The 41,875-nt window shown below is 51.2% G+C and carries 47 protein-coding genes; 35 read left to right on the top strand and 12 right to left on the bottom strand.

Translation table 11 applies throughout. From position 1 onward, the window contains the following. Window positions 1-48: 48 nt before the first annotated feature. Window positions 49-828 carry a DUF4931 domain-containing protein gene (locus tag FZ041_RS11820; RefSeq protein WP_149189711.1) on the bottom strand — a complete coding sequence of 260 codons (780 nt, stop codon included), beginning with the start codon at window positions 826-828 and terminating at the stop codon, window positions 49-51. A gap of 164 nt (window positions 829-992) precedes the next feature. On the opposite strand from FZ041_RS11820, the gene FZ041_RS11815 reads away from it, so the two are divergent. The 16 genes from FZ041_RS11815 to lnu(C) all read left to right on the top strand — a co-directional run bounded on the left by FZ041_RS11815 (window position 993) and on the right by lnu(C) (window position 13,349). Further along, window positions 993-2,663 (top strand): putative polysaccharide biosynthesis protein, encoded by a 1,671-nt coding sequence (locus FZ041_RS11815; RefSeq protein ID WP_149189710.1) that lies wholly within the window; start codon window positions 993-995, stop codon window positions 2,661-2,663. Between the two features lie 51 nt (window positions 2,664-2,714). Continuing rightward, entirely contained in the window at window positions 2,715-3,605 is an 891-nt protein-coding gene (locus tag FZ041_RS11810; protein ID WP_149189709.1) for a diacylglycerol/lipid kinase family protein, read from the top strand. Between the two features lie 345 nt (window positions 3,606-3,950). Beyond that, window positions 3,951-4,235 (top strand): hypothetical protein, encoded by a 285-nt coding sequence (locus tag FZ041_RS11805; protein WP_187626374.1) that lies wholly within the window; start codon window positions 3,951-3,953, stop codon window positions 4,233-4,235. A gap of 292 nt (window positions 4,236-4,527) precedes the next feature. Beyond that, entirely contained in the window at window positions 4,528-5,148 is a 621-nt protein-coding gene (locus tag FZ041_RS11800) for a recombinase family protein (protein WP_149189708.1), read from the top strand. Between the two features lie 206 nt (window positions 5,149-5,354). Beyond that, window positions 5,355-6,275, top strand: coding sequence for a hypothetical protein (locus tag FZ041_RS11795; protein WP_149189707.1), 921 nt, complete (start codon window positions 5,355-5,357; stop codon window positions 6,273-6,275). 198 nt (window positions 6,276-6,473) lie between these two features. After that, window positions 6,474-7,052: a hypothetical protein gene (locus FZ041_RS11790; protein WP_149189706.1), complete on the top strand. Its 579-nt coding sequence runs from the start codon at window positions 6,474-6,476 to the stop codon at window positions 7,050-7,052. A gap of 20 nt (window positions 7,053-7,072) precedes the next feature. Further along, complete coding sequence (locus FZ041_RS11785; protein ID WP_149189705.1) at window positions 7,073-7,819, top strand: hypothetical protein; 747 nt, start codon at window positions 7,073-7,075, stop codon at window positions 7,817-7,819. 17 nt (window positions 7,820-7,836) lie between these two features. Beyond that, entirely contained in the window at window positions 7,837-8,331 is a 495-nt protein-coding gene (locus FZ041_RS11780) for a hypothetical protein (RefSeq protein WP_149189704.1), read from the top strand. A 24-nt stretch (window positions 8,332-8,355) separates the two neighbouring features. Then, window positions 8,356-8,493, top strand: a complete 138-nt coding sequence (locus tag FZ041_RS14480) for a hypothetical protein (protein ID WP_187626373.1) — start codon at window positions 8,356-8,358, stop codon at window positions 8,491-8,493. Between the two features lie 23 nt (window positions 8,494-8,516). After that, window positions 8,517-8,783 (top strand): hypothetical protein, encoded by a 267-nt coding sequence (locus FZ041_RS11775; protein WP_222931164.1) that lies wholly within the window; start codon window positions 8,517-8,519, stop codon window positions 8,781-8,783. A 499-nt stretch (window positions 8,784-9,282) separates the two neighbouring features. Further along, on the top strand, window positions 9,283-9,603 hold the full coding sequence (locus tag FZ041_RS11770) for a hypothetical protein (RefSeq protein WP_149189702.1): 321 nt from the start codon (window positions 9,283-9,285) through the stop codon (window positions 9,601-9,603). Between the two features lie 183 nt (window positions 9,604-9,786). Next, window positions 9,787-10,071 (top strand): transposase, encoded by a 285-nt coding sequence (locus FZ041_RS11765; RefSeq protein WP_149189701.1) that lies wholly within the window; start codon window positions 9,787-9,789, stop codon window positions 10,069-10,071. 131 nt (window positions 10,072-10,202) lie between these two features. After that, window positions 10,203-10,982 (top strand): IS3 family transposase, encoded by a 780-nt coding sequence (locus FZ041_RS11760; protein WP_222931163.1) that lies wholly within the window; start codon window positions 10,203-10,205, stop codon window positions 10,980-10,982. Window positions 10,983-11,140: 158 nt separating this feature from the next. Then, on the top strand, window positions 11,141-11,518 hold the full coding sequence (locus tag FZ041_RS11755) for a hypothetical protein (protein WP_149189700.1): 378 nt from the start codon (window positions 11,141-11,143) through the stop codon (window positions 11,516-11,518). A gap of 275 nt (window positions 11,519-11,793) precedes the next feature. Beyond that, the gene (locus FZ041_RS11750; RefSeq protein ID WP_002837184.1) at window positions 11,794-12,831 is read left to right on the top strand and encodes an IS1595-like element ISSag10 family transposase; all 1,038 of its coding nucleotides are present in this window, start codon (window positions 11,794-11,796) and stop codon (window positions 12,829-12,831) included. A 23-nt stretch (window positions 12,832-12,854) separates the two neighbouring features. After that, entirely contained in the window at window positions 12,855-13,349 is a 495-nt protein-coding gene (gene lnu(C), locus FZ041_RS11745) for a lincosamide nucleotidyltransferase Lnu(C) (protein ID WP_019543803.1), read from the top strand. A gap of 299 nt (window positions 13,350-13,648) precedes the next feature. Here lnu(C) and FZ041_RS11740 read toward each other — a convergent pair whose 3' ends face one another. Continuing rightward, window positions 13,649-14,935, bottom strand: a complete 1,287-nt coding sequence (locus FZ041_RS11740) for a tRNA(Met) cytidine acetate ligase (protein WP_149189699.1) — start codon at window positions 14,933-14,935, stop codon at window positions 13,649-13,651. A 170-nt stretch (window positions 14,936-15,105) separates the two neighbouring features. Between FZ041_RS11740 and mnmA the strand changes: the two genes are divergently transcribed. The 12 genes from mnmA to FZ041_RS11680 all read left to right on the top strand — a co-directional run bounded on the left by mnmA (window position 15,106) and on the right by FZ041_RS11680 (window position 27,430). Continuing rightward, a complete protein-coding gene (gene mnmA / locus FZ041_RS11735) occupies window positions 15,106-16,191 on the top strand; it encodes a tRNA 2-thiouridine(34) synthase MnmA (RefSeq protein ID WP_149189698.1) in 1,086 nt (361 codons plus the stop codon). 79 nt (window positions 16,192-16,270) lie between these two features. Beyond that, window positions 16,271-17,125: an NYN domain-containing protein gene (locus FZ041_RS11730; protein ID WP_149189697.1), complete on the top strand. Its 855-nt coding sequence runs from the start codon at window positions 16,271-16,273 to the stop codon at window positions 17,123-17,125. Window positions 17,126-17,140: 15 nt separating this feature from the next. Next, window positions 17,141-17,569, top strand: a complete 429-nt coding sequence (locus FZ041_RS11725) for a DUF3783 domain-containing protein (RefSeq protein ID WP_075445736.1) — start codon at window positions 17,141-17,143, stop codon at window positions 17,567-17,569. Next, complete coding sequence (locus FZ041_RS11720) at window positions 17,566-18,411, top strand: hypothetical protein (RefSeq protein WP_149189696.1); 846 nt, start codon at window positions 17,566-17,568, stop codon at window positions 18,409-18,411. Before FZ041_RS11725 ends, FZ041_RS11720 begins: the two co-directional genes overlap by 4 nt. A gap of 39 nt (window positions 18,412-18,450) precedes the next feature. Next, complete coding sequence (locus FZ041_RS11715) at window positions 18,451-19,395, top strand: ABC transporter substrate-binding protein (RefSeq protein WP_439653970.1); 945 nt, start codon at window positions 18,451-18,453, stop codon at window positions 19,393-19,395. Window positions 19,396-19,417: 22 nt separating this feature from the next. After that, the gene (locus tag FZ041_RS11710) at window positions 19,418-20,173 is read left to right on the top strand and encodes an ABC transporter ATP-binding protein (RefSeq protein ID WP_149189694.1); all 756 of its coding nucleotides are present in this window, start codon (window positions 19,418-19,420) and stop codon (window positions 20,171-20,173) included. Next, entirely contained in the window at window positions 20,170-20,916 is a 747-nt protein-coding gene (locus FZ041_RS11705) for an ABC transporter permease (RefSeq protein ID WP_149189693.1), read from the top strand. Before FZ041_RS11710 ends, FZ041_RS11705 begins: the two co-directional genes overlap by 4 nt. Before the next feature lie 9 nt (window positions 20,917-20,925). Beyond that, complete coding sequence (locus FZ041_RS11700) at window positions 20,926-22,569, top strand: hypothetical protein (protein ID WP_149189692.1); 1,644 nt, start codon at window positions 20,926-20,928, stop codon at window positions 22,567-22,569. Window positions 22,570-22,747: 178 nt separating this feature from the next. Further along, complete coding sequence (locus tag FZ041_RS11695; RefSeq protein ID WP_149189691.1) at window positions 22,748-24,634, top strand: type I glutamate--ammonia ligase; 1,887 nt, start codon at window positions 22,748-22,750, stop codon at window positions 24,632-24,634. Between the two features lie 119 nt (window positions 24,635-24,753). Then, window positions 24,754-26,223, top strand: a complete 1,470-nt coding sequence (locus FZ041_RS11690; protein WP_149189690.1) for a hypothetical protein — start codon at window positions 24,754-24,756, stop codon at window positions 26,221-26,223. A 189-nt stretch (window positions 26,224-26,412) separates the two neighbouring features. After that, window positions 26,413-26,871, top strand: coding sequence for a hypothetical protein (locus FZ041_RS11685; protein ID WP_149189689.1), 459 nt, complete (start codon window positions 26,413-26,415; stop codon window positions 26,869-26,871). 82 nt (window positions 26,872-26,953) lie between these two features. Beyond that, window positions 26,954-27,430, top strand: a complete 477-nt coding sequence (locus FZ041_RS11680; RefSeq protein ID WP_149189688.1) for a hypothetical protein — start codon at window positions 26,954-26,956, stop codon at window positions 27,428-27,430. A 60-nt stretch (window positions 27,431-27,490) separates the two neighbouring features. On the opposite strand, the gene FZ041_RS11675 is transcribed toward FZ041_RS11680, so the two are convergent. The 8 genes from FZ041_RS11675 to FZ041_RS11640 form a co-directional block, all read right to left on the bottom strand. After that, window positions 27,491-28,849, bottom strand: coding sequence for a PTS sugar transporter subunit IIC (locus FZ041_RS11675; protein WP_149189687.1), 1,359 nt, complete (start codon window positions 28,847-28,849; stop codon window positions 27,491-27,493). Between the two features lie 200 nt (window positions 28,850-29,049). Then, a complete protein-coding gene (locus tag FZ041_RS11670; protein ID WP_149189686.1) occupies window positions 29,050-30,486 on the bottom strand; it encodes a 6-phospho-beta-glucosidase in 1,437 nt (478 codons plus the stop codon). An 11-nt stretch (window positions 30,487-30,497) separates the two neighbouring features. Further along, window positions 30,498-30,830 carry a PTS sugar transporter subunit IIA gene (locus tag FZ041_RS11665; RefSeq protein ID WP_075430764.1) on the bottom strand — a complete coding sequence of 111 codons (333 nt, stop codon included), beginning with the start codon at window positions 30,828-30,830 and terminating at the stop codon, window positions 30,498-30,500. Between the two features lie 10 nt (window positions 30,831-30,840). Further along, window positions 30,841-31,140 carry a PTS sugar transporter subunit IIB gene (locus tag FZ041_RS11660; RefSeq protein WP_149189685.1) on the bottom strand — a complete coding sequence of 100 codons (300 nt, stop codon included), beginning with the start codon at window positions 31,138-31,140 and terminating at the stop codon, window positions 30,841-30,843. Between the two features lie 43 nt (window positions 31,141-31,183). Then, window positions 31,184-32,554, bottom strand: a complete 1,371-nt coding sequence (locus FZ041_RS11655) for a PTS sugar transporter subunit IIC (RefSeq protein WP_149189684.1) — start codon at window positions 32,552-32,554, stop codon at window positions 31,184-31,186. A gap of 200 nt (window positions 32,555-32,754) precedes the next feature. Beyond that, complete coding sequence (locus FZ041_RS11650; protein WP_149189683.1) at window positions 32,755-33,618, bottom strand: MurR/RpiR family transcriptional regulator; 864 nt, start codon at window positions 33,616-33,618, stop codon at window positions 32,755-32,757. A 34-nt stretch (window positions 33,619-33,652) separates the two neighbouring features. After that, entirely contained in the window at window positions 33,653-33,850 is a 198-nt protein-coding gene (locus FZ041_RS11645) for a hypothetical protein (protein WP_075430754.1), read from the bottom strand. 28 nt (window positions 33,851-33,878) lie between these two features. Next, window positions 33,879-34,139 (bottom strand): hypothetical protein, encoded by a 261-nt coding sequence (locus FZ041_RS11640; protein ID WP_075430752.1) that lies wholly within the window; start codon window positions 34,137-34,139, stop codon window positions 33,879-33,881. 214 nt (window positions 34,140-34,353) lie between these two features. Between FZ041_RS11640 and FZ041_RS11635 the strand changes: the two genes are divergently transcribed. From FZ041_RS11635 to FZ041_RS11615, 5 genes are all read left to right on the top strand, one after another. Then, the gene (locus FZ041_RS11635) at window positions 34,354-34,665 is read left to right on the top strand and encodes a LysM peptidoglycan-binding domain-containing protein (protein WP_173372515.1); all 312 of its coding nucleotides are present in this window, start codon (window positions 34,354-34,356) and stop codon (window positions 34,663-34,665) included. A gap of 316 nt (window positions 34,666-34,981) precedes the next feature. Next, the gene (gene thrS, locus FZ041_RS11630) at window positions 34,982-36,901 is read left to right on the top strand and encodes a threonine--tRNA ligase (RefSeq protein WP_149189681.1); all 1,920 of its coding nucleotides are present in this window, start codon (window positions 34,982-34,984) and stop codon (window positions 36,899-36,901) included. A gap of 227 nt (window positions 36,902-37,128) precedes the next feature. After that, window positions 37,129-37,464 carry a DUF4870 domain-containing protein gene (locus tag FZ041_RS11625; protein ID WP_075445723.1) on the top strand — a complete coding sequence of 112 codons (336 nt, stop codon included), beginning with the start codon at window positions 37,129-37,131 and terminating at the stop codon, window positions 37,462-37,464. A gap of 176 nt (window positions 37,465-37,640) precedes the next feature. Then, complete coding sequence (locus FZ041_RS11620; protein WP_149189679.1) at window positions 37,641-37,958, top strand: TIGR04076 family protein; 318 nt, start codon at window positions 37,641-37,643, stop codon at window positions 37,956-37,958. Then, window positions 37,955-38,851, top strand: a complete 897-nt coding sequence (locus FZ041_RS11615) for a DUF1848 domain-containing protein (RefSeq protein WP_149189678.1) — start codon at window positions 37,955-37,957, stop codon at window positions 38,849-38,851. Before FZ041_RS11620 ends, FZ041_RS11615 begins: the two co-directional genes overlap by 4 nt. Here the strand turns inward: FZ041_RS11615 and FZ041_RS11610 are convergent. Both FZ041_RS11610 and FZ041_RS14850 read right to left on the bottom strand, forming a co-directional pair. Beyond that, window positions 38,835-39,140, bottom strand: a complete 306-nt coding sequence (locus FZ041_RS11610) for a GGDEF domain-containing protein (RefSeq protein ID WP_187626372.1) — start codon at window positions 39,138-39,140, stop codon at window positions 38,835-38,837. The two genes, FZ041_RS11615 and FZ041_RS11610, sit on opposite strands and share 17 nt — an antisense overlap. Next, window positions 39,131-39,985, bottom strand: coding sequence for an FIST signal transduction protein (locus FZ041_RS14850; protein WP_255449389.1), 855 nt, complete (start codon window positions 39,983-39,985; stop codon window positions 39,131-39,133). Before FZ041_RS14850 ends, FZ041_RS11610 begins: the two co-directional genes overlap by 10 nt. A gap of 550 nt (window positions 39,986-40,535) precedes the next feature. On the opposite strand from FZ041_RS14850, the gene FZ041_RS11595 reads away from it, so the two are divergent. Continuing rightward, window positions 40,536-41,498: a nuclease gene (locus tag FZ041_RS11595; RefSeq protein ID WP_149189674.1), complete on the top strand. Its 963-nt coding sequence runs from the start codon at window positions 40,536-40,538 to the stop codon at window positions 41,496-41,498. Between the two features lie 135 nt (window positions 41,499-41,633). Next, window positions 41,634-41,875: class I SAM-dependent methyltransferase (locus tag FZ041_RS11590; RefSeq protein WP_222931162.1), on the top strand; the 242-nt coding region annotated here is incomplete at its 3' end.

Below are 41,875 nucleotides of genomic sequence, written 5' to 3'. Positions count from 1 at the left end.
CTGTAACGAGTTTATTTTAACCACGCACGGACAGTCAAACTGCAATTTTTAGGCAAATGGGGAAGTGCCGTAGATGTGGTGAAGTTCAGCTATGGCATCCTGATAGTTCGATGGCCGCACGCGGAGGTTATAGCCGATGTAGATGGGCGGCGTGGCAAAGCGAGGCGTCAGTTTGACGTATATGGTTCCTTCGCGTTCGTAGAAGAAAATGTTGTAGCTGTTGCAGCGCTTATGGAAGTGATGGGTCAAGTAATCGGTGCCCAGCTGGATGTAGTCGGCCAGCGTGTCGATGGTAGCAGAATCCTGCGCTGTGGCGATAAGGTTGAACTCCCAGAAGCCGATATGCGGCTGCTCGGAAACAGTCATTTTCACTTGGCCCTGCTCGTAGATGACAGGGCCGGAAAATTCCTCAGGCTGGACAGTCAGCGGCTCAGTCAAGGCGGGAAATGCGATGTACTGCATATGCGGATGGCGGATGGTGCCGCCAGAGAGCGGGCCGAAGTTCTTGAAGAAGATGACGTCGGCATATTCGCCGGAGTTTTTGAGACGCAGCCAGTGATGGATGCCGAAACGGATGAGCCGGTGCATGTGCGCACGGCTGTAGGCAGGCATATCGCTTTGGCAGGCATCGCCCTCAATCAGCACGAATTGCTCCGTGCCCTTGAGCACGTTGTATTTATTGCGCAGCAGGATGATGGTGCCGTCGCGGTCGATGATGTCGGTCAGATGGTCGGTGTCACAGAAAGGGCAGGCATTTTCCTGCGTGAAGATGGTTACAGGTTTTTCGCGGCCGACGGCCATATCGAATTCGATGAGATTCTTGTTCATAGGTACTCCTTGGCCGATTTCGGCCGTTGGCAGAAATAATAGTGGAAAGTCAACGCTAATGATGATATAATTTCCTATGTTGCGTATCCTTATTATAGCGATTGCGCGATGATTTTGCAAAACGGGCATGCTGCGGGGAAGTGGCGTGCCTTTGTACATAGGCGGTGTTTCCCATAAGTAACCAGGAAGTTAAAGAAGAAAAGAAATCCAGCAAGGGAGAATCGTTCCTCAAGGGAACATTTATCCTGACTGTGGCTGGGTTTGTCGTCAAGGTCATCGGTTCACTGAATTGGATTTTTGTGTCCCGAATCCTTGGCGGTGAAGGTATTGGTCTTTACCAAATGGCCTTTCCTATTTATTTCTTTGCCATGACGGTGTCACAGGCCGGTGTGCCGGTGGCCATTTCCATCATCACGGCAGAGAAGGTTGCCCTTAAAGATATCTTTGGGGCAAGGCGTGTGTTCCATATCTCGATGGCTTTGATGGTGGCAACAGGTCTTGTATTTTCGTTCCTGACCTATTTTGCCGCGGACTGGCTCATCGACTGGCAGTTTGTGCGCGATCCGCGTGCCTATAAGTCCATCGTTGTGCTGGCACCAACGGTATTCTTTGTCACGCTGCTTGCAAGTTCCCGCGGTTATCTGCAGGGCTGGCAGCGCATGACGCCAACGGCAGTCTCGCAGATTGTCGAGCAGATTTTCCGTGTCATCACGATGATTCTCTTGGCGGAGCTTCTGCTGCCCTGGGGCCTTGACTACGCATCAGCTGGTGCGTCGTTGGGTGCTTTAGCGGGAGCTGTGACGGGCCTTATGGTGCTTGTCTACTTCCACTGGAAGCTCGACCGCGATATTGAGCGCGACTATGGCAATGACTTGCAGCCGCTGCCCGGGCAGGAGAGCGAGCCAGCCTGGCAGATCATCAAGCGCATCTTCAAGCTGTCGCTGCCGGTTTCGGCGGCCAGCATCATGCTGCCGGTTGTTTCCAATCTGGATTTGATGATTGTGCCGCAGCGCTTGGAGGTCGCAGGCTATAGCGTCAACGAGGCGACAGAGCTTTTCGGCTACCTCACGGGTATGGCGGTGCCGCTTGTAAACCTTTCGTGTATCATCACGGCTTCGATGGCTATGAGTATCGTACCGGCCATCTCGGAGGCGCGGGCTTTGCAGGATATGAAGCGCGTCTACAATCAGACGGCGGCTTCTGTCCGCATCTCGAACTTCGTCTGCTTCCCAGCATTTGTCATCGTATTCGTGCTGGCGACGCCGATTTCGTCCCTTATCTACAATGCGCCGGGGGCTGGCCCTGCTGTCATGATTTCGGCGGTCAGCATCATCCTGCTGGGCCTGCATCAGGTGTCGACAGGCATCCTGCAGGGCCTCGGCCATCCGACCATCCCGATGGTCAATATGATCTTGGCGGCGGTGGCCAAGGTCGTCCTGAACTGGGAACTCACCGCAATTCCCTGGCTCGGCATCATGGGTGCTGCCTGGGCAACGGCGGCTGACATGGGTGTCGCTGCCATCATCAATCTGATCTTCATCTACAAGTTCATCGGGTATCGCATGGAGATCCCACAGCTCTTGAAGACCATCATCGCTTCGGCGGTCATGGCAGCGGCGGTCTACTTCTTCTACGATTGGACCATGGCCTGGTGGCAGATTGGTGTCATCTCGACCTTCGGCGCCGTGTTCTTCGGCTGTGCGGTCTACATCGCGGTCATGCTGCTGATCGGCGGCCTGCTCGAGGAGGACCTTGAGCGCATGCCGATGATTGGCCGCATCGGCATCAAATTCCTGCGCCGCATCGGCGTTTTCAAGACGAAAGCAAACGGATAAGATAAACAGACGAGCAGCGGACCTGCTCGTTTTTTCTAGGAGGCATAGACAGTGAAAAAGCTGGTTCTTTTCTATAATCCCGTATCGGGGCATGCTGCATTCAAGAACAAGCTCGATGGCATGGTGGAGGCGTTTCAGCGCCGCAATATCCTGCTGCTTATGTTCCGCACCAAGAAAGAGGGCAACGAGGATTTCGTTGATTTCGTGCGCGAGACGGAGCCTGAGGGCATCCTGGCGGCTGGCGGCGATGGCACGGTGCATGAGTGCGTGAATCTCATGGTCAAGAACAACATCGACTTGCCCCTCGGCATCATCGGCAGCGGCACGTCCAACGATTTTGCGACGTATCTCAAGATCAATGAGGATATGGAAAAATACTTCGATATCATCGCAAGCGGCAAGTCTTGCCGCATGGATCTTGGCAAGGTTGGCGAGGATTATTTCATCAATGTTGCCAGCGCCGGCATGATGACAGGCATTGCGCATGAGGTGGATGCACGGCTCAAGAATGCGCTGGGCAAGATGGCCTATTATATCAAGGGCATTGGCGAACTGCCGAAATTCCGTGCCGTGCCGATGACAATCGAGGCCGATGGGAAGCTGCATGAGCTGGAGGCCTTCCTGTTTGTCGTCATCAACAGTGCCGTCGTCGGCAGCATGAAAAATGTCGCCAAAGATGTTTCGGTAACGGATGGTAAGCTCGATTTGCTGGCCATCCGCAAATGCGGCATCCCGTCACTGATGGCGGTGACGGCCGACCTCATCGCAGGCAAGCCGGTGTCGGAGAAAGATAAGGTGCTGCATATCCAGGCGCGCAGCTTCCGCATCACGGCTGCCGAGCCATTGCAGAGCGACCTCGATGGCGAAATCGGCCCGCAGTTGCCGCTGACCATCGAGACAGTACCACAGGCTATCGCCGTGTACTGTGACGTACAGGGATAAACAGATAAAAAAGAAATAACCGCCGATTTCCTACCTCGGGCGGTTATTTCTAAAGAACTTTAGATATAAACCATCGAGCGAAGGAATAATCCGTCTATCGGTGGTCTTTTTCTAGTTCTATTATAGCGGTCCTGCCGTTTTTTCAATACCTGCCTGATTTGACTTGTCAATTCAGCATCACGGCCGTCAAGCCATTGCAGAGGGCCTTCGCTGGCGCGAAACCGGCCCCCAGCTGCCGCTGACCATCGAGACAGTACCACAGACTATCGCTGGTTAAATGTCGTGATGATTTGTCTAGGTAACAAGAAATATACGGAACTGAATGGTCTATTGCGGCTGCTGAATATGATGATGGTGGATAATTACCTCACCAAGCAGGAGAAACGTCATATACTGACGGATGAATTTGATATTGAGATTACACCCGAATTAGAGAGGGGCGTGGATAAAATGTGTAATTTGAGCGAAGGCATTGAGAAAAAAGGTTTTGATAAAGGCAGGGAAGAAGAAAAACTGGCCAGCGCACGGCGTATGATTGCCAAAGGAAAGTTTACAGCAGAAGATATTAGCGGGTCGGTGAATTTACCTTTGAAACGAATTCAGGAACTTATGAAGGAACAGACTGCATAACAGGAAAAAGCCAAGCGGGCGGCTGACAAGTCAAATGTCAGCCGCCTATTATTATGTTGCACGCCAATCGATGTTATTGCTTGCATTTGACTTGTCAACTCCATAATATAAGAGCTGCAAGAGCTCTTCCATAAAAACTGAATACCTAGCGGAATGACAAACTTTATGGATATCTGCGCGACTTTGCGTGAGATATATTGGGGGTGTCATTCCGCTTTTTATTTTATTTGCAATCAAGGATTCCTCTAAAATGAACATGGTGCTCGAACATCGTTGAATGGAGGAATTGCTTATGAAAAAGAACAACAACGGTACGGTCTATGGTTACATCCGTGTATCTACCATTTCCCAGCGGGATGATCGTCAATGGCTGGCACTGAAAAAATTCGGCATTCCCAAGGAATGTGTCTTTGTGGACAAGCAAAGCGGCAAGGATTTTGACCGTCCTGCCTACACGAAGATGATGAAACGCCTTACCCCTGGGGATACGCTGGTGGTAAAGAGTTTGGACAGGTTGGGGCGCAATTATGACGAAATGACCCGTCAGCTGGATATCATCACCAAAGAGAAGGAGGCTGCCATTGTGGTTATCGACCTGCCTCTCCTCGATACTCGCAATAAGTATGGAGATGACCTCACAGCAAAACTTATCTCCAATCTGGTCATACAAGTCTTTTCTTACGTGGCGGAAACGGAGCGGAACATGAATCACCAGCGCACCATGGAGGGACTGGCGGCGGCTAAGGCAAGAGGCGTGATGCTAGGCAGAAAGCCCATGGAGAAACCAGATGGCTATAAAGCTATCCATGCGCAGTGGGAAGCTGGAAAAATATCTGCCCGCAAGGCGGCGGCGGTTTTGGGCGTTTCTGCGCCTACCTTCTTGAAGTGGGCTAATGAATCAGCTGCGGAGTAGGCGTAAAAAAATCCATGGTATCATTTACGCTCCATGGAATCCTTGATTTGCATTAAAGTATCGTTGTTTTTTGTTCTATTTCGGCATTTTACCCCATTTTCCTGCTAAATGACAGAATTTTTTCACTGTTAAAATAACCATGGTATTATTTACGTTCCAATCTTCTTTTGGCCTATAGATAAAATTAATGATGGGAGGCGGTGTTTATGTCCAAAAAGAAACTTCGTGAATTTATTAATGATGTAATCAAGCAACGAGCGGAGATGGTATTGGAAAAGCGTGAACGGCCTTTATTTGTAGATGAACAGCCCTATTATTTTGTAGATTTTCAGGACAACCTGCTCAATAAGATGTCTCTAGAAGTTTGCGATGCATTTGCAAGAGGCTCCGGCAATGAATTGCAGAGGAAGATGGCAGCTGTGTATTCTTCATCGGCGATGACTTTTAATATCTTTGGCAATAGCCCGGTGCAGGTGGGGGAAAATACTTGCGGCTGGCCGGTGGGAAAATACACCTTGCAGTATGAACGACAGTTGCCAGTGCTCAAACGAGGCGGTAAGGCCAATCTTGATGTACAGCTGACAAATGGGAAGGAAATAATCTTTTTTGAGATGAAAATGCTGGAATGGCTATTCTATAAACCAAGTGGTTTGGCGCGGGCATATCTACATGATGAAGCGCGGTATTATAACAGGGAAATGTTTTTTGTGGCGGAAATTTTGATTAAATGGTTAATGAATAAAGATGCTCTTAATAGAAGTGTTTATTCATGCAAGTATAGTCAGTTTGATGCGTTCCAAATTTTGAAGCATATTATCGGTATTTATAATGGTGTTGTCGAACAGAAAGAGGAATTTTCCGAGGTGAAGAAAATCACGTTGGTGGTTGGATATTGGACAGTGCCAACATCCGTCATGAATAATATGTCAGCTAATTTGCAGGATGAATATAAAAAGGCTGAAGACAAAATGAAGGAAGAAATAGCGGATTTTCAGAAATGCCTAGGAGATATTCGAGCAATGTTTGAAATAAAGGGCGTAGAATTATCTGTTAAAGTTATGACAGTCAAAGAAATTCTTTCTTGTGTGAAAAAGAACAAAGATAAGGTTAGGAAAAGATATTTGTAAGTTATAAGGAGAAAAGGATATGAGTGCTAATTCATAGTTTCGGGAGCCGATATAAATACCGGCAAAAAGGATAGAAAGAAGACATGCTTTTTCGAGTGAGCACCGCCTTTGGGTGATAACCAAAATAGAAGTTAGTTCAACGGTATAGATGAGGCGAAAATCTTACTTACGAACATACTATACAAGGAGGAATATCCAATGGAGAAAACAATTGCAAAAACTTCATTTTGTTTATTAGTAGGGTTGTTGTGTATGACTGTATTGGCAGAAGCTGCCTATATTAAAGCATTTGATATTGACGAAATAACGGGGATGTATTTAGATTCTGATTCATTACGTTGTGAGATGGGAAAGCGAAGAGAAGCACCATTTTATGGAATAGAAGGAGCGTATTTTTTTGGTAAGTTCTATGTGATGGATAAACGCACCGGAGAAAAGATAAAAGAGAGCTTTATTCCAATGTCTGCTATGTATAGCAATCAATACCAAGGTTTTTCAGTTATGGTTGAGAAAAATGTATTTTACAAATCGGCAGTAATGAATGTTCTTGAAGGTCTTATAGGACAGAGAACGCGTGGCTCACAAGAAAGAGAGGACATTCGTAGTTTTTATAATGGTATGACTGGTGGTAATGATGATGCTTACTTGTTGATTGCTGAATGTATGTGGTATACATATACAGGCAAGCCGTCTCCTTTTCAAGGATTTGTTTCTCGTGATGGTAAACAGTTGATTTCTCCGATAAGATATGGTGATTTTCGTCATAAAGGATTTTAATTTCAATTAGGAGGACGATTATGAAAAAGGTTTCGATGCTTTTATTGTCTGGATTAATAGTGGTGGTATTAGCAATGGTAACTTTGGGAACATCAGATGCAGAAGCCGCAAATATATGGGGGTTAAAAGCTAGGGAAGGAAAATGGTATGACCATGATACGGGGAATTTAATACTGGACATAAAGGATGGGAAAATAAATGGCATGCCTGTGATTAGTGGTGAGTATGCAGGTGGCGCATCTGCCAGCAATGGTTGCGGCAAATATATTGTTAACGAGAATGGTCAAAATATTGTGCTGAATCTTACAGTTGGGTTGGCCGGAGGTCTGCATAAATGCATGACAGTTAATGGAGCAATTACACTATTCCCTACGCCGCAACCTCAATATTATGAATCGGTCAATGGTGTATACCTAGGGATGACAGAAAAGGCTTTGATTAAGGCATGGGGGAAGCCAACACGTAAAATGGAGCGTAGATGGTATTACAAGAAACAGGGCGTTGTAGTGAGATTTGATGCAGGGGCAATTGATAGGATAGATTTACTGAAGGAAAGTCCGTTAAGCTTCGATAAGTCAGGCTTGAACTGTTCTTCTCTTGATGAAGAATTTGAGGCATTTTACGGCTTTTCATCTTCCTATAAATTTTGGCCATACAATGCCAGTGATACTAATATATGCACAGCTATAGGTCAAGGTGAATATATGTTTTCTGGTGAAACAGGAATGAAACGTGCAAGTATAGTACTTACAATATATCCGATGTGAGAATAGAGGTGTTTTTTGTGAAAGGAAAAATCTTGATAATCTTATTAGCAGTGTTTTGCTTTCTTCTATTTGGAATGATAAAAGTGGAAGCATATGCTGGCCCTGTGGGACATTTGACGACTCCGCAGCTGAAATTAGCAGGTATTGCTGCAACTGATACCCGAGCATTTGTAGAAAGTGTTTATGGTAAGCCTAGCAGGATATCCAATCAGAAATTGGTGTATATATACGGAGATAGTTTGCGAGTAAAATTCTTTCGCCCAGAAAATGATTCGCAAATTTGGGACATTGAGATTATTGCGGATAATGGGTTGGCTACAGCAGATGGGGTTAAAGTTGGTATGAAAATGGAAGTTATGAAGCAAAAATATGGGGAACCAGATAGAACAAAACAAGGTACCAAAGGGATTGTCTATACCTATCATGGGGCAGGTAAAGATGCTCTGAAGACTTTGTCTTTCTATGTTCGTGACGGGATTATTCGTAGTATTGCTTTGCATTGGGCTGATTAGAGAAATGAAAGCAGGTGATAATGAATGGGATTTTTTGATAAAATGAAAGAGCTTGATAACGAAGATACCAATAGGAAAATAGAAGATATAGAAAAAGAACCTATGCCAGAAGTATTGCCAAGTCCTGCGAATATTTTTGGGGGCGGGATCTTTATGCAATAGACTGTCGAGGAGCGAATTTATATGTGCATGAAAAGGCGGTGGTCATAGATAGAACAGCTGGTGGATTGTGGAATATTGGTGATAGAAATTTTAAGGTTATACCATTAAAATCTATTGTAGCTATACAGGCAAAATTGGAGGGAGAGTTTTTAACGGGGTATATTGAGTTCGAGACTGCTAATAGTCCGCTTAGTATAGGCAGAGGGGATAAGGCAGAGCGAAGGAGTGAGAATAGTGTAATTTTAAGTGGTACAAGAGAACGGTATGAGCAAGCTAGAGAGGCTTTATAGTATGTATTCAATCATATTTGTTAAGGAGGTATCCTAATGGATTGGCTACATACTAGAATTTATATATGTAAAGCGTTGTTGGTTATCGGATTTTGCATTTAAACATCAGAGTACATATATAAATATAGGCTGCTAAAAGAAAGAAAACGTGCAGGTAATAATTATTATGATGATAGAAAATATCAAGAAGCTAGAAGATCAAAAACTAAAATATATTTTAGTGTATTCTTCATTATGGGAGCAGTTCTTTTGGCGGCATGGCTGATAGATGAGAAAAAAAGAGAGGAAAGTAAAGAAAATGTGGTACAGCAAGAAGTTAACAGTGAATCATCTAAGACGATAATGGGGGGATAACATACGGAATTGGAAAAATAGAGTAGAATAAATACCTTGAAATACTAACAGCGCCAATAAAGAATTTTCATAAATTATGCTGAGAAAAGTGAGTGATAAACCAATACTATTTATGATTGACCCGACAAAAAGGAGTGTGGTTAAAGTGAAAAAAATATTAGTATGGTTTTTATGTACAACATTTATAGTTATAAGTTTACAATTTGTTTCATTGCCATTAGTTGATGCGGCTGAGGTTTCTGCTGGTCGCAATTTGATTGTTTTCACAGATTCGATAAAAAGACAAAATGATGGAACCATTTTTGTTAAAGTAAAATCTGGCAGTGCTCCACCTATGTTTTGGGAATTTGGAAACTTTGATAATCAATGGTGGATAAGAGATGTGGGTATTGGAAGATGGGGGCTAGTAACTAATGGCCCTACTAATGATGTGCTATACGTTGTCCTTCAATACCTAAATGAATGAATAAAAGTAGGCCAAACGGGCACTCATCGACAAGTGACGAATCAACATGAAATGTCTAGACTTAGATTCACGCTGTGAGCAGGATGGAGTTAGAATATAAATAGTACAAGTCAAAATGAGAAATCCTAAATGAGCCCATAACATAGTACAATGTACGTACCTAATCTTGAGGAGGATTTCAGAATGGCTAAACAGCATGACAAACAGTTTAAACTTGACGCAATTCAATATTGCGGAGGTCATAAGGAGCTTGGTTTGCGTGGCTGCGCCAATAACCTAGGCATCGGTTACAGCACTTTGACCAAGTGGCGGAAAGAACTTCGTGACTCCGGCGATATCGTTGTAAGAGGTTCCGGCAACTACGAATCCGATGAACAGAAAGAAATTGCCAGATTACGCCGTGAATTACGCGATACAAAAGACGCACTTGACGTGTTAAAAAAAGCCATCAGCATTCTGGGAAAATAACAGAGGCCATTTATCTTCAGGTCTCTGAACAGGCGGAAATTGCAAAAGAAGAAGGACGCCCTATTTCCGTCTCCGGAATGCTGCGAAAACTTGGCGTTTCACGCTCGGGCTATAACGCTTGACGCCATCGTTTGCCATCAGACACATCAATAAGACGACAGGAAGTAAAAGAACAAATCCAGCGAATCTACGATGAGTCTCATCAAAATTATGGTGCGCCTAAAATCACATCAGAACTGCGTAAATCCGGAGAAATCATCTCTGAAAGGACTGTAGGTCAATATATGCGCCAGATGGGGATTCGCGCTCAATGGATTAAGCCCTGGGTTCCAACTACTGTTGATCCAGACTTCAGTGACAGTCTGCAGAACATCTTGGATGAACAATTTAATCCAGAACGGCCTAATGCGGTTTGGTGCTCAGACATCACTTATGTATGGACAATTGACGGATTTGTATACTTGACCAGCATTATGGACTTGTACTCTCGCAAAATCATCGCATGGACGCTTTCTGATAGCTTAGAAGTAAGCTGTGTAACGGAAACAATTCAAAAAGCGCAATTACGTCGCAACCTCGATTTACCACTGATTATCCACTCAGACCGAGGCAGCCAATACGTAGCTAAAGAATATAAGAAGGCCACCGCACGAATGCAGCGGAGCTATTCCAAGAAAGCTTATCCATGGGATAATGCCTGTATCGAGTCATTTCACGCCTTGATAAAGCGTGAATGGCTGAACCGCTTTAGAATCCGGGATTTTAATCATGCTCACAGCCTAATTTTTGAGTATATTGAAGCATTTTATAATACAAAGCGGATTCACAGCCATTGTGGATATCTTTCGCCAGATGACTTTGAAAAACTTTACAATGCGAGCGTTGCTAGAGAATCACGATTGGTAAGTTAAAAATAATTAAAATTTCTCATTTTATGTTGTACTAAATCTTGACATAGGACCAGTATGAAATAATACTTAAAAATTAGAGCGGAGGAGGTGCGCCTGTAAAACAATAATATAATCATGATTTATTTGTTTTATCTGACAGAAGATTGGAGATGTTTATAATGAGTAGTAAGTATTTGCGTATTATTTTAGCGGCTACCTTTGCAATTAGTGTTTCAATAATGTGTGAAACGAGATCGGTGGCAGAGGCGACTGTCGTACCAGTAGATGGTGGTCCCGGATATAAAGTAGATATTGATGATTCTTCAGTATATATTCGAGGACGTGGACATGTGAATGTTGTTATCACGCCTTATTATGCTCGCTGGAATCCTTCTTATCCAGTCGAAGCCATTTGGAATGACAGTGGATATGTTGTATATCGTTTAGATAAAAATGGTAATAGAGAAATTTATCGAGGTGAAAAAAGCTTTGCTAAGGAATCTGATGATTTTGCAAGAGCTATAATTGGATATCTTGCCAGTCATTATGAAACGTAATAAGTCATAGAGTAAGGAGAGATTCTTATGATGGGGAGGATATTTATTTACTCAAACTTCGCACATCCGAAACAAGCCTTCTATCAAGCGTAACATAGGGGCTTGACTGCTGAAACAGCAACCTCATGCACACCGTTCTAGGCATCTGTGCCATACTCCTGCTCCTCATTATAGAGGTAAAAAGAAAGGCTCTGTCACAACAAATGGTTGATTTTTGACGAGAAATAGCGTATAATAATAGTAAGAAACAGTACCACCGAAGGAGGTAATTGGATATGCCTACTATCAAAGACGCATTAGATATTATCGGTAAGTTGACTGTCGCAGAGCAGGAAAGCCTTAAAACAATGCTTTTAAGTCCTGCCTTTGTAAAGTCTTTGAATATTGAAGATTTCGTAGCAAAGGAACGCTTTGCAAATGGTCGTGTATGCCCTCTTTGTGGCTGTATCCATGTGGTTCGCAATGGTCATCGTAAAGATGGCACACAGCGATATGTATGTAAGGATTGTGGCAAGTCCTTCGTGATTGCTACGAACTCCATTGTGTCTGGTACAAGAAAAGACTTGTCCGTGTGGGAGCAGTACATTGATTGTATGATGAATGGCTTATCCATTCGTAAGACTGCTGTTGCTTGTGGGATTCACAGAAACACTGCATTCCTTTGGAGACACAAGATTTTGGATGCACTTCAGAATATGGCAGACGATGTTACCCTTGACGGCATTATTGAGGCTGACGAAACTTTTTTCGCCATCTCGTACAAGGGCAATCATAGCAAGAGTAAGACATTTGCTATGCCACGCAAGGCTCATAAGCGTGGTCATTCTACACATATCAGAGGCTTGTCCCAAGAAAAGGTATGTGTTCCTTGTGCGGTTAATAGGAATGGCTTGTCTATCTCCAAGATTACGAATACTGGTAGAGTTTCTACAAGAGATTTACATCATATTTATGATGGTAGGATTAAGACCAATTCCACTCTTGTTACGGACAAGATGAACTCCTATGTGAGATTTACAAATGCCAATGGCATTGACCTTGTGCAGTTAAAGACTGGCAAAGCCAAGAAAGGCATTTATAATATCCAACATATCAATAGCTACCATAGCCAGCTAAAGAGGTTTATGCGTGGCTTTAACGGTGTTTCTACCAAGTATCTGAACAACTATCTTGTGTGGAATAACCTTGTAAATTACGCCAAAGAAAGCGACATGGAGAAAAGGAACATCTTCTTAACTTTCGTTTTGGCAACATTGAAAACTGCTAAATGCAGAGATTTATCAAACAGACCAGCAGTTCCTCTGGTCGCCTAATTAGAATTTGTGGAGATGATAAGATGGTCAATATAACAGATGTAAAACAGATTCTTCAATTTGCAATAGATGCGGAGATTAAAGTCTTTCTTGATGGTGGCTGGGGTGTAGATGCTCTTCTTGGATATCAGTCAAGAGCCCATAATGATATTGACATTTTTGTAGAAAAGAACGATTATCAGAACTTTATAGAAATAATGAAAGCTAATGGCTTTTATGAGATTAAGATGGAATATACAACATTGAACCATACTGTATGGGAAGATTTGAAAAACAGAATTATTGATTTGCATTGTTTTGAATATACGGACGAAGGTGAAATTCTTTATGATGGGGATTGTTTTCCGGTAGAAACTTTTTCGGGTAAAGGAAGAATTGAGGAAATAGAGGTTTCCTGTATTGAACCATATAGTCAAGTAATGTTCCATCTGGGATACGAGTTTGATGAAAATGATGCACATGATGTGAAGTTATTGTGTGAGACACTTCATATCGAAATTCCAAATGAGTATAGATAACTGCAAATAACAGTTTGTAGGGGAGTTCTGATACTCCCCTATAAAAATGGCTATTTATCAACTGTTTGTTGTGACATAGCCAAAAGAAAATAACCGCCTTTCCTCGAAAAACGGCGGTTATTTCTGTTTAATGAAGATATAACCATCGAGCGAGGGAATAATCCGTCTATCGGTGGTCTTTTTTCTAACTCTATTATAGCGGTTTTGTTGTTTTTTATCAATACCTGCCTGATTTGACAGGGCAAATCAGGCAGGTATTGCGTATAGATGCGGATGTTGTTGAAAATAGTAAGTGTGCGCTAACCGAAAAAGCGTGGTGACTGTTGGAAGTCGTTGCATTTCCTGTCTGTTTGCGGTGTAATCAGCTGGCGCAGCTCGGTGGCCATTGTGTCGAGGGCAAGCTGCTTTTGCAGGGGGGATAGGGCGGCTAGTCCTTGGGCGCGCTGGGTGCTGGTCAGGAAGGCGCTGGTTTTTGTGATGAGCGGAAGTGTTTCCGCTTTTTTTATGCGCTTGAGCAAGTCGCGGCCGCGTGGGCCGCAGGCGAGGACGCGCGCGTAGAGCGGGCCGGCGTCGTCCATGGATGCCAGTTGTGTTTGCGTGAGGCCGATCAGCAGGTGGATGAGCGTGCGGGCGATGCGGCTTTTGGGATAGCGCTTGGTCGTGGCGGCAGTCAAGACTTCGTCATAGGTTGTGGCGGTTTGCAGGCAGTCGCGCAAGCGGTTTTCAAGGCCTTCGTTGATGCCGGCGATTTCTTGCAATGCTGTGTTGTCAGTTCGCAGCATAAGGGCTTGCAGTGGTACGAGCAGGTGGTCGAGACTTGGCAGTTCAGAAGCGTTGAGCTGACGGATGGCGGCAAAGCCTGCGGCAGGCAGGGCTTCTTGCAGGGCCTGATTGTCACAAGCGGTGAGCTGAGGCAGTAACAGTTTGCCGCCTGCGGCTTGCGTGGCTTTAGCTGCTTTATACAGCAGTTGCCGGATGGCCGAGGCGCTGGCGTGAGGGGTGGCAATGTCGGTATTGTGGTAGCCGGCCCCTGTCCGCGGAATCAGCAGCGGCTCGATGTTAGGCGTTTTTTTCAGCGCCCGCAGGTATTCGATGGCGAGGATGTTGTTGGGGGCGTGCAGGAGCGACGCATCCACCTGGGTTTCAGTGGTCGTGAGCTCTGTGAGCGCCTGGGCGTAGGAGGCACCAGCACTTATCCGCGCATGCAGCTGTGTCTGTACGGCGGGAGAGTCGATGGCCGTAGCGAGTGCTTGGAGCGTGGCAAGCGACGGACATTCGGCGCCGAAGGCGAGGGTGTCGACGATGCCAAGCTTTGTCAGCAGCTGTACGCCGCCGCGGGCGAAATCCTGCGCACTGCGGCAGGCAAAGGCAAAGGGCAGCTCCAGTACGAGATCGCAGCCACCGGCGATGGCGAGCTCGGCGCGCTGCCATTTGTCGAGGAGCGCTGCCTGTCCGCGCTGGACAAAGCTGCCGCTCATGACGGCGATGATGGCGCTGCCTGGATAAGTCTGCCGGATTTGTTCGAGCTGATAGCGATGGCCGTTATGGAAGGGATTATACTCGGCGATGATACCGGTAACGTGCATGACGATGCCTCCTGTTGCAGTCAAAGGGAATACGTTCATCGTTTAGTTTAGCATTTGCCGGGTATCTGTGACAAGATTCCTTTGGGTCTGGGCGAGAATATGTTATACTTAAAGATACGAATGCGATTATAGCGCATGATATTTCGTACGGATATAGGAGATTGAAATAGATGGAAAAGAAAAAAGTAGTAGTGGCAATGAGCGGCGGTGTGGATAGCTCGCTGACGGCTGCGCTGATCGTCGAGCAGGGCTTTGATGTCATCGGCATCACGATGCGGCTTTCCGAGGAGAGCCGTGACTTTGACTGCAACGACCGCGGCTGCTGCAGCCTGGCCAGCGTCGACGATGCGCGCCGGGTGGCGGAGACCATCGGCATCCCGCATTATACGGTCAATTTCAAAGAGGCGTTCCAGCGCGATGTCATTGACTATTTCCTGGCCGATTACGCTAAGGGCTGGACGCCGAATCCCTGCATTGCCTGCAACCGCTATATGAAGTTCGGCCTGCTCCTCGACAAGACGCTGGAACTGGGGGCGGAGTTCCTGGCCACGGGACACTATGCGCGCATCGAGCAGGAGAAAAACGGCCGCTATGTCCTCAAGAAGGGCGTTGACACCCACAAGGATCAGTCCTATGCGCTCTACCATCTGAACCAGAAGACCCTGCGCCATTTCATGCTGCCGCTGGGCGGCATGACGAAGGTGCATACGCGGGAGCTGGCGGAGAAGTTCAACCTGCCGGTGGCCCATAAGCCGGACAGCCAGGAAATCTGCTTTGTCCCGCACGATGATTACAAGGCCTTCCTGCGGGATAAGAATCCGTCCTGCTTGCAGCCGGGGGATATCGTCAACCGTGAGGGGAAGGTGCTCGGCCATCACGACGGCGTGCCGCTTTATACGATCGGCCAGCGCAAGGGCCTTGGCATCGCCGCTCCTGAGCCGCTCTATGTCACGGAGCTTGACATGAAGAACAACCGGGTCATCGTCGGCGGGGCTCAGGATGTCTATGCGGAGGGGCTGGTGGCAGGCGATCTCAACTGGATTGCGTTTGATGAGTTCACGGAGCCTTGCCGCTATGCGGCCAAGATCCGCTATGGCAAGAAGGAGGGCATGGCCAGCCTGTCTTTGCGGGCGGACGGCCGTTTGCAGGTCCATTTTGACGAGCCGCAGCGTGCGGCGACGCCAGGCCAGTCCATCGTGTTCTACGACGGCGATACCGTTGTAGGCGGCGGTGTCATCGAAGAAGTTTGCCGCTGAAGCCAGACTGGCAGGATTTTGCGGCAAAAGGGCGAATAGATAAGACTGTATGACTATAAGACTTTAAAGGAAGGATTTTATGACACTCGATTCGAGTAATGAAACGGTGGCGATACTTTATGATATCGAAAATGCGCCGTTTGAGATGCTAAACTATACGCTGGGCAAGGCAAGGCGCTACCAGCCCTGCCGCACGATCGTCGTTTCGGACTGGGAGGCACGCCCCGAGCAGAAGCGCTGGGATAAGCTCATGCGCCGGCCGGGCTTTACGTTCCGCCAGATCAGCCGCACCTATCATGGCAAGAATTCGCTGGACTCGGCCATCTATGATTCGGCCAAGATCCTCTATCAGGAGGGCGTGCGCAAGTTCTTGATCATCACGACGGATTCGGATTTCGTGCGGATCGCCGAGCTCCTGAATTCGGATACGCCGTCGTATATCATCGGCGTCGGCACGAAGCAGGCCAGCGAGACGCTGCGCAATGCCTACAATGAGTTCTTCGTCTATCCGCCGGAGGAGAAGAAGAAACCGGCGAAGAAGACGGCGAAGGCTGACAAGCAGGATGCGAAGAAGGCTGAGCCAGCGGCGGAAAAGGCTGCGACGGAAAAGGCGGCACCAGCCAAGAAGAAAGCGGCAGCGGCCAAGACCGAGGCCAAGGAGAAACCAGCGGCAGACGTGAAAACGGCCAAGGCCGCGAAGCCGGCGAAGACCGCAGCGGCAAAGACGGCGACGGCAAAAGCAGCAGCGGCAAAGGAGACCAAGGAGAAGACCGCGGCGCCGAAGATGGCCCCTGCCGCAGCAAGTGCCGATGGTCTGCTGTCGGTCAAGCTGCCCAAGTCGCTGCGCCGCTCGCTGGAGGAGCGCAAGCAGGAAGAGGGCGTGTCCCTTGACGAGCTGGTGACGTATCTGATCATGCGTGGCTTGTCCCGCTGACGAAGGAGCATTTCGATGAAACGAAAAGAACAGGTGTTATTCTACCAATTCCGCGATGAAGAGAAGCTGCATCTTGCGCGCAAGGTACTGAGCCGGATGGGCATCGCCTCGAAGGTGGTGCCGGTGGAGGCCTGGCGCGAAAAGGTCGGCTACCTTCTCGGCATGAAGGGCTTTCAGGCTGCGGCGGATAAGAAGCAGGATGATTTCGTGTTCCCCCATGAGGTCATGGTGCTGCAGAATATCCGCAACAAGCGCCTGGATGAGGTGCTGCTGGCCCTGCAGGAGGCCGGGGTGCCGAAGGTGCGCTTCAAGTCGGTGGTGACGCCATTCAATACGCTTTGGACGCTGCGGCGCCTCTGCGAGACGATGCAGAAGGAGCACGCAGCTCTGCTGGAGCAGGAAGAAAAGAAACAGAAACAAATGGAGACACAGGAACAAGAATGAAGAACGAGGATCTCGATAAAACCCAATACATGCGTCCCGAGGACATGCAGCCCGTGAAAGCTGTCCGGCAGCCGGGGCTGTCGGATACGCAGGAGCTGCCGCCTGTCGATGATGCGCTGGGCATCAAGCCGGCCTTCCCGCAGGGGCGTCCTGGCGGCAATGTGCGCGAGTTGGCGCGTGATGGCAGCGGCCATGAGGAGGGCAAGGCAAAGCCGAAGAAATTCCTGACGGCCGGGCGCAAGAAGGCGCTCTGCCTGGCTGGCGGCTTTGCTGCAGCGCTGTTCATCGGCTTCATGATTGCGGGCTACTCGCAGGATCATAGCGATAAGCAGCAGGCACGGCAGGTACAGGAGCAGCAGCTCAAGGACAAAGAGCAGAAGCTGGCGGGGCAGGAGGCTGACCTCAAGGCGCGCCGCGAGCAGCTGGAGAAGCAGAAGCGGGACTTGCAGGAGCAGCAGCGCCAGCTTGAGGAGCAGTCGAGCCGGGCCAAGGGCCGCAACGAACAGCTGGGCGACAGTGCGCCGGGCTCAGCCCTCGGCCGGCTCGTCGATAAGGTGACGGGCAAGGAGGCTGAGCGCCAGCGGCAGATCGAGCAGAACAAGCAGCAGAGTGCGGAAAGCGACACGCAGGCGGCTGATGTGCGCAAGTCCATCGACGAGGCCCAGAAGATGATCGACGATGTGAATGATAAGCTCGACTCGGTGGCGGCCATGAAGCAGGAGGCCAGCCAGCTCAAGGAGAAGGCGGCTGCAGCCTATGCGGAGAACAAGGGCACGATCGATGAGGCCATCCGCTATGCCAAGATTGGCGCAGGGATGCTCGAGGGTCTGCTATCGCATTGATGACTGCTGAGAATAAAACCAGAAAGAAGGATGAATCTTTTGAAGAAATTACTCGCTATTTGCCTGACGGTGCTCGCGCTGGCCATGCTGGCTGGCTGCGGCACGACGAAGCAGGCTGACACGAAGAAGGAAATGCAGCCGCTGACCATCGGCCTGATGCCGGATACCGACTCGCTGCCATTCATCATTGCGCAGGAGAAGGGCTTCTTCCGGGAGGAGGGCATCGAGGTGAACATCGAGCAGTACAAGAGCGCGATGGATCGCGACTCGGCCCTGCAGAGCGGCAATCTTGACGGGGCGGTTTCGGATATGCTGGCGGTAGCCTTTGCCAAATCCGGCGGCTTTGATGTCAAGGTCACGTCATTCACCGATGGCAGTTATAAGCTGATTGCGAGCAAGGATTCGGGCATCAAAGATGTCAAGGGACTTGCAGGCAAGGATGTTGCCGTTTCGCGCAACACGATCATCGAGTATGTGACCGACCAGATTCTCGCAAAGGAAAACATGGACGGCGACAGCATCAACAAGGTCATTATCCCGCAGATTCCGACGCGGCTGGAGATGCTGCAGAACGGTAAGCTCGCAGCCGCTACATTGCCGGAGCCGATGGCCAGCATTGCCGTCCACAACGGCTGTCAGTTCGTGACGGGCTCCGATGAGCTTGGCATCAATCCTGGTGTCATCCTGTTTACGGCCAAAGCAGCTGCGGACAAGAAGGCAGAGATCCAGGCCATGTACCGTGCCTATAACAAGGCCGTGGCATATCTCAACAACACAGACCGCGCCGAATATATCGACCTGGTCATCGAAAAGGGCGGTTTCCCGCCAGTGGCCAAGGAGGCACTCAAGCTGCCGAAGTATCATGAGGCGGCACTGCCGAAGGAAAGCGATGTCGTCGACTGCATCAAGTGGCTCAATAGCAAGAAGCTTGTCACAGAGACGTACAGCTATCAGGATATCGTTTTGGATTTGTTGAGCAAGTAAACGCTGAAGGTAAGAGAATAACATGATTGAAGTAGAGCATTTGACTGTCAGCTATGCAGCTGATGGCAGTGAACGATTTGCCCTGCATGATGTCAGCCTGACCGTCCCGCAAGGGACGGTTTGTGCCGTTATAGGCCCTTCGGGCTGTGGCAAGTCCACGTTGCTGAAAGTCGTGGCCGGACTGATCCACGATTATCAGGGGACGGTACGGCTGGCGGGCAAAGCGGCCGATCCGCGGGCGATGAAAATTGGCTTCATGCCGCAGAACTACGGGCTGATGCCCTGGCAGACGGTGGCCGAGAACATCATGCTGGGCTGCCGCATCAAAGGAGAAAAAACGGCGGATTTGAAAGAACGCATGGCGGTATTGTGCGAGCGGCTGGGCATTGCGGGACTCGAGAACCGCTATCCGCAGGAACTCAGCGGCGGCCAGCAGCAGCGCGTGGGCCTTGCGCGGGCTTTCCTGCTGCGCCCCGATATCCTGCTGATGGATGAGCCGTTTTCGGCGCTTGATGCCATTACGCGCGAGGAGATGCAGGAGGTATTCCTCGACCTTTGGCAGGAGAACCATATCACGACGATCCTCGTGACGCATTACGTCGAGGAGGCCCTCTATCTGGGGCAGCAGATTGCGCTGATGGCCGCTCATCCGGGGACCGTGCAGGAGGTGCGGCAAAATGAGCTGGCTGACAGCCGCAAGAAACGCCAGACGGCGGAATTCTTTGCTGCTGGCCAGCAGCTGCGCGATAAGATCAAGGCGATGGAGGTGCGGCGATGAGAAAAGGAAAAGTCGTATTGCGCGCCTATCTTGGCGGCGCCGTGTTCCTGCTCGCACTTTGGTGGGGAATCGCGCTGCTGGTGGAACTGCCGATCATCCCTGCGCCGGACAAGGTCTTTGCCAAGCTCGGCCACGTCTTTGTACAGGCCATCGCCATCCACGGGGCTTACAGCCTTTGGCGCATCGCAGCCGGGCTCGTGCTGGCCGTAGGCATCGGCTACCCCCTCGGGCTGGTGATGGGCTATTCCCAGAAAGCCGATCGGCTGCTGGCACCGCTGGTGTATCTGACCTATCCAATCCCGAAGATTGCCCTGCTGCCAATCCTGATGCTGTTGGCTGGCATCGGCGAGTGGTCGAAGATCCTCATGATCTTCCTGATCATCGTCTTTCAGGTCATCATCGCCGTGCGCGATGGCATCCGGGCCATCCCCGAGGAGACGTATTATCCGCTGTACTCGCTGGGGGCATCGTTTGCCCAGCTTTTCCGCCATGTGATATTTCCGGCCTCGCTGCCGAAGTTCATCACGGCGGTGCGCGTGGCGATGGCCACGGCTATCTCGGTGCTATTCTTCACGGAGACCTTCGGCACGCAATACGGCATGGGCTACTATATCATGGATGCCTGGCTGCGGGTCAACTATCTGGAGATGTATGCCGGCATCGTCGTCCTGAGCTTTCTGGGCCTGTTCCTGTTCGGCCTTATCGATCTGGTGGAGCATTTTGCCTGCCGTTGGCAGCAGTGAGGTGGCGCGATGAAGAAACTAGGATGTTTACTGCTGGTGTTCCTGCTCGCTGCTGGCGTGGCCGCCGGCCTGCTGGCAGGGGGCGGCAGGGATTTTGCCGGCTGGGGGCGGAAAGGCGATGGCACCATCCATGTGCAGCCCGAGGGCAAGCCTGAGGCTGGTCTGCTGCAGGATGTGGAGAAAGCAGCGTCAGCTTTCAACGATTTGCTGCAGGCTGGCATGGGGGTGCGGCTGACGCGGGATGTCGAGGTCTATGTGGCGGGGACGGAGGCTGACTACCAGCAGGTGCTGCGGCGGGAGTTCTCGCTGGAGCCCGCTGAGGCCAAGTCTATCGCCGAGATTTCGGGTGGCTGGACTGGCGGCAAGCGGGCGGTAACGGCCATAAACGGCAAGGCGGGCGTCATGACGGGCACCAGCGACCGCATCAGCACCACGGCCCATGAGCTCTTCCATCAGGTGCAGTATGAGCTCAGCGATGGCAACGACACCGATGAGAAGGCTCTGTTCTGGCTCGAAGAGGGCTCGGCTGACTATATCGGCGCGCGGGTTGCGGCAGAGCTGGGCGGTAAGACGATGACGAAATGGATCCTTGACGTCAAGACGGAGCTCATGCGCGCTCCGCAGACGGCCAAGCCCGAGCAGCTCCAGCACAACACGCTGGCGCAGCGCAAGGCCCTCATGCGCAAGGACCTGCACACGTATCAGCTGGCGGATCTCATGACGTGGTATCTGCTGGACCGCTATGCCAAGGGGGAGGAGGAGACCAAGCTGGCGGCATATTTCCGTCAGCTGCGGGAGGTTCATGAGGGCGAAACGGCCTTTGCCCAGACCTTTGGCATTGAGCTCGGCTCCTTCCTGCAGGAGTTCTCCCAGTGGTGGGGCGCCGAGCAGCAAAGGCCTGCCGTGCTGCACTTCGAGGCCCGCGAGGGCGTGCGTAGCGGCCTTACGGCATCGCTGCAGCGGCAGGCCGATGCCGTGCAGGCACTATTTGCTCGCCGCTTCGGGCGGCAGCTCTGCGGCGAGTATCAGGTCGTTTTGTCCCAGGATCAGCAGGATATGGCCCAGGCCGTATCCCTGTACTGCGACTTGCCGCCCAAGCAGGCGCAGGAGCTGGCCGCAGCCAGCCTGTGGATCGAGAATGGCAGCACGATACTCATCAACGCTCAGCAGCTCGATACCGACCGGCAGCGCCTCTTCACCATGGGGGCGCTGATGATGCGCGTCCTGCAGGGGCAGCGGATGGGGGCGCCCGAGCGCAACGTCGAGTGGCTCGTGCGGGGTGCCGGCTATATCATGGGCGTCGCGCGGCTCGGCGAGGCCGGGCTGGGGACGCTGCCCCAGTACCAGCGTGCCTGGATCGATGCGCTGCGGCAGGCGGGGCATGTCCCGCAGCTTGCGCAGATGGAGACGCCCGATGGCTATCGGAAGACTGCGGACAGCTTCACCGATGACACGGCTTCGGTCATGGCCGAGTATGCAACGGCGGAGCTTGTGACCCGCTATGGCTGGAAGTCACTTTCCGACTGGCAGGAGGCCGTGCGCTCGACAGGCGATGGCCAGAAGGCCTTCCGGCAGGTGTTTGGCCTGAATCTCGTGGACTTTGAAGCTGCCGTCCAAGGCAAGGTGCAGCGGCAGGTCAAGAGCCATCGCTGAGGTTGATGTATACAAAATTTGTACCTTTACAAACAAATCGGGCTGTGTTAATATAACACCTGTAAACAAAATAACTTATGGCAACGAAGCCATGCAGGATAGGAGTCCGCGAGCCGCCTGGCTCGGGTATATTCTGTATGGCTTTTTCTGTATGTCTAAATGAAAAGGATGGTATACGATGGAAGATTTACTCTATGTAATCCCGGCAAACTCCAGCAAAGAAGAAGTGCTTGATCTCGTCAAGTCGCATCCGGAAATCAAATTCGTTTCCCTCGTCGGCGTCGATATGGCCGGCAATGATACGGATGAAAAGATCCCGGTCCGCATTTTCCTCAAGGATATCGATGATTTCTATGCCGGCACGGCTGTACAGACCGATGGTTCTTCCGTCGTACTCACGGGTATCGCTACGCTGAACAACGCCAAAGTCGATATGCCGATCGATCCGTCCGTCAACTGGTTCGTTGACTACAACATGGAATACTACGATGACGAAACGGGCAAGCCGGTCGGCACGCTGCGCATCCCGTCCTTCCTCGTGCATGAGGGCAAACGCGTTGACTCCCGCGCCGTCCTCGCTGACTCGATGGAATTCGTCAAGAATGAGCTCTTGAAGCTCTTCAAAGAGAATCCGAAGATGTCCGGCCTTGAGAGCATCGATGGCAACGACGTGGTCGACATCTCCTTCACCTCGGCTACGGAGCTGGAGTTCTGGGTCAAGACGCCGCTGGAGGAAGCTGCTATCGAAGAGATGTCCGCTTCCCAGGTCATGCAGGAGCAGTATTGGGAGCGTACCCATGGTGCTGTCCGCACGGCTATGGAGACCTGCCTGCTTGAGCTGGATAAATATGGCTTCAACGTTGAGATGGGCCATAAAGAGGTCGGCGGCCTCAAGGCACAGATCGATGAGAACGGCCATATGACCCATGTCTGCGAGCAGCTGGAGATTGACTGGCGCTTCGCCGATGCCCTGCAGGCTGCCGACAACGAGATCTTCGTCCGCACGGTGGTCAAGGAAGTATTCCGCTCCATGGGCCTTGAGGTCAGCTTCAAGGCTAAACCGATGATTGGCCTGGCTGGTAACGGCGAGCATACGCATATCGGCATGGCTGCCATCACGAAAGACGGCAAGCTCCACAACCTGTTCACGGCGGACGATCAGCTCAAAGACTTCATGAGCTCGGTGGGCTATGGTGCCATCATGGGCCTGCTCAAGAACTATGAGAGCATCAACCCGTTCGTTTCGGCTACGAATGACTCGCTGAACCGCCTCAAACCGGGCTTCGAGGCTCCGGTCTGCATCGTCACGTCGCTGGGCCACAAACCGGATCAGCCGTCCCGTAACCGCACAATCCTGGCCGGCCTTATCCGCGACCTTGGCAATCCGTATGCTACGCGTTTCGAGCTGCGTGCCTGCAACCCGTACACAAATACGTATCTCGTTCTTGCGGCCATCTACTCGGCTTGTCTCGACGGCATCAAGGTTGCGGTCAAACACACGACGGCTGAGCTTTTGGCTGAGCTTTCCAAAGAAGCTGGCGAGGAAGGCTTCTACCTCGAAAAAGACCGTGCGTATCGTTCCGAGAAGGATGTCTTCGAGGACTATACGGAAGAAGAGCGTGACCGCCTGTTTGGTGCTCCGCCGGCTACGGTTTGGGAGAACATGCAGAACTTCGAGAACTATCCGGAGAAGAAAGCTGTCATTACGAGCGGCGGTGCTTTGAACGACCAGATCATCAATGCCTTCCGCGATGGTGCGCTGATTCGCTGGAAGACCGAGCTCATCGCCCGCATCATTCCGGAGAACCGCGACATCGTCCGCAAGGCCCGCGAAATCAAATCCGATTTCGTTACGGATCAGGATTCCTACAACTGGAACAAAATCAACGGCATCCGCACCTATCTGGCAAAAGACAGCATCGACGAGAAATCGCTGTTCACGCTGCTCATCAACGCCCTTAACGAAGGCGATTACGCCACGGCATCGGGCCTGCAGGTCGAGATGTATGACAAAATCGAAGAGCTCAAGGCTCTCTACGATTCCTATTCTAAGAACATGATCTGATAGATTCCTATCGGCAAGACGAGACCATCCATTGCAGGTGGTCTCGTTTTTGTCTTATATTTTTTACGGAATATTCGATATATAGAAGAGAGGGGAAGTGCGTCAAGGAGGATGATTGCATGATGATTGGCACCAAAGAGGCGGCCAGTGCTGGCTTTATCGACTACCAGCTAAGTGCCGCCAATAAGGCAGACAGTAAGGCAAAAAATCAGAGCGATGCGGCCGCTGCGCCGTCTTTTCTGACGGCACCGGCTTACCAGGTGGATATCGCCGCCAATTTGCTGGAAGGCATATCGACACGCGTACAGGGAGGGAAGGTCTGGCTGGAGCCAGCCAATAGTGCTTACGCGCCCTATACGCCCTATGGAAAGGGCTGGACGCGGGAGGATGAGCTGTCGGCGCTGGAGCGTGGCATTGCCTATTATCAGCAGTGCAATGAAAGGTACTATTCACAGGGCAGTCCTTATGACCCCGAGGCGGATAAAAAGCGGCTGGAGCGAATCGTTTCGGAGATTCCGAAAGGCGAATTGTCGCAGGCACCGGCAACTTATGAGGAGTTAGGTTTGCCGGCAATCGAGCAGGATTTTGCCATAGCGGACAAGCCGCCAGCAACGGCTGCGACTACGTCTGCCGAGGTTCTGGATACATCGGCAAGCCTCTATACGCCAGTAACGGAAATCGCTACGAAGCATTACCGCTGGACCGAAGCGACGGGCATCGAGGAAACCCTGACGCAGGAGCAGGAGATCGCAAACGGGAAGTCCGTAGTCCGTCAGTGGATGCAGGGATATATCACCGACACCGTCGGCGAGATACTAAAACCCCATGCGACTTATGAAGAAGCCTATGCGGCGCTTTATGGGGATGCGGTGTCGGCACCCGTAGTGACCTTCAACGAAGAAACGTTTTGCTATGATATGCGGATGAAAAATACGCAGGGTGGTGCCTTTGGCGTACTAGCCACACAGCTGAACCGGTTTTTGGAGGATTACGGCAAGGATGACTCGTTCTATGATACATTAGCCAGCGCCTTGAATGAACTCGACCCGCAAGGGGAGAATGGCATCGTCAATCAAATCCGCAAGATGATAAATCAGGTAAAGGGTGGCAGTCCCATTGACACCGAGAGCGAATCCTTCCAAGAAGAAGTGCAGGATGCCATCGCCAAGACCTTTGGCGGTTCGGTACAAACTGCCAAAGCCAAGCAGAAGCAAAAGCAGGACCACAAGCAGGAAGAAGCGCAGGGACTTGACTACCTCGCTATGCAGCGCCGCCAGGCTGAGGAGGAAGGACAGCTGTTGGATGCTCTGCTGGGCAAGGAGAACGATAAGCAGGCGGAGTCCGCCGGGGATGTATTGCGTGGCCGCAAGCCAGCGGGCAAGGATATGGAGTTCACGGATAAGCTCCGGCGCGTAGACGAGCGCGAGGCACCACGCCAGCCCTTTGTGTTTATCACCGATGAGGAAGATAAGGGGCCAGGCCTGTCGGCTGAAGAAATCCAGCAGCAGGAACAGATGCATACTGCCTGGCAGAAAATCAGCAAGCGTTTGGCTGAGAGATTTGCCGCCGAAAGGCAGGAACGGCAGTAACGATAATAAGCGAACGAAAGCCGCTATCGAGAGATCACTCGATGGCGGCTTTTTGATGGGGGAAATTTAATGGTATTTTAAAGCTGGTATAAATTTCTTTGAAAACCAGTCCGTTATCATTGAGTGGAAACGCAAGAGGAAAAAGAAGAATAGGTTCAGAAGATTGATAGGAGCAAGGAGGATGCAGTGATGGATGTAGGACAGGTTTATCAGAAATTGGTTGAGAGTATGGATCATGTAGCAGACGAGCTTACGGAAAGAGGCAATAAAGGCCTCATCCGGACCCTTGGCTACTACAATGGTGACGATGGCACAGGGTTTGATTGGGCCATGAATGGACGTACCTGTGAGTTTGGCTATGATTATGAAGGTTCGTCATTATATGCGGTCAAAGCCTGGGTGGGCAGCAATGGGGTAATCACTGTGTATGGTTACGATTTCGATGCCATGGCCCCAGCCATAGAAAAGAAGATAAACTTGGAGAGCATCACCAAGGCGGAAGGCTTTGCGGCTTTGCTGGATGAAGAATTGGACAGCAAGGCGGTGTTTGATGCGCGGTTCCGGCTGGATTCGTTTGTGGTGCCAGATGATGTCGTCGCAGCCTTCCATTCCGCCATGACAGAGGAGTGGGATGACGAGGAGGAATGAGTGGCAGTGCTTGTGGGATTTGACGCTGGCGCGGTTCTTTGTATATGATAGAGGGGAATAAGGCAGAGATGGGGGAATCGCTATGAAAGATGAGCAGTATATACAGGCCCTGTATGAAGAGGCAGTGGAACAGGCCGCAGACTTTGCGGCCTACGATGAGCAGCGGGCGGAGATTGCGGCGCTGCACCGCCACTATGCGGTACAGCTGGGGAATATCCTCGAGATTGCGCCGGCGGAAACGGAGGAACAGATTGCTGTGCTGACGAGGAAGCTGGCGGCAGTGAACGTGGCCCAGTCCATGGAACCGCAAGCCCGCTTGCAGCGCGAGGTGGACCGTATCCTTGACGGATCGGTGCGTTTCTCCGAGGAGGAATACCGTCACTTGATCGGGTGCCTGGCCGAGTTTGAGGAATTGATGGACTTGCCGCTCTACGATATCCTGCAGAATACCGCCTGGCAGATCTTGCAGGCACTGCATCCGCAGCTTGAACGCTATGAGCTCGAAGGGCTGCTGATGGAGGATATCCAGCAGGTCTTGAAAAAGCAGTCATTGGGCTGAGAACGAGAATACGCCTGACCGGTCAATGGACCAGTCAGGCGTATTCTTATGGGGAAGGCATCAGAGCTGCGTCTGCGGGACGCCCTCTGCTTCGTCGTTGTTTTTGTGGGGCTGTTTTGCTGCATCGGCGGCCTGCTCTTCTTTGAGCATGACGTTATCCTGCATGCGGACGAACGGATAGTAGACGATGGTGGACATCACGATGGTTGCAAGCTGCACCACAGCACCCTGCCAGCCGTTCAAGAGGAAGCCGGCGATGATGGGCGGGGCGGTCCAGGGAACTTGTACGGCACTGAAGGGAGCCATGAACCCGACGACAATCGAGGCGTAGGTCATGACGAGGGCAATCAGCGGGACGAGCACGAAGGGAATCAAAAGGTACGGATTGAAGACAATCGGCAGACCGAAGATAATCGGCTCGTTGATGTTGAAGAACCCAGGAACCGTGGCCAGTTTCGTCAGCGATTTGAGCTGTGAGGATTTGGCCGAGAGCCAGCTGGCAATCAGCAGGCCAAAGGTCAGGCCGCAGCCGCCAGTCTTGACCATGAAGTCGACCTGGCAGGTGATGATCTTGGCATCGGGGTTGCCAGCCAGCTGCATGCCCATATCGAGGAGGTGCTGATTGTCGAGGGAGTTGGCGATGAGGATCGGGCTTACGACGCCGCCAACGACGTTCGGGCCATGGATGCCGGCCCAGAACAGGATGCTTTCGAGTGCTTCGATGATCGATCCGCCGATCAGTGTGTCCGAAAGGCCCTGCAGCGGCGTCTGGATGATTTTGAAGATGAGTTCGGGCAGCGTCGTTGCGCCGAGGTAGTGGCAGAGGCCGTAGAGAAGCGAGGCTCCCGTAAAGAGCGCCATGCCCGGCGTCAGCGCCTCAAAGGCTTTGGCTACACCGCTCGGGACAGCGTCAGGCATCTTGATGCCGATGTGGTTCTTTTCGCAGTAGCAGAAAATCCAGGAGGCGGCAAAGCTCACGAGAATCGCCGTGATGACGCCATTGCTGCCCGCCCAGGCTTTTGGGATGATGTCGCCGACGGTCTCGCCAGCCTTCGTGGTCAGCGAGGGCGGCAGCAGGATCAGGAACGTCGAGAGCGAGAGAATCGAAGCCATGATGGCATCGCAGCCTTCGGATTCCACGTATTTATAGGTGACGGCAAGCACGACAACCAAGGCGAGCACGCTGAAGGTGCCACCGGCCACGGCGTTGAGCGGAGCCGTCCAGTCGGGGCCGAACAGGCTGGCCATGAATTCCGGATATCCGGGAATCGGCAGGTTGGCCAGCAACAGGAATACCGAGCCGCAGACCGTAAAAGGAGTGGTCATGATAAAACCGTCACGCAGGGCCGCTACGGCACGGATTTCGGCGAAGCGTCCCATGAAGTCAACGAATTTATCAAAGAGTTCTTGTTTTGTCATTTCGTTTCCCTCTTTCGATAGTTGTTGATTGGGGTATAAGTGCGAACTGTGCTGTCTTAAGACAATATAACTATAGCATATTCTTTCATTTATGAACAATTCCCTTATGCTGGATTGATACAATGCTTTAGATAGAACAATAAAAAATGCGAAACAACTGTAACATTGTTTCGCATTTTTTATTATTAAAGGGTATTGTATCAGTCGTTTGTAAGGTCTTCGCCATTGGTGGCGATGACTTTCTTGTACCAGTAGAAGGACTTCTTGCGGGAGCGCTTGAGCGTGCCGTTGCCTTCATTGTCTTTATCGACATAGATGAAGCCGTAGCGTTTCTCCATCTCGCCAGTACCAGCCGAGACGAGGTCGATCGGGCCCCAAGGGCAGTAGCCCCAGAGGTCGACACCGTCTTCGTCGATGGCTTTCTTCATTTCGCGGATATGGGCCTGGAAGTAGGCGATGCGGGCATCATCGTGGATCTCGCCGTTCGCGTCAGGCTCCTCGTGCAGGCCGATGCCGTTTTCGACAATCATCAGCGGCAGGTCGTAGCGTTCCTGCAGCAGGTTCAGCATATAGCGCAGGCCAATCGGGTCAATCGGCCAGCCCCAGTCGGATTTCTTGAGATAGGGGTTTTCCACGCCCGTGGCAAAACCGCCCTGCAGCTCCTTAAAGCGGCTCTTGTCGCCGGAAGTAGCCGAGCTCATGTAGTAGCTGAAGGCGAAGTAGTCGACTTTGCCCTGCTCGAGGATATCGAGGTCGCCTTCCTCCATCTGCACCTTGTAGCCATTGTTCTCCCAGAACTTGAGGATGTAGGACGGATAGCGGCCGCGGGCCTGCACATCGCCGAAGAAATAGCTCTTGTCCATTTCCTTGAGGGCCGCGATCTGATCCTCGGGACGGCAGGTTTCCGGATAGGTCGGGCCCATGGCGAGCATGCAGCCAATCTTGAAGTCCGGATTGATCTTGTGGCCTTCGATGACGGCTTTGGCCGAAGCCAGGAACTCGTGGTGAGCGACCTGGAACAGCGTCTGGTACTTGTCCTCATCCTCGCCATAGAGGATGCCGGAGTTCGTGAAGGCCGTGAACGGTACGTTCACCTCGCGCTGGTTGTTGATTTCGTTGAAGGTCATCCAGAATTTGACCTTGTCCTTATAGCGCTTGAAGCAGGTGACGGCAAAGCGGACGAACATGTCGACGAGCTTGCGGTTGCGCCAGCCGCCGTATTCCGTGACAAGATGGTAGGGCATCTCGAAGTGGGAGAGGGTGACGACCGGCTCCATGCCGTTCTTGTGCATCTCGTCGAAGAGGTCATCGTAGAACTTCAGGCCGGCTTCGTTTGGCTCTAGCTCATCACCATTCGGGAAGATGCGCGTCCAGGCAATGCTGGTGCGGAAGCATTTGAAGCCCATCTCGCCGAGCATGGCGAGATCTTCTTTGTAGGTGTGGTAGAAATCGATGCCCTCATGGTTCGGATAATTCTTGCCCGGCAGGACACCGTCGGTGATCTCACGCGGCACACCATGACGGCCTGCGGTCATGACATCGGCAACGCTTACGCCTTTGCCACCTTCCTGCCAGCCGCCTTCAAGCTGATGGGCAGCGACCGCGCCGCCCCATAAGAAACCTTTTGGAAAACCCATAGTATATTACCTCACTTGATTTTTTCTTCTAATGCTTCGATGCGCTTGTAGGCATCGATGAATTCGAGGGCAATCGTCTTGAAAGCCTCGGCGCTCATCAGCTGATCCTCAGCATGGAGAATCAAGAGCGAGAGCGTGCTGCCAGGGCCGCCCTGGGCCTCCTGGGTAAGCAGGCCCGCATGGGCGTCGTGGCCTTCGACGAACATCTCGTCGCCTTCCTTGATGAGCTTTTCGGCAGCGTCAAAGTGGCCCTGTTTCGCTTCCTGAATGGCCTCGATGTAAGAACTGCGGGCCGTGCCGACCGAGGAGATGATCTGGAATGCGGTGAGTTCAAGTCCTTCCATTGTGCTCACCTCACGCCATCAAGCCCTGTGCGAACTTGAGCACGCCAGCGCCATCCATGCGGCCATACATGCGCATGTCGATGGCATCGACCGGGATGCCCGGGCACTGCTCGGCAATCTTGTTTTTCTGGAAGCGGACCTGGGGGCCGAGCAGGATGACATCGGCATCGGCAGCCTTGGTCGTAGCCTCAGACGTCGGATAAGCGGCAATCTCACATTCAAAGGACTCGGCCGCAGCAGCTTCCTGCATTTTCTTGACGAGCATGCTCGTGGACATACCAGCGGCGCAAAGCAGAATGATCTTTTTCATGATGAATCTTCCTTTCAAAAAACGTGTAGAACTATTGGTGTATTTAATGCTGAATCTGAGGATGACCCTCGGATTCGGTATTGCCGGAGTGAGCATCCGTGTGAGCTTCGGACTGATCCATATCCTGCTCTTCTTTGAGCATGGCTCTGTCCTGGGCACGGACGAACGGGAAGTAGACGGCCGTAGCCATCGTGATGATGATGATCTGGACCACAGCACCCTGCCAGCCGTTCAGGAGCAGGCCAGCGATGATGGGCGGCGTCGTCCAGGGAACCTGTACGGCACTGAACGGATTCATGAAGCCGATGGCGATCGAGACATAGGAGATGACGAGAGCGAGCAGCGGTACGAGTACGAAGGGAACGAGCAGGTACGGATTGAAGACGATCGGCAGACCGAAGATGATCGGCTCGTTGATATTGAAGATGCCCGGTACCGTGGCGAGCTTCGTGATGGATTTCATCTGCTGGGATTTCGAGGAGAGCCAGCTGGCGATCAAGAGACCGAAGGTCAGGCCGCAGCCGCCGGATTTGATGAAGACATCGTTGATCTGGCAAGTGATGATCTTTGCATCCGGATTGCCAGCCAGCTGCATGCCCATGTCGATGAGATGCTGGTTGTCCAGAGAGTTAGCAATCAGGATCGGGTTGACTACGCCGCCGACGACGTTCGGGCCATGGATACCAGCCCAGAACAGGATGCTCTGCAGAGCCGCGATGATTGATCCACCAATCAGCGTATCGGAAAGTCCCTGCAGCGGTGTCTGGACAATCTTGAAGATGAGTTCCGGGAACGTCGTAGCACCGACGAAGTGGCAGAGGCCGTAGATGACCGAGCCGCAGGTGAAGAGGATCATGCCCGGCGTCAGTGCCTCAAAGGCTTTGGCTACGCCGCCTGGTACCGCATCCGGCATCTTGATGCCGATGTGATTCTTCTCGCAGTAGCAGAAGACCCAGGAGACGAGGAAGCTGATGATGATGGCGGTGATGACGCCATTGCTGCCAGCCCAGGCCTTCGGGATGATGTCACCGACCGTTTCGCCGCCCTTGGTGACGAGCGTCGGCGGCAGGACAATCAGGAAAGTAGAAAGTGCGAGGATGGAGGCCATGATGGCATCGCAGCCTTCGCCTTCCACGTATTTGTAGGTGATAGCGAGTACGGCGATAAGTGCGAGGATGCTGAAGGTTGCACCCGATACAGCGTTGAGTGGTGCTGTCCAATCCGGACCGAACAGGCCAGCCATGAATTCAGCATAGCCAGGGATCGGAAGATTGGCAAGCAGCAGGAATACCGAGCCGCAGATCGTGAACGGCGTTGTCATGATGAAGCCATCGCGAAGGGCTGCCACCGCACGGATTTCGGCGAAGCGTCCCATGAAGTCGATGAACTTGTCGAAGAGTTCTTGTTTTGTCATGTTAAATTCCCCTTTTTTAACCTTGTAAACAATAAAACTGTTTCAACCTGTATGAACTTGTTTGCCTTAAGACAATTCTTACTATAACGGATAGTTTTTATTGTTTCAATAGGTTTGCGGCACTGTGGGGCGCTGTTTTAGAGAAAGTAATAAAAAAGGCGAAACGTCTGAAACAACGTTTCGCCAAGGATATCTCCCTGTTACCAGATGCGATTGCTCTCATCGACGTGGCCGATGTAGTTCTCGAAGTTATTGTAGAAGGTCTCTGCCTCGCTGAAATTGCGCGAGAGGATGATGCCGAACAGGACATCCATGTAGTAGCGCACGCCGACGCTGAAGATGCTGCCGCCGAAGTCAAGATAGTCGACGGTGTTGGCGACGTAGAGGAACTCGTCGCAGAGATGGGCAAGGGTCGTATCGCGGGACACGGAGAACAGCACCGTGCGGATGCCGCGCTCCTTGAGCACGCGCGCCGCGCGGATGAGCCGCTTGTTGACGCCGGAACGGCTGATGATGATGGCCAGATGGGACTTGTCGCAGTTGAGGGCTGCGGCGATCTGGCTGTTCATGGCGTTGTGGGCGACGGCATTGCATTTGACCTGCAGCAGGTTGTAGACGGAGGTCTGGGCCAGCTGATAGTTTTGGTCGTAGGCGTAGAAGTCAACAGCCGAGGCGTCCATCATCCATTGGGCGATGCGCGTCACCTGCTCGAGATCCATCTCATTCTTGGTCTCTTCGATGGCCTCGACCTGCAGCTCCGCCATGATGCGGACGATGTCAGCCGGCTGGCTCTTGTCGGTGACGGGCCGGTGGATGATGCGGTCCTTGCGCGGCGTCACGCGGTTGATCTCGCTGGTGAACTTGATCTTGAATTCGTTGTAGCCCTTGAGGCCGAGCTTCTGGCAGAGCCGGAATACGGCTGCCGGGCTCGTGTAGGTTTTCTCCGCCAGCTCCCGCGTGGTCATCGCGGCAATCTCGGCGGGGTGGGCGAGCATGTACTGGACGATGTTCTGCTCAGTGGATGAAAAGCGTTCGTTTTCATGCAGCGCTTTGAGTAGCTTCATGACAGACGCTCCTTTCAGCTGGATTCACGTGTGATTACTGGACCAGGCGGCTCGACAGATTCGTGAGTGCCACCATGAGGGCGAAGACGGCTGCGCCGCCAGCAAGATAGAGCAGGCAGTAGCCGTACTTCTTCTCTGCGCCATAGCCCTTGACGTTCTCCCAGACGATGTTGAGGGTGAGCAGGGCAAAGAAGAAGCAGGCGGCCTGCACGAGATAATGGATGATCTGCATAGAAAAAACTCCTGACTGATGGTTTGTTTCAGTAAATATGATAGACCTTCCACGGAATCTGATCGACGCGGATGGTCTTGAGGAAATCAACGATGTCCTTACGGCCATAATAATGCGGATTGCCGCTGCTATCCTGGCTCATGAGGATGATCGGCATGTTCGGAAAGAACTGCGAGAGCTCCTGCCGTGTCTTGATGAGGCGCGTCGTGTACATGGTCACGGACTGTTTGACAGCGATGACGGCAAAGGTCACGCCCTGTTCGATGATGACAGCGCCATGGATATTCATGGAGAGACTCCTTTCTGACAGGTCAAATCTGACTGGTCAATCTTCTGTCTTTATTGTAGCAAAGGGGGAACATAGCGACAAGAGAAAAAATGTTCGCAAAAAGTATTGCAGGAATGAATGTTCTATGCTAGAATAAGAACAAAGTTTTGGAGAAGACATGTTTGAGGAAAATGTGTTTTGGAATAATATGTTCGATAATGGAGGCGTGAGCATCATGAAGTGCATGAAGAAAAGACTCTTTCAGCTGGCTATCGTCCTGGTGGCCGCAGCGGCGTTTATGCCGTTTCATCTGACGAACGATTACCTTCGCAGCAGCGATTTCGATACGGTGACCATCAAGCAGAACGACAGCGTCTGGTCGCTGGCGGCGCGCTATACGACCAATGAGAAGCGGGCGGCTGAGCTGCGGCAGGCCATCATCGAAGTCAATGGGTTGGCCCCGGACGGCAGCGGACTGCGTCTTGGCCAGCAATTGCAGGTGCCTGTGCTGGGGCGAAGCGAAAGCCCGCAAGTGGCAGAAAAATAATCGGCAAATCCCTTGACAGAAGCAGGGAAGGCTCCTATAATAGGGAACATCAAAGCAAAGACGAAGACACGACGGCAGATAAGCGTCTCTAAGAGAAGGATGCATTTGGTGCGAGCATCCCGGGATGGCAGCTGCGGCCACCACTTCGGAGCTGTTTGGCTGAAGCCTTAGGGTGTGTAGGCGAGACCGGAGACTTTTCCGTTATCAAAGACTGAGTGGCTTTCCTATTGGCAGGAGAGCAATTTGGGTGGAACCACGATGCGACAGCTTCGTCCCTATCTAGGGGCGGAGCTTTTTATTTTAAGGAGGGGTTTTCATGTTAAAGATTACGCTCAAAGACGGCGCAGTCCGCGAAGTCGAAGAAGGCAAGAGCATCCTCGAGTTCGTAAAAGAAGTAAGCAACAGCCTGGCTAAAAAAGTCCTGGCTGCTAAAGTAGATGGTGAGACGAAAGACCTCACGACGGTCCTGACGAAGGACTGTCAGGTAGATTTCCTGACGTTTGAAGAGGCTGATGGCCGCTGGGCTCTGCGCCATACGGCATCCCATATCCTTGCACAGGCCGTAAAACGCCTCTATAAAGACCAGAACGTCAAGCTGGCCATTGGACCGGCTATCGACAATGGCTTCTACTACGATATCGATATGGACAAGCAGCTCGGCGAGGCTGATCTCAAGGATATCGAAAAAGAAATGAAGAAAATCGTCAAAGAGAACCTCAAGCTTGAGCGCAAGGAAGTCAGCCGTGCCGATGCCCTCAAGATGTTCGAGGAGATGGGCGAAAGCTACAAGGTCGAGCTCATCAACGACCTGCCGGAAGATGCGCTGATCACGCTCTACACCCAGGGCGAGTTCACGGATCTCTGCGCTGGCCCGCACGTCGTATCGACGGGCAAGGTCAAGGCACTGAAGCTTCAGAGTGTTGCCGGTGCTTACTGGCGCGGCAGCGAGAAGAACAAGATGCTCCAGCGCATCTATGGTACGGCTTTCGAGAAACAGGCTGACCTCGATGAATACCTGCACATGCTCGAAGAGGCAGCGAAGCGCGACCACCGCAAGCTCGGCAAAGAGCTCGACCTCTTCAGCCTGCATGAGGAAGGCCCTGGCTTCCCGTTCTTCCATCCGAATGGCATGGTTGTCCGCAACGAGCTCATCAACTACTGGCGCGAAGTCCATCGCCGCTATGGCTATCAGGAAATCAAGACGCCGATGATCATGAACCGCAAGCTCTGGGAGACTTCCGGTCACTGGGATCATTATAAAGAAAACATGTACTTCACGCAGATCGATGGCGAAGACTATGCGGTAAAACCGATGAACTGCCCGGGCGGCATGCTGGTCTACAAATCCCATCAGCACAGCTACCGTGACCTGCCGCTGCGTCTCGGCGAGCTCGGCATCGTCCATCGCCATGAGCTTTCCGGTGCGCTCCACGGTCTGTTCCGCGTTCGCAACTTCACGCAGGATGATGCGCATCTGTTCCTGACGCCGAACCAGATTGAGGAAGAAATCCAGCATACGATTGACCTGTTCGATGAAGTTTACAGCACGTTCGGTCTTACGTATACGGCAGAGCTCTCCACGCGTCCGGAGGACTCCATGGGCTCGGATGAAATCTGGGAGAGTGCAACGGAAGCCCTGCGCAATGCGCTCGAGCATCGCGGTCTCAAATATGTCATCAACGAAGGCGATGGCGCTTTCTACGGCCCGAAAATCGACTTCCATCTGCGCGATTCCATCGGCCGTACGTGGCAGTGCGGTACGATCCAGCTCGACATGCTGATGCCGGAGAAATTCGACCTCACGTATGTCGGCGAGGACGGCGAGAAACATCGTCCGGTCATGCTGCATCGCGTTGTTTACGGTTCGATTGAGCGCTTCATCGGCATCCTCATCGAGAACTATGCCGGTGCCTTCCCGACGTGGCTCGCTCCGGTACAGGTCCGCATCCTGCCGATTACGGAGAAACACGCTGACTACGCTTACGAGCTCAAGAAGAAAATGTTCGATCTCGGCCTGCGCGTAGAAGTCGATGACCGCAACGAAAAAGTCGGCTACAAGATCCGTGAGAGCCAGGTCAAGAAAACGCCGTACACGCTCGTTGTCGGCGACCAGGAAGTTGCCGACAAGACGGCAGCAGTCCGCAAACGCGGCGTACAGGAAAGCACGACGATGAAGATTGACGACTTCATTGCCTATGTACAGGAAAAAATCGCCAGCAAGAGCGAAGAATTCTGATCGATCCGGTAAGCGAATGACCGGTCAGATCGCTGCTGCTTGACATGTCAGCTTTTTGACATGTCAAGCGGATAGGCTCCCCTTATGAGAGACAGTGAGACTGTCATCATAAGGGGAGTATTTTTATGCTGCGCAAAGGGCATCCATATCCCTGTCTGACAGGGTGCAGCTTCTTGCTAAAAACGTGTGGGCATGATACACTCCTTGTAAGAAAGGGGTTGTTACTCATGATAGATGGCAAACAAAAAGTGCTGGCGCTGGCGGCTCACATCGGCTACCTGTTCTTCGGCGTTGGCTATATATTGGTTCCGCTGGTACTGTATCTGATTTACGATAAGCAGGATGCTTTCATCGCCCAGCATGCCAAGCAGGCATTGATGGCCCAGGCTATCTTTGGCGTGGTCAGTGCTGTGGTCACCGGGCTTACCGTCCTGTTGATAGGCCTGTTCCTCTGGCCGCTGCTCCTTTTGCTGGGGGGCGTATGGTTCTGCTGCTCCATAATCGCCTGCTTCAAGGTAATCAACGAAAAAGAGTACCACTATCCGTTATTGGGACGGTTTTGATAGTTTCTGCAATGCTTGACATCTGACAGTTCGGTTTGACGTGTCAGATGTCTTTTTGTTGTGTGAAGGAGCGCGGCCTATGCATGCAAGCAGGAATGAAACGCGGAGTCTTGGTCTTTGCGCCTGATGCGGGCTGTGATAGAATTAGCTTAGAGAAGCGGAATGGAGGGCTGGGCATGAAAAAAGTACGGATAACGGTGATGCGGAAAGCTTGCTATCAGGATCTGATGGCGCAATACGAAAATCCCATCGAGCACGCCTGTGACATCGAGGAAGGGGCGGTGTTCATCGCCAACGGCTGGCAGCGGCCGGAGGGCATGTGCGAAAGCGCTTGGGAATCCATGTCTCCCTTCGTCATGGGGCTGGCCCATGGTGCGGAGGACTTTTACGATGGCTGGATGAAAAATCCCCGTTCGGCTATGATTTCCTGCAACGATGGCTTCCGCCCCGTGAGTTTCCTGCTGGAAACTCTGGATGAGGATGCAGAGCCATGATTGTAAGTGCCAGCCGCCGGACGGATATTCCGGCCTTTTATTTCGACTGGTTTTGCCGGCGATTGGAGGAAGGCTACGCGGATGTGATCAATCCCTTCAACCGCAAGCAGGTGAGCCGCATATCCTTAAAGCCTGAGGCTGTTGACTGCATCGTGTTCTGGACGAAGGACCCGGCACCGATGCTGGGGCGCTTGGCTGCCCTTAAGGACTACCACTACTATGTGCAGGTTTCCCTGACGCCCTATGGAAGGGAGGTGGAGACGAACCTGCGGCCCAAAGGGGATATCGTCAAGACCATGCAGGAGCTCTCCCAGCATTTAGGACGGGAGCGGGTAGTCTGGCGCTACGACCCTATTTTGCTCAATGAGACTTACAACATCGAGCATCATCTGAACTGGTTTGCCGAAAACCTGGCGGCATTATCCGCCAGCGTGGAGCGCTGCGTGATCAGCTTTATCGACCTCTATGCCAAGGCGAAAAAGAATACCCAGGGGCTGAACCTGCACGAGCTTTCCCTGGAGGAAATACAGGCCTTGGCAAAGGGCCTTGCCAGGATAGCCCAGGGCAGTGGCGTAACGCTGCAGACCTGCTCCGAGGCGGTTGACCTGGAGGAGTATGGCATCATCCATGGTGCCTGCATCGATGGCCCGCTCATTGAACGCATCACCGGCAGGCCCGTTAAGGCCGGCAAAGCCAAGAGCCAGCGCCCGCTCTGCAACTGCGTGGAAAGCTTTGACATCGGCCAGTACGATACCTGCATCCACGGCTGCCGTTACTGTTACGCCAATGCCAGCATGGAAAAGGCCCAACAGGGCTTTGCGATACATACGCATGAAGCAACGCTGCTGGGCGGGAAATTGGTGGGGGATGAGAAGATTACTTTCCATGAGTAATATAACCCACCACGTGGTTGCGGCCATTTTCCTTGGCCATATAAAGGGCTTCGTCCGCCCGTTTCACAAAGGAATTCATATCATCGCCCTCCATGATGCTGGTGACGCCCAAACTCATCGTCACGTGCCGCATCACCACATAGCAGTTGGCTTCCACCTGCAGGCGCAGCTTTTCCGCAAACTCCTTGGCTTTTTCCAAGTCCGTATCTGGAAGTAAATATAAGAATTCCTCTCCGCCCCAGCGCCCGAAAACGTGCTGGGGCTGTAAATTATCCTTGATTAAATCCACAGTGGCCCGCAGAACCTATACTCCCGAAATTTGTCCGGCTCGTGCCTTGCTTGGTCTTTGAGAAAGCGAACACGGTTTCCGCATTCAAATAAGAAAATAGCTTCCGTTTTGAATTTTTTCAGGTTCTGAACCGATTGGTCAATGATGTTGAACAGGTTGTCCGAATTCCCATAGGAAAGCCGGAATCTTGCGCCTTTTTCCACACCGGAAGTAAAGTAGATGGAACCATCATCATCACAGGCAAAGGGGACACGGGCAAGGATGCAGTCATCTTGAGAAAAAATCAGGGGAAATTCACATACATTATGGACAAAATACTTGTTTGGCTTGACATTCAGGTATTTGGAATAAACCTCCGTTGCCGGCTTGTGGTCAATCTCGGTGATGATGTTGTCGCCTTCCGTTTTGGTCACCAGCATTTCCAGGCCGATTTCTTTGAAGCCAAGGCAATTATCCATATAAAGATGCAAATCTTCTCCGGCAAAGACAATGGCAACAATGCCATTTGCATGGGTACTTTTGCCATATACCAGCGCCGTATTCAAGGCCCTTATGCTGCGCCCTGCCTTGGCACCGAAGAGGGGGAGTTTATGATGGCTGAACTCGTTGGTAAAGGCATTGATGACGGCACTGCCACAGGAATAGCAGACGAGCATACATCTGGCGTCATAGATATCCTCCAGTTTATTGTTAAGGATGCGCCCTGCCACGAACCCGGTTTCATGATTCATATCAAAGTCAAAGGCCAGAACCCTTGTGGTGCGAAAATAGGTGACATTCAGCTCGATGGGCTCATCCTTGATATCAAATTCCTGATCTGCGATATTGGCGCAGGTAAGCCCTATGAGACAGGCTTTTTCACAGGCATCATGAAGGTACGTGATTATTTCCTCATCAGCAGCGTCAATCTTGGGATTGTAGAGCTGGAAAAGAACACCGGACGCATTTCTATAAGCATTGCTGGCCGTTATCTCGGAGGCAATGCCCTTTAGTTAATCAAATGTATGAAACACATATTTTTTCTGAAGCATAGGTTTTCGCTCCTTTGTTGGGCGTATATGTCATGTGTCGATAGCATTCTAATTCAACGACGTGGTTTTATGTACCTGCATATATGGCATACAATTCTACAAAATATACAACAGTGATTTTTTGACTTGTCAACTGTCGCGGAAAAAGCCGAAGAGCCTGGAGTTGAGTATCTCAATGTCGCTCAAGATGACGCCTAAGAGGTCGCTTGAAGAAAATAGTTCGGAGAGGTTCGGAGAAAGTTCGGAGAAAAATTGGTAAATGAGATTTGATTGATTTTACCCGCGTTTTTAACAAAACTGCCGCTACTTTATGGGGAGGCGGATTTGTGGTATAATTCAAGCAAGAGGAAGGAGCTGTTGTAGAATGCAACATAATCAAATGCCGGCAGATAAACTGCTTGGCTTTAACAATCCTCAGTATGATTTGGCTGCCAAGAGAATTTTGTCAGAGCGGGCAGTAGCGGCATATTTATTAAAAGGGACTGTGCCTGAGTTCAAGGAGGCCAGTCTGGGCGATATAGCAGATAAGTACATCGAAGGCGATATTCGGGTAAGTAATGTGCCTATAAATCCAGGTAAGACGAATACGGTGGCAAAGCCGAAGAAAATAAAGGGACTCCGTAATGAAGTAGGAGATGTCACAGAAGGTTGGACAACTTTTGATGTAATCTTTCATGCGGTCACGCCGGAAACAGGCGAACGTATACGCCTCATTATAAATATAGAGGCACAGAAAACATTTTCAGAATCTACGTTGAAGTACATTCTTATGAAAAGGGCTGTATTCTATGGTAGCAGGCTGATATCGGCTCAGAAAGAAACTGAATTTCGAGGTTCAGATTACAGCGAGGTCAAGAAGGTATATACCATTTGGATATGTATGGAGTCTCCTACGGATAAGAGTGTCATCAATCACTACCGTATGGCAGAGCGTCATTTGGTTGGCAAATATAAGGAACCACAGGAAAATTATGACTTGCTAAATATTGTAATGGTTTACTTGGCACCTGGGCCAGTGCGGAACAGATTGTTGTCCATGTTGCAGGTCATATTCCAAGAAACAACGAAGACTGCGGAAGAAAAAAGTGAGATACTCAGGAAAAAGTTTGATATAGAGGTCACTGCTGAAATGGAAAAGGAGTTGAGAACTATGTGCAACTTGAGCGAAGGCATTTATGAGCGCGGGATGGCGCGAGGAATAGAACTGGGCGAAGAGAATGTTGTAAAAAACTTATGGAAAAAGGGCATGGGGATTGACTTTATTAAAGAAGTTACAAATTGGACAGAAGAACAGATTATGAAGGTGATAAAAAAAGAAAAAGCTTGAAAAATAGCGCATGGTGTTAAACTATGCGCTATTTTTTATGAGGTTGACTGATTAGCAAATTTCACTATATTAAATAAATTGTCGGCGAGGTTCGATTTTCGGTTTTATAAGCTCGAAACAGGAAGGTGAGTAATCGTGTCAAAGAAGAATGATGACTTTTTTATTGAAAAGAAACCATGGTCTATAGTTAAAGATGAATTGCTAGGATGTTATTTAACGCCATATGTGTCAAAGATTTTACATACACACAGGCCTTTGGTCTATGTAGACTGTTTTGCCGGTAAAGGGAAGTTTGAAGATGGAACCCCTGGTTCTCCCATAATTGCGATGGATATTTTCAAAAATGCGCTTTCTACAACGAAAATTAAAGGAGATGT

The sequence above is a fragment of the Pseudoselenomonas caprae genome (assembly GCF_008271345.1).
Lineage (GTDB): Bacteria > Bacillota > Negativicutes > Selenomonadales > Selenomonadaceae > Selenomonas_A > Selenomonas_A caprae.
This window is presented reverse-complemented; position numbering and strand designations above follow the sequence as displayed.

What these genes read in the sequence shown, in the direction of transcription:
- FZ041_RS11670 (WP_149189686.1), bottom strand. Translation starts at nt 30,486, where the DNA reads ATGGGTTTTCCAAAAGGTTTCTTATGGGGCGGCGCGGTCGCTGCCCAT.
- FZ041_RS11805 (WP_187626374.1), top strand. Translation starts at nt 3,951, where the DNA reads ATGATGATGGTGGATAATTACCTCACCAAGCAGGAGAAACGTCATATA.
- FZ041_RS11820 (WP_149189711.1), bottom strand. Translation starts at nt 828, where the DNA reads ATGAACAAGAATCTCATCGAATTCGATATGGCCGTCGGCCGCGAAAAA.
- FZ041_RS11730 (WP_149189697.1), top strand. Translation starts at nt 16,271, where the DNA reads ATGACACTCGATTCGAGTAATGAAACGGTGGCGATACTTTATGATATC.
- FZ041_RS11720 (WP_149189696.1), top strand. Translation starts at nt 17,566, where the DNA reads ATGAAGAACGAGGATCTCGATAAAACCCAATACATGCGTCCCGAGGAC.
- FZ041_RS11675 (WP_149189687.1), bottom strand. Translation starts at nt 28,849, where the DNA reads ATGACAAAACAAGAACTCTTTGATAAATTCGTTGACTTCATGGGACGC.
- FZ041_RS11750 (WP_002837184.1), top strand. Translation starts at nt 11,794, where the DNA reads ATGCCTACTATCAAAGACGCATTAGATATTATCGGTAAGTTGACTGTC.
- FZ041_RS11765 (WP_149189701.1), top strand. Translation starts at nt 9,787, where the DNA reads ATGGCTAAACAGCATGACAAACAGTTTAAACTTGACGCAATTCAATAT.
- FZ041_RS11635 (WP_173372515.1), top strand. Translation starts at nt 34,354, where the DNA reads ATGAAGTGCATGAAGAAAAGACTCTTTCAGCTGGCTATCGTCCTGGTG.
- FZ041_RS11740 (WP_149189699.1), bottom strand. Translation starts at nt 14,935, where the DNA reads ATGCACGTTACCGGTATCATCGCCGAGTATAATCCCTTCCATAACGGC.
- FZ041_RS11640 (WP_075430752.1), bottom strand. Translation starts at nt 34,139, where the DNA reads ATGAATATCCATGGCGCTGTCATCATCGAACAGGGCGTGACCTTTGCC.
- FZ041_RS11790 (WP_149189706.1), top strand. Translation starts at nt 6,474, where the DNA reads ATGGAGAAAACAATTGCAAAAACTTCATTTTGTTTATTAGTAGGGTTG.
- FZ041_RS11660 (WP_149189685.1), bottom strand. Translation starts at nt 31,140, where the DNA reads ATGAAAAAGATCATTCTGCTTTGCGCCGCTGGTATGTCCACGAGCATG.
- FZ041_RS11795 (WP_149189707.1), top strand. Translation starts at nt 5,355, where the DNA reads ATGTCCAAAAAGAAACTTCGTGAATTTATTAATGATGTAATCAAGCAA.
- FZ041_RS11665 (WP_075430764.1), bottom strand. Translation starts at nt 30,830, where the DNA reads ATGGAAGGACTTGAACTCACCGCATTCCAGATCATCTCCTCGGTCGGC.
- FZ041_RS11615 (WP_149189678.1), top strand. Translation starts at nt 37,955, where the DNA reads ATGATTGTAAGTGCCAGCCGCCGGACGGATATTCCGGCCTTTTATTTC.
- FZ041_RS11650 (WP_149189683.1), bottom strand. Translation starts at nt 33,618, where the DNA reads ATGAAGCTACTCAAAGCGCTGCATGAAAACGAACGCTTTTCATCCACT.
- FZ041_RS11690 (WP_149189690.1), top strand. Translation starts at nt 24,754, where the DNA reads ATGATGATTGGCACCAAAGAGGCGGCCAGTGCTGGCTTTATCGACTAC.
- FZ041_RS11645 (WP_075430754.1), bottom strand. Translation starts at nt 33,850, where the DNA reads ATGCAGATCATCCATTATCTCGTGCAGGCCGCCTGCTTCTTCTTTGCC.
- FZ041_RS11710 (WP_149189694.1), top strand. Translation starts at nt 19,418, where the DNA reads ATGATTGAAGTAGAGCATTTGACTGTCAGCTATGCAGCTGATGGCAGT.
- mnmA (WP_149189698.1), top strand. Translation starts at nt 15,106, where the DNA reads ATGGAAAAGAAAAAAGTAGTAGTGGCAATGAGCGGCGGTGTGGATAGC.
- FZ041_RS11620 (WP_149189679.1), top strand. Translation starts at nt 37,641, where the DNA reads ATGAAAAAAGTACGGATAACGGTGATGCGGAAAGCTTGCTATCAGGAT.
- FZ041_RS11685 (WP_149189689.1), top strand. Translation starts at nt 26,413, where the DNA reads ATGGATGTAGGACAGGTTTATCAGAAATTGGTTGAGAGTATGGATCAT.
- FZ041_RS11755 (WP_149189700.1), top strand. Translation starts at nt 11,141, where the DNA reads ATGAGTAGTAAGTATTTGCGTATTATTTTAGCGGCTACCTTTGCAATT.
- FZ041_RS14480 (WP_187626373.1), top strand. Translation starts at nt 8,356, where the DNA reads ATGGGATTTTTTGATAAAATGAAAGAGCTTGATAACGAAGATACCAAT.
- FZ041_RS11705 (WP_149189693.1), top strand. Translation starts at nt 20,170, where the DNA reads ATGAGAAAAGGAAAAGTCGTATTGCGCGCCTATCTTGGCGGCGCCGTG.
- FZ041_RS11625 (WP_075445723.1), top strand. Translation starts at nt 37,129, where the DNA reads ATGATAGATGGCAAACAAAAAGTGCTGGCGCTGGCGGCTCACATCGGC.
- FZ041_RS11700 (WP_149189692.1), top strand. Translation starts at nt 20,926, where the DNA reads ATGAAGAAACTAGGATGTTTACTGCTGGTGTTCCTGCTCGCTGCTGGC.
- FZ041_RS11695 (WP_149189691.1), top strand. Translation starts at nt 22,748, where the DNA reads ATGGAAGATTTACTCTATGTAATCCCGGCAAACTCCAGCAAAGAAGAA.
- FZ041_RS11785 (WP_149189705.1), top strand. Translation starts at nt 7,073, where the DNA reads ATGAAAAAGGTTTCGATGCTTTTATTGTCTGGATTAATAGTGGTGGTA.
- FZ041_RS11655 (WP_149189684.1), bottom strand. Translation starts at nt 32,554, where the DNA reads ATGACAAAACAAGAACTCTTCGACAAGTTCATCGACTTCATGGGACGC.
- FZ041_RS11800 (WP_149189708.1), top strand. Translation starts at nt 4,528, where the DNA reads ATGAAAAAGAACAACAACGGTACGGTCTATGGTTACATCCGTGTATCT.
- FZ041_RS11595 (WP_149189674.1), top strand. Translation starts at nt 40,536, where the DNA reads ATGCAACATAATCAAATGCCGGCAGATAAACTGCTTGGCTTTAACAAT.
- FZ041_RS11725 (WP_075445736.1), top strand. Translation starts at nt 17,141, where the DNA reads ATGAAACGAAAAGAACAGGTGTTATTCTACCAATTCCGCGATGAAGAG.
- FZ041_RS11680 (WP_149189688.1), top strand. Translation starts at nt 26,954, where the DNA reads ATGAAAGATGAGCAGTATATACAGGCCCTGTATGAAGAGGCAGTGGAA.
- thrS (WP_149189681.1), top strand. Translation starts at nt 34,982, where the DNA reads ATGTTAAAGATTACGCTCAAAGACGGCGCAGTCCGCGAAGTCGAAGAA.